The sequence below is a fragment of the Nocardia altamirensis NBRC 108246 genome, assembly GCF_001612685.1.
GTDB lineage: Bacteria > Actinomycetota > Actinomycetes > Mycobacteriales > Mycobacteriaceae > Nocardia > Nocardia altamirensis.
Map to the genome: position 1 here is coordinate 1 of NZ_BDAY01000051.1, position 56,142 is coordinate 56,142.

General features: G+C 66.6%; 57 protein-coding genes (1 of these 57 only partly in view). 29 read left to right on the plus strand and 28 right to left on the minus strand.

What is annotated here, in order from left to right:
- Positions 1 to 708: 708 nt before the first annotated feature.
- Complete coding sequence (locus NA11_RS25810; protein WP_069164591.1) at positions 709 to 1,719, minus strand: 4-hydroxy-3-methylbut-2-enyl diphosphate reductase; 1,011 nt, start codon at positions 1,717 to 1,719, stop codon at positions 709 to 711.
- A 262-nt stretch (positions 1,720 to 1,981) separates the two neighbouring features.
- On the opposite strand from NA11_RS25810, the gene NA11_RS25815 reads away from it, so the two are divergent.
- The 4 genes from NA11_RS25815 to NA11_RS25830 are packed head-to-tail and all read left to right on the plus strand — an operon-like array spanning position 1,982 to position 4,614.
- A complete protein-coding gene (locus tag NA11_RS25815) occupies positions 1,982 to 2,644 on the plus strand; it encodes a lipid droplet-associated protein (RefSeq protein WP_069164592.1) in 663 nt (220 codons plus the stop codon).
- The gene (xseA, locus tag NA11_RS25820) at positions 2,641 to 4,011 is read left to right on the plus strand and encodes an exodeoxyribonuclease VII large subunit (RefSeq protein WP_069164593.1); all 1,371 of its coding nucleotides are present in this window, start codon (positions 2,641 to 2,643) and stop codon (positions 4,009 to 4,011) included. The genes NA11_RS25815 and xseA overlap by 4 nt, the downstream gene beginning before the upstream one ends.
- Positions 4,012 to 4,024: 13 nt before the next feature.
- Positions 4,025 to 4,273, plus strand: coding sequence for an exodeoxyribonuclease VII small subunit (locus NA11_RS25825; RefSeq protein WP_069164594.1), 249 nt, complete (start codon positions 4,025 to 4,027; stop codon positions 4,271 to 4,273).
- On the plus strand, positions 4,270 to 4,614 hold the full coding sequence (locus NA11_RS25830) for a VOC family protein (protein ID WP_069164595.1): 345 nt from the start codon (positions 4,270 to 4,272) through the stop codon (positions 4,612 to 4,614). The genes NA11_RS25825 and NA11_RS25830 overlap by 4 nt, the downstream gene beginning before the upstream one ends.
- 56 nt (positions 4,615 to 4,670) lie before the next feature.
- On the opposite strand, the gene NA11_RS25835 is transcribed toward NA11_RS25830, so the two are convergent.
- Positions 4,671 to 5,240 carry a DUF4245 domain-containing protein gene (locus NA11_RS25835; protein ID WP_069164596.1) on the minus strand — a complete coding sequence of 190 codons (570 nt, stop codon included), beginning with the start codon at positions 5,238 to 5,240 and terminating at the stop codon, positions 4,671 to 4,673.
- Between the two features lie 167 nt (positions 5,241 to 5,407).
- On the opposite strand from NA11_RS25835, the gene glpX reads away from it, so the two are divergent.
- Positions 5,408 to 6,448, plus strand: a complete 1,041-nt coding sequence (gene glpX, locus NA11_RS25840) for a class II fructose-bisphosphatase (protein WP_069164597.1) — start codon at positions 5,408 to 5,410, stop codon at positions 6,446 to 6,448.
- A gap of 153 nt (positions 6,449 to 6,601) precedes the next feature.
- Positions 6,602 to 8,002: a class II fumarate hydratase gene (locus NA11_RS25845; RefSeq protein ID WP_069164658.1), complete on the plus strand. Its 1,401-nt coding sequence runs from the start codon at positions 6,602 to 6,604 to the stop codon at positions 8,000 to 8,002.
- 353 nt (positions 8,003 to 8,355) lie between these two features.
- Here NA11_RS25845 and NA11_RS25850 read toward each other — a convergent pair whose 3' ends face one another.
- The 3 genes from NA11_RS25850 to phoH2 form a co-directional block, all read right to left on the minus strand.
- Complete coding sequence (locus NA11_RS25850) at positions 8,356 to 9,213, minus strand: acyl-ACP desaturase (RefSeq protein WP_069164598.1); 858 nt, start codon at positions 9,211 to 9,213, stop codon at positions 8,356 to 8,358.
- A 144-nt stretch (positions 9,214 to 9,357) separates the two neighbouring features.
- Positions 9,358 to 9,891: an LGFP repeat-containing protein gene (locus NA11_RS25855; RefSeq protein WP_069164659.1), complete on the minus strand. Its 534-nt coding sequence runs from the start codon at positions 9,889 to 9,891 to the stop codon at positions 9,358 to 9,360.
- A gap of 182 nt (positions 9,892 to 10,073) precedes the next feature.
- Entirely contained in the window at positions 10,074 to 11,459 is a 1,386-nt protein-coding gene (gene phoH2, locus NA11_RS25860; protein ID WP_069164599.1) for an RNA 5'-3' helicase PhoH2, read from the minus strand.
- 319 nt (positions 11,460 to 11,778) lie between these two features.
- Here phoH2 and NA11_RS25865 point away from each other — a divergent pair, with 319 nt between their 5' ends.
- The gene (locus NA11_RS25865; protein WP_069164600.1) at positions 11,779 to 12,051 is read left to right on the plus strand and encodes a hypothetical protein; all 273 of its coding nucleotides are present in this window, start codon (positions 11,779 to 11,781) and stop codon (positions 12,049 to 12,051) included.
- On the opposite strand, the gene NA11_RS25870 is transcribed toward NA11_RS25865, so the two are convergent.
- Both NA11_RS25870 and NA11_RS25875 read right to left on the minus strand, forming a co-directional pair.
- Positions 12,021 to 12,299, minus strand: coding sequence for a ferredoxin (locus NA11_RS25870; protein WP_069164601.1), 279 nt, complete (start codon positions 12,297 to 12,299; stop codon positions 12,021 to 12,023). The genes NA11_RS25865 and NA11_RS25870 overlap by 31 nt on opposite strands.
- 11 nt (positions 12,300 to 12,310) lie before the next feature.
- Positions 12,311 to 13,501: a cytochrome P450 gene (locus NA11_RS25875; RefSeq protein WP_069164602.1), complete on the minus strand. Its 1,191-nt coding sequence runs from the start codon at positions 13,499 to 13,501 to the stop codon at positions 12,311 to 12,313.
- A 230-nt stretch (positions 13,502 to 13,731) separates the two neighbouring features.
- Here NA11_RS25875 and NA11_RS25880 point away from each other — a divergent pair, with 230 nt between their 5' ends.
- Positions 13,732 to 14,439 carry a GbsR/MarR family transcriptional regulator gene (locus NA11_RS25880; protein WP_069164603.1) on the plus strand — a complete coding sequence of 236 codons (708 nt, stop codon included), beginning with the start codon at positions 13,732 to 13,734 and terminating at the stop codon, positions 14,437 to 14,439.
- 3 nt (positions 14,440 to 14,442) lie between these two features.
- Here NA11_RS25880 and NA11_RS25885 read toward each other — a convergent pair whose 3' ends face one another.
- Together NA11_RS25885 and NA11_RS25890 are read right to left on the minus strand one after the other, a co-directional pair.
- Entirely contained in the window at positions 14,443 to 14,865 is a 423-nt protein-coding gene (locus NA11_RS25885; RefSeq protein ID WP_069164604.1) for a limonene-1,2-epoxide hydrolase family protein, read from the minus strand.
- 110 nt (positions 14,866 to 14,975) lie between these two features.
- Positions 14,976 to 15,734, minus strand: a complete 759-nt coding sequence (locus NA11_RS25890; RefSeq protein ID WP_174567732.1) for a TetR/AcrR family transcriptional regulator — start codon at positions 15,732 to 15,734, stop codon at positions 14,976 to 14,978.
- A 111-nt stretch (positions 15,735 to 15,845) separates the two neighbouring features.
- On the opposite strand from NA11_RS25890, the gene NA11_RS25895 reads away from it, so the two are divergent.
- The 5 genes from NA11_RS25895 (at position 15,846) to NA11_RS25915 (ending at position 20,180) form a co-directional block, all read left to right on the plus strand.
- A complete protein-coding gene (locus NA11_RS25895; RefSeq protein ID WP_069164660.1) occupies positions 15,846 to 17,042 on the plus strand; it encodes an FAD-dependent monooxygenase in 1,197 nt (398 codons plus the stop codon).
- A gap of 172 nt (positions 17,043 to 17,214) precedes the next feature.
- Positions 17,215 to 17,601, plus strand: a complete 387-nt coding sequence (locus NA11_RS25900) for a hypothetical protein (RefSeq protein WP_141717847.1) — start codon at positions 17,215 to 17,217, stop codon at positions 17,599 to 17,601.
- Positions 17,602 to 17,624: 23 nt separating this feature from the next.
- A complete protein-coding gene (locus NA11_RS25905) occupies positions 17,625 to 18,191 on the plus strand; it encodes a DUF3558 domain-containing protein (RefSeq protein WP_084655080.1) in 567 nt (188 codons plus the stop codon).
- A gap of 22 nt (positions 18,192 to 18,213) precedes the next feature.
- Positions 18,214 to 19,440 (plus strand): PPE domain-containing protein, encoded by a 1,227-nt coding sequence (locus NA11_RS25910; protein WP_069164608.1) that lies wholly within the window; start codon positions 18,214 to 18,216, stop codon positions 19,438 to 19,440.
- Positions 19,440 to 20,180 (plus strand): ESX secretion-associated protein EspG, encoded by a 741-nt coding sequence (locus NA11_RS25915; protein ID WP_069164609.1) that lies wholly within the window; start codon positions 19,440 to 19,442, stop codon positions 20,178 to 20,180. Before NA11_RS25910 ends, NA11_RS25915 begins: the two co-directional genes overlap by 1 nt.
- A 353-nt stretch (positions 20,181 to 20,533) precedes the next feature.
- Here NA11_RS25915 and NA11_RS25920 read toward each other — a convergent pair whose 3' ends face one another.
- The 3 genes from NA11_RS25920 to NA11_RS25930 all read right to left on the minus strand — a co-directional run bounded on the left by NA11_RS25920 (position 20,534) and on the right by NA11_RS25930 (position 23,541).
- A complete protein-coding gene (locus tag NA11_RS25920; RefSeq protein ID WP_167837730.1) occupies positions 20,534 to 21,208 on the minus strand; it encodes an SGNH/GDSL hydrolase family protein in 675 nt (224 codons plus the stop codon).
- A 351-nt stretch (positions 21,209 to 21,559) separates the two neighbouring features.
- Positions 21,560 to 22,855 carry a serine hydroxymethyltransferase gene (gene glyA / locus NA11_RS25925; protein ID WP_069164610.1) on the minus strand — a complete coding sequence of 432 codons (1,296 nt, stop codon included), beginning with the start codon at positions 22,853 to 22,855 and terminating at the stop codon, positions 21,560 to 21,562.
- Positions 22,856 to 22,962: 107 nt separating this feature from the next.
- Positions 22,963 to 23,541, minus strand: a complete 579-nt coding sequence (locus tag NA11_RS25930) for a TetR/AcrR family transcriptional regulator (protein WP_069164611.1) — start codon at positions 23,539 to 23,541, stop codon at positions 22,963 to 22,965.
- Between the two features lie 148 nt (positions 23,542 to 23,689).
- Between NA11_RS25930 and NA11_RS25935 the strand changes: the two genes are divergently transcribed.
- Entirely contained in the window at positions 23,690 to 24,148 is a 459-nt protein-coding gene (locus NA11_RS25935; protein ID WP_069164662.1) for a PaaI family thioesterase, read from the plus strand.
- 18 nt (positions 24,149 to 24,166) lie between these two features.
- A complete protein-coding gene (locus tag NA11_RS25940) occupies positions 24,167 to 24,616 on the plus strand; it encodes a nitroreductase family deazaflavin-dependent oxidoreductase (protein ID WP_069164612.1) in 450 nt (149 codons plus the stop codon).
- A gap of 290 nt (positions 24,617 to 24,906) precedes the next feature.
- Here NA11_RS25940 and NA11_RS25945 read toward each other — a convergent pair whose 3' ends face one another.
- On the minus strand, positions 24,907 to 26,103 hold the full coding sequence (locus NA11_RS25945) for a DUF885 domain-containing protein (RefSeq protein ID WP_069164663.1): 1,197 nt from the start codon (positions 26,101 to 26,103) through the stop codon (positions 24,907 to 24,909).
- A 216-nt stretch (positions 26,104 to 26,319) separates the two neighbouring features.
- On the opposite strand from NA11_RS25945, the gene coaA reads away from it, so the two are divergent.
- A complete protein-coding gene (gene coaA / locus NA11_RS25950) occupies positions 26,320 to 27,252 on the plus strand; it encodes a type I pantothenate kinase (RefSeq protein WP_069164613.1) in 933 nt (310 codons plus the stop codon).
- Between the two features lie 6 nt (positions 27,253 to 27,258).
- On the opposite strand, the gene NA11_RS25955 is transcribed toward coaA, so the two are convergent.
- Positions 27,259 to 27,882 (minus strand): hypothetical protein, encoded by a 624-nt coding sequence (locus tag NA11_RS25955; RefSeq protein WP_245746164.1) that lies wholly within the window; start codon positions 27,880 to 27,882, stop codon positions 27,259 to 27,261.
- Positions 27,883 to 27,964: 82 nt separating this feature from the next.
- Complete coding sequence (locus NA11_RS25960) at positions 27,965 to 28,753, minus strand: isoprenyl transferase (RefSeq protein ID WP_141717848.1); 789 nt, start codon at positions 28,751 to 28,753, stop codon at positions 27,965 to 27,967.
- Positions 28,754 to 28,940: 187 nt separating this feature from the next.
- Between NA11_RS25960 and trhA the strand changes: the two genes are divergently transcribed.
- Both trhA and NA11_RS25975 read left to right on the plus strand, forming a co-directional pair.
- Positions 28,941 to 29,564, plus strand: a complete 624-nt coding sequence (gene trhA, locus NA11_RS25965) for a PAQR family membrane homeostasis protein TrhA (protein WP_069164666.1) — start codon at positions 28,941 to 28,943, stop codon at positions 29,562 to 29,564.
- 214 nt (positions 29,565 to 29,778) lie between these two features.
- Positions 29,779 to 31,365, plus strand: coding sequence for an adenylate/guanylate cyclase domain-containing protein (locus NA11_RS25975; protein ID WP_084655073.1), 1,587 nt, complete (start codon positions 29,779 to 29,781; stop codon positions 31,363 to 31,365).
- Between the two features lie 201 nt (positions 31,366 to 31,566).
- On the opposite strand, the gene NA11_RS25980 is transcribed toward NA11_RS25975, so the two are convergent.
- From NA11_RS25980 to NA11_RS25985, 3 genes are all read right to left on the minus strand, one after another.
- Positions 31,567 to 33,612: a thioredoxin domain-containing protein gene (locus tag NA11_RS25980; protein ID WP_069164615.1), complete on the minus strand. Its 2,046-nt coding sequence runs from the start codon at positions 33,610 to 33,612 to the stop codon at positions 31,567 to 31,569.
- Positions 33,613 to 33,645: 33 nt separating this feature from the next.
- Complete coding sequence (locus NA11_RS45830; protein WP_167837731.1) at positions 33,646 to 33,789, minus strand: hypothetical protein; 144 nt, start codon at positions 33,787 to 33,789, stop codon at positions 33,646 to 33,648.
- 124 nt (positions 33,790 to 33,913) lie between these two features.
- Complete coding sequence (locus tag NA11_RS25985; protein WP_069164667.1) at positions 33,914 to 34,324, minus strand: RidA family protein; 411 nt, start codon at positions 34,322 to 34,324, stop codon at positions 33,914 to 33,916.
- Positions 34,325 to 34,424: 100 nt separating this feature from the next.
- Here NA11_RS25985 and NA11_RS25990 point away from each other — a divergent pair, with 100 nt between their 5' ends.
- Complete coding sequence (locus NA11_RS25990; RefSeq protein ID WP_069164616.1) at positions 34,425 to 35,411, plus strand: helix-turn-helix transcriptional regulator; 987 nt, start codon at positions 34,425 to 34,427, stop codon at positions 35,409 to 35,411.
- Here NA11_RS25990 and NA11_RS25995 read toward each other — a convergent pair.
- The 6 genes from NA11_RS25995 to NA11_RS26020 are packed head-to-tail and all read right to left on the minus strand — an operon-like array spanning position 35,350 to position 41,628.
- Positions 35,350 to 36,387 (minus strand): ferredoxin--NADP reductase, encoded by a 1,038-nt coding sequence (locus NA11_RS25995; RefSeq protein WP_069164617.1) that lies wholly within the window; start codon positions 36,385 to 36,387, stop codon positions 35,350 to 35,352. The two genes, NA11_RS25990 and NA11_RS25995, sit on opposite strands and share 62 nt — an antisense overlap.
- Entirely contained in the window at positions 36,384 to 37,271 is an 888-nt protein-coding gene (locus tag NA11_RS26000) for an alpha/beta fold hydrolase (RefSeq protein WP_069164618.1), read from the minus strand. Before NA11_RS26000 ends, NA11_RS25995 begins: the two co-directional genes overlap by 4 nt.
- Positions 37,268 to 38,218 carry an SDR family NAD(P)-dependent oxidoreductase gene (locus NA11_RS26005; RefSeq protein ID WP_069164619.1) on the minus strand — a complete coding sequence of 317 codons (951 nt, stop codon included), beginning with the start codon at positions 38,216 to 38,218 and terminating at the stop codon, positions 37,268 to 37,270. The genes NA11_RS26000 and NA11_RS26005 overlap by 4 nt, the downstream gene beginning before the upstream one ends.
- The gene (locus tag NA11_RS26010; RefSeq protein ID WP_069164620.1) at positions 38,215 to 39,792 is read right to left on the minus strand and encodes a flavin-containing monooxygenase; all 1,578 of its coding nucleotides are present in this window, start codon (positions 39,790 to 39,792) and stop codon (positions 38,215 to 38,217) included. The genes NA11_RS26005 and NA11_RS26010 overlap by 4 nt, the downstream gene beginning before the upstream one ends.
- Positions 39,793 to 39,822: 30 nt before the next feature.
- Positions 39,823 to 40,704, minus strand: a complete 882-nt coding sequence (locus NA11_RS26015; RefSeq protein WP_069164621.1) for a metal-dependent hydrolase — start codon at positions 40,702 to 40,704, stop codon at positions 39,823 to 39,825.
- Between the two features lie 48 nt (positions 40,705 to 40,752).
- Entirely contained in the window at positions 40,753 to 41,628 is an 876-nt protein-coding gene (locus NA11_RS26020) for a metal-dependent hydrolase (protein WP_069164668.1), read from the minus strand.
- Positions 41,629 to 41,733: 105 nt separating this feature from the next.
- On the opposite strand from NA11_RS26020, the gene NA11_RS26025 reads away from it, so the two are divergent.
- From NA11_RS26025 to NA11_RS26035, 3 genes are all read left to right on the plus strand, one after another.
- A complete protein-coding gene (locus NA11_RS26025; protein ID WP_069164622.1) occupies positions 41,734 to 42,375 on the plus strand; it encodes a TetR/AcrR family transcriptional regulator in 642 nt (213 codons plus the stop codon).
- Between the two features lie 17 nt (positions 42,376 to 42,392).
- Positions 42,393 to 43,769 (plus strand): ABC1 kinase family protein, encoded by a 1,377-nt coding sequence (locus tag NA11_RS26030; RefSeq protein WP_069164669.1) that lies wholly within the window; start codon positions 42,393 to 42,395, stop codon positions 43,767 to 43,769.
- 152 nt (positions 43,770 to 43,921) lie between these two features.
- Positions 43,922 to 46,699, plus strand: a complete 2,778-nt coding sequence (locus NA11_RS26035) for an aminotransferase class III-fold pyridoxal phosphate-dependent enzyme (protein WP_069164623.1) — start codon at positions 43,922 to 43,924, stop codon at positions 46,697 to 46,699.
- 25 nt (positions 46,700 to 46,724) lie between these two features.
- Here NA11_RS26035 and NA11_RS46725 read toward each other — a convergent pair whose 3' ends face one another.
- Positions 46,725 to 47,879 (minus strand): PucR family transcriptional regulator, encoded by a 1,155-nt coding sequence (locus NA11_RS46725; RefSeq protein ID WP_167837732.1) that lies wholly within the window; start codon positions 47,877 to 47,879, stop codon positions 46,725 to 46,727.
- A 135-nt stretch (positions 47,880 to 48,014) separates the two neighbouring features.
- On the opposite strand from NA11_RS46725, the gene NA11_RS26045 reads away from it, so the two are divergent.
- Positions 48,015 to 49,760 (plus strand): AMP-dependent synthetase/ligase, encoded by a 1,746-nt coding sequence (locus NA11_RS26045; protein ID WP_069164670.1) that lies wholly within the window; start codon positions 48,015 to 48,017, stop codon positions 49,758 to 49,760.
- Between the two features lie 4 nt (positions 49,761 to 49,764).
- Positions 49,765 to 50,664, plus strand: coding sequence for an NAD(P)H-dependent flavin oxidoreductase (locus NA11_RS26050; protein WP_069164625.1), 900 nt, complete (start codon positions 49,765 to 49,767; stop codon positions 50,662 to 50,664).
- A 21-nt stretch (positions 50,665 to 50,685) separates the two neighbouring features.
- Here NA11_RS26050 and NA11_RS26055 read toward each other — a convergent pair whose 3' ends face one another.
- Positions 50,686 to 51,123 (minus strand): DUF5994 family protein, encoded by a 438-nt coding sequence (locus NA11_RS26055; RefSeq protein ID WP_069164626.1) that lies wholly within the window; start codon positions 51,121 to 51,123, stop codon positions 50,686 to 50,688.
- Positions 51,124 to 51,271: 148 nt separating this feature from the next.
- Between NA11_RS26055 and NA11_RS26060 the strand changes: the two genes are divergently transcribed.
- The 3 genes from NA11_RS26060 (at position 51,272) to NA11_RS26065 (ending at position 53,572) form a co-directional block, all read left to right on the plus strand.
- Positions 51,272 to 52,003: a TetR/AcrR family transcriptional regulator C-terminal domain-containing protein gene (locus NA11_RS26060; protein WP_069164627.1), complete on the plus strand. Its 732-nt coding sequence runs from the start codon at positions 51,272 to 51,274 to the stop codon at positions 52,001 to 52,003.
- Positions 52,004 to 52,131: 128 nt separating this feature from the next.
- Positions 52,132 to 52,296, plus strand: coding sequence for a hypothetical protein (locus NA11_RS45835; RefSeq protein WP_167837733.1), 165 nt, complete (start codon positions 52,132 to 52,134; stop codon positions 52,294 to 52,296).
- A 79-nt stretch (positions 52,297 to 52,375) separates the two neighbouring features.
- A complete protein-coding gene (locus NA11_RS26065; RefSeq protein ID WP_069164628.1) occupies positions 52,376 to 53,572 on the plus strand; it encodes a fatty acid desaturase family protein in 1,197 nt (398 codons plus the stop codon).
- A 63-nt stretch (positions 53,573 to 53,635) separates the two neighbouring features.
- On the opposite strand, the gene NA11_RS26070 is transcribed toward NA11_RS26065, so the two are convergent.
- Entirely contained in the window at positions 53,636 to 54,574 is a 939-nt protein-coding gene (locus NA11_RS26070; RefSeq protein WP_245746166.1) for a sigma-70 family RNA polymerase sigma factor, read from the minus strand.
- Positions 54,575 to 54,723: 149 nt separating this feature from the next.
- On the opposite strand from NA11_RS26070, the gene NA11_RS26075 reads away from it, so the two are divergent.
- A complete protein-coding gene (locus tag NA11_RS26075) occupies positions 54,724 to 55,434 on the plus strand; it encodes a DUF998 domain-containing protein (RefSeq protein ID WP_245746168.1) in 711 nt (236 codons plus the stop codon).
- On the opposite strand, the gene NA11_RS26080 is transcribed toward NA11_RS26075, so the two are convergent.
- Positions 55,388 to 55,588 (minus strand): hypothetical protein, encoded by a 201-nt coding sequence (locus NA11_RS26080; RefSeq protein ID WP_141717849.1) that lies wholly within the window; start codon positions 55,586 to 55,588, stop codon positions 55,388 to 55,390. The two genes, NA11_RS26075 and NA11_RS26080, sit on opposite strands and share 47 nt — an antisense overlap.
- 277 nt (positions 55,589 to 55,865) lie before the next feature.
- Here NA11_RS26080 and NA11_RS26085 point away from each other — a divergent pair, with 277 nt between their 5' ends.
- On the plus strand, positions 55,866 to 56,142 hold the beginning of the coding sequence (locus tag NA11_RS26085; protein ID WP_069164630.1) for a TetR/AcrR family transcriptional regulator C-terminal domain-containing protein. The gene runs 434 nt beyond the window's last position; only the first 277 of its 711 coding nucleotides appear in the window; it begins with the start codon at positions 55,866 to 55,868; the stop codon falls past the right edge of the window.

Here is a 56,142-nt window from a genome sequence, read left to right on the forward strand (position 1 = left end):
GCCGCCGCAGCGATCTTCCCCCACCCCACCCCCAGCCCAATGTCCGCTACCGCGAACGCGATTCGAGCCGCACCGAACGCCGCCGACCCGAAAACCTGTAGCCACCCGCCCACACGACGCTGAACCTCGGCGTGAGAGAAATGGCTACAACACGCACCCGCGACACCCACCACTTCTCTCACGCCAACACAGCCACCGTCGCGCGCACAACCTACGCCGCGGCGTGCCAAAGCTCTGCCACCCGCGGCGTGCATACCGGCCTCGAATGCCTCTGAGGCCAGCGAGGCCAGCCTGACCCGACGTGCCCCTGCTACGTCTGCAAACAAAGTTCACCCGGTCGACGCGTTCGGCCGTCAGCTGTGCCGGAGTGTGCCACGCGACCACCACCGGGCGCACAGGCTGGGCGGCGGAACCCGTTGTGCCGCAACGGCAGCCCACTGCGGGCGTATGCGGATGGTCGTGCGTCAGCTGGGCGAGGGGTACGTCACCACATGACTGTCGCGCCGCTCCATTGGTGCAGAGGTTCAATGGATCGAATGCGTCACCACGTGATCGTCGGGCCCTCCGCCAGCGCTGAAGTTCAGCGGATCGAATGCGTCACCACGTGACTGTCGCACCCCTCCGCCAGTGCAGAGGTTCAGCGGAGCGAACTGGGCACCGCCACCCCGCGCAGTGAGCGGCAGGTTGGGGCGCTGTGGAAACCGTGTATCAGCGGCGGGTGGTGGTGCGTAGTTCGCGGGGCAGGGAGAAGACGAGGGTTTCGTTGGCGGTGGTTACCGGCTGGACGTCGGCGAAGCCGTGTTCCTCGAGCATGTCGAGGACGCCGCGGACCAGGATTTCGGGGACCGAGGCGCCGGAGGTGATGCCGACGGTGCTGACGCCGTCGAGCCAGGCCTGGTCCACTTCGCGGGCGTAGTCGACCAGGTAGGACGCTTTGGCGCCCGCGTTGAGCGCGACCTCGACCAGCCGGACCGAGTTGGAGGAGTTGCGGGACCCGACGACGATCACCAGATCGCATTCGGGCGCCATCGCCTTGACCGCGACCTGACGGTTCTGGGTCGCGTAGCAGATGTCGTCGCTCGGCGGATCCTGCAGCGTCGGGAAACGCTCACGCAGGCGTCGGACGGTTTCCATCGTCTCGTCGACGCTCAGCGTGGTCTGTGAGAGCCAAATCACTTTCGACTCGTCGCGCACGGTCACCTTGTCGACCGAGGCGGGGCCGTCCACCAACTGCACGTGATCGGGCGCCTCACCTGCCGTGCCTTCGACTTCCTCGTGGCCTTCGTGACCGATCAGCAGGATGTCGTAATCGTCGCGGGCGAAACGCTTCGCCTCCTGGTGCACCTTCGTCACCAGCGGGCAGGTCGCGTCGATGGTGTGCAGGTTGCGGGCGGCGGCCGATTCGTGCACCGCAGGCGAAACGCCGTGCGCCGAGAACACCACGACCGCGCCTTCCGGCACCTCGTCGGTCTCGTCGACGAAGATGACGCCCTGCTCACGCAGGGTTTCCACGACGTGCCGGTTGTGCACGATCTCTTTGCGCACGTAGATCGGCGCGCCGTGCTTCTCCAGCGACTTCTCGACGGTTTCCACGGCCCGGTCCACGCCGGCGCAGTACCCTCGCGGCTCCGCTAGCAGCACGCGCTTGCCGACGGACTCGGTGGTTCCGGCACCCGCCGAGCGGGTGATTCCGACGTTCAGGGGTATGGCCGTGGACATGCCCACAGCTTACGTGCCCGCGGCTGAGCGGTCCTGGCCGGAGGAGGTAGCGATGCGTCACCATGCAGGCCCGCTCGGTGGTAGTTCGGATACAGCGTGATATCCGCCGCTCAGGCATGGGACCGATCTCCCAGTGGCAACCGGCATCGAGAACTCCGCACACAGCGGCGAGGCGTAGTGCCGATGCACAGTTTCATGGTCCAGAATCGGTCCCGTGAGCCCCGACCTTTGCACAGCACGCCATTTCGGGCAGGCTAGGACCATGTTTCGACCACCGTTCCTGGCAAGGGTAGCCGCCGGTGCCGCCGTTTACGCCATTGAGGAAACTCGTCGGTTACCCACGGCCGCAATGAATTTGCCGATTACCGCCATCAGTCAGATGCTGCAGACGACCATGCATTTCCAGCAGTTCGTCACCAGTCTCGCGCTCAAGGGCGACGCGGTCTTCGACCGGTTGACCAATGCTCCGGAGGAACAGCCGGAGTGGGCAACCTTCGACGAGGACCTCGACGCCGAGCAAGCGCCGAGCAGCACGCGTGCCAGTCGCTTCGACCGGTACGACGCCGAAGAGCCCCCCTCGCCCACCTTCACCGCCCGCGAATCCCTGCCCGCCGAGGCCACCGCCCGCGCGTCCGAGCGCAACGGGCACACCACCTCGGTGCGCACCATCGAGCCGGAAACCGTTGAGCCGGAACCGGAAGCCCCGATCGCCGCGACGGAAGAACCCGCGCAGGAGATCGACGCGCCGGAAGTAGCCACCCGCTACGACTACGCCGCCATGACCTTGGCCCAGCTGCGCGCCCGCCTGCGCATGCTGACCATCGAAGACCTCACCGCACTGCTCGACTACGAGCAGCAGACCCGCGCAAGGGCGCCGTTCGTGACCATGCTGACGAACCGGATCGCCACCGTGCGGGCCCAGTGACCGAACCTCGGACACCTTCGTCGACGGTTGGCCGGGATGCGGCCGGCCAACCGGAGTCGGCCCAGCCTGCCGCGTCGAACCAGCAGGCCGCATCCTCCGCCGCACCGGCGAATTCCGCCGAACAGCCGTGGCCGGTCCGCTCCGTCTCCCTCAAGGTGGCGCAGTGGATCGACCGGCTCGGCAGCATCTGGGTCGAAGGCCAGATCACTCAGATCTCGCTGCGACCTGGCACCAGGACCGCGTTTCTGGTGCTGCGCGACCCGTCCGCCGACATGTCGCTGTCGGTGACCTGCGATCCCGACCTCATCCGCAAGTCCCCGATCCCGCTGCAGGAGGGCAGCCGGGTCGTGGTCTACGGCAAACTCTCCTTCTTCACCGGGCGCGGCACACTGTCGTTGCGCGTCATCGAGATTCGGCCGGTCGGCATCGGCGAGCTGCTTGCCCGCATCGAGCGACTGAAGGCACTGCTCGCCGCCGAGGGGCTCTTCGATCCCCGGCTCAAGCGCCCGCTCCCCTTCCTGCCCAAGACCATCGGCCTCATCACCGGCCGGGCAAGCGCCGCCGAACGCGACGTGCTGACCATGGCCAGGAACCGCTGGCCCGCAGTGCGTTTCGAGATCCGCAACACCGCGGTGCAGGGCCCGACCGCGGTACCGCAGATGCTGGAGGCGCTGGCTCAGCTCGACCGCGACCCGGCCGTCGAGGTGATCGTGCTCGCCCGCGGCGGCGGCAGCGTGGAAGACCTGCTGCCCTTCTCCGACGAGGCGCTGTGCCGCGCGATTGTCGCCGCGACCACGCCGATCGTCAGCGCGATCGGCCACGAACCCGACAACCCGCTCAGCGATCTCGTCGCCGATCTGCGCGCAGCGACCCCCACCGACGCCGCGAAGCGGGTGGTGCCCGATGCCGCCGCGGAATTGGCGGGCGTGCGCGATATGCGTGCCCGCTCGGCCGCCGCGCTGCGCGGCTGGGTCGACCGGGAGACGCGCGCGCTGACCCAGCTGCGGTCGCGTCCGGTGCTCGCCGACCCGCTGCGCGAAATCGACCGTCGCCGTGAGGAAATCGAGCGGTTGCGCGCCTCGGCCCGGCGCACTGCCGAACACTTCCTGCGCACCGAAGCCACCGCGACCCGCCATCTGCGCGAGAAGCTCACCGCGGTGGGACCGGCGGCGACGCTGGCGCGTGGCTACGCTGTCGTGCAGCGTGTCGCAGGCACCGAACGGCATGTGGTGCGCACGATCGATGACGCACCCGCTGGCAGCCAGCTGCGCATCAGGGTCGCCGACGGCGCGGTGACCGCGGCCGCGCTCGGCACTCAGGCGCTGGGCAGGCAAGCAGCCGAGAACAACGACACGAACACCGAATGAGGAGGATCTGACCTTGGCCGAAGCCGGCAAGGATGCCGAGACCGAACTGGCCGAGATCGCCACCTTCGGCTACGAGCGCGCCCGCGACGAATTGGTCAATGTCGTGAAGATGCTCGAACAGGGCGGCCTCGACCTCGATGAGTCGCTCGCGCTGTGGGAACGCGGCGAAGCGCTGGCCAACCGCTGTGAGGAGCATCTGGCCGGCGCCAGGAAACGCGTCGAGGATGCCTTGTCGCGCACCGATTTAGAGGACGAGAAGTGACGATCCGCCGCGCCACCCCCGATATCCGCACCCCCGACATGCAAGGCAGCCGGGACTTCTACCGGCGGCTCGGTTTCGAAGAGGTCATGGACCTCGGCTGGGTTGTCACGATGGCCTCGCCGTCCAACCCCACCGCCCAGGTCTTGCTCTTCACCCAGGACGCGCATGATCCACAGCCGACCATGAGTGTCGAGGTCGACGATGTGGACGCCGTGCACGCCGCCATGACCGCGGCGGGCGCCGATATCGTCTACCCGATCCGCGACGAAGACTGGGGCGTCCGCCGCTTCTTCGTCCGCGACCCCAGCGGCGCCGTCGTCAACGTCGTCAGCCACCGGTAGTTCTGCCGAAAACCCAAGCGGCAAGCAATATTCGGTGCCTCTACCAGGCAGCGACGTTACTTGGCGATGGGTTGGGCGGTGGTGATGGCTTGGGCCAGGGTGGTGAAGGCTTCCTTGTTGCCTGCGCCGGTGATGAGGACGCGGGACTGGCCGAAGTCGGCGACCCATGCGGATTCGGCGCCAGGCTCGGCGTAGACGACCCACTTCTGGCCTGCGACCTGTTCGGTGCCGCTGCCGTAGCGGGGGCCGCTGAGGACGAAGCGGGCCAGCGCCTCCTCGGTGGCGTTGCTCTGGCTGAAGCGCATGTAGGTGCCCTGGGTAGTGATGTAGCCGACAGTGCTGATCGGTCCGCCGCCGGTGCCGCTGATGGCTTCGCGGCTGCCCGAGTTCGGCTTCCACTCGGCGGGCACGGCCGGGTTCCTGATCGGGAACGGCAGGGTGCGCGCGTCGGCGCTGAGTGCCGCCTTCACATCGAAGTGCGGGATCTGTCCCTGCGTCGGACCGTTTGCGGCGAAACTACATTGGCTCGCGAGTCCCGCGAATACCACGGCGATCAATACCAGCGGAATCAGCGACCAGAACAGGTCCCGATAGTCGTTCAGGATGCGTGGCTTTTGCGGGGACACGCACTCAGTATCCACTTGCGCGGTCGGTGCTCCCGCTCGCACCCCGATCGCCAGCAGGGTGTACGGGCGTCTCACTTCGAGTGAGACAATCGTGCGGACCGGTTCGCGCGGCCAGGGACCATGCGTGAGCCGTTGGAGTTCTATCGACGCACAGGAGGCACCCCGCAATGACGGCAACCCCGACACCGAGCCGCCGCGAGGCACCGGACCGCAACCTCGCACTCGAGCTGGTCCGCGTCACCGAGGCCGGTGCGATGGCCGCAGGCCGGTGGGTCGGACGCGGCGACAAGGAGGGCGGCGACGGTGCCGCGGTCGACGCGATGCGGCAGCTGGTGAACTCCGTGTCCATGCGCGGCATCGTGGTCATCGGCGAGGGCGAGAAGGACCACGCGCCGATGCTCTACAACGGCGAATTGGTCGGTGACGGCACCGGTCCCGAGGTCGACTTCGCGGTCGACCCGGTCGACGGCACCACGCTGATGTCGAAGGGTTCGCCCGGCGCCATCGCGGTGCTGGCGGTCGCGCAGCGCGGCGCCATGTTCGATCCGTCCGCGGTGTTCTACATGAGCAAGATCGCGGTCGGTCCCGATGCCGCCGACGTGATCGATATCTCCGCCCCGATCGCCGAGAACATCCGCAGGGTCGCCAAGGCGAAGAACTCGTCGAAGTCCGACCTGACCGTCTGCATCCTGGACCGGCCGCGGCACGCCGAGCTGATCCAGGAGGTCCGCGACGCGGGCGCGCGCATCCGGCTGATCTCCGACGGTGACGTCGCAGGCGCGATCGCTGCGGCCCGCCCCGATTCCGGCACCGACATCCTGGTCGGCATCGGCGGCACCCCGGAGGGCATCATCGCGGCCGCCGCGATGCGCTGTATGGGCGGCGCGCTGCAGGGCATGCTCACCCCCAAGGACGACGAGGAGCGCCAGAAGGCGATCGACGCCGGCCACGATCTGGACCGCGTGCTCACCACCGAGGACCTGGTGGCAGGCGACAACGTCTTCTTCTGCGCCACCGGCGTCACCGACGGCGACCTGCTGCGCGGCGTCCGCTACTACAGCGGCGGCGCATCCACCCAGTCGATCGTCATGCGCTCCAAGTCCGGCACGGTCCGGATGATCGACGCCTACCACCGGCTGACCAAGCTGCGCGAGTACTCCTCGGTCGACTTCCTCGGCGACGAGGACGCGGTGCCGCCGCTCCCCTGATCCGCCTGCACGTCAGAATCGACAGCACGAAAGACGCGTGAGCCACCCGGCTCGCGCGTCTTTCGTATTCCCACCTCCGCGTGTTCCGCACTGTGCAAAACGCCTCAGGCGTGGCAGCCCCATTGGGGGCGAGTCGGGCATATGGTCGGAAACATGACGGAGGAGACGCAGTACCGCATCGAGCACGACACCATGGGTGAGGTCCGGGTGCCGGTCAACGCCCTGTGGCGGGCGCAAACCCAGCGGGCCGTTGAGAACTTTCCGATCAGCGGACGCGGCCTGGAGCGCGCGCAGATCCGGGCGCTCGGCCTGCTGAAGGCCGCCTGCGCCAAGGTGAATCGGGACCTCGGCCTGCTCGATCCCGCGAAGGCCGACGCCATCATCGCCGCGGCCACCGAGATCGCCGACGGCAAGCACGACGACCAGTTCCCGATCGATGTGTTCCAGACCGGCTCCGGCACCAGCTCGAACATGAACGCCAACGAGGTGATCGCCTCGATCGCGAAGGCGAACGGCGTCACCGTGCACCCGAACGACGACGTCAACATGTCGCAGTCGTCCAACGACACCTTCCCGACCGCTGTGCACCTTGCCGCCACCGAGGCGGTCATCACCGATCTCGTTCCCGCGCTGGAACATCTGCGACTTGCACTGTTGGACAAGGCAACTCAGTGGCGGACCGTGGTGAAGTCGGGCCGCACCCATCTGATGGACGCGGTTCCGGTCACCCTCGGCCAGGAATTCGGCGGCTACACCAGGCAGATCGCCGCGAGCATCGAACGCGTGATGGCGACGCTGCCGCGCCTCGGCGAGCTGCCCATCGGCGGCACCGCGGTCGGCAGCGGCCTCAACGCGCCGGACGGTTTCGGCGCCAAGGTGGTCGCGGAGCTGGTCCGCTCGACCGGTATCGATGCGCTGCGCGAGGCGCAGGATCACTTCGAGGCGCAGGCTGCCCGCGATGGGCTGGTCGAGGCGTCCGGTGCGGTGCGCACCATCGCGGTGAGCCTCACCAAGATCGCGAACGACATTCGCTGGATGGGATCGGGGCCGCTCACCGGACTCGGCGAACTGCAGCTGCCGGATCTGCAGCCTGGCAGCTCGATCATGCCTGGCAAGGTCAATCCGGTACTGCCCGAGGCGGTTACCCAGGTGGCGGCGCAGGTGATCGGCAACGACGCGGCTGTCGCGTTCGGCGGCGCGAACGGCGCCTTCGAACTGAATGTCTACATTCCGGTGATGGCGCGCAACCTGCTCGAGTCGATTCGGTTGCTCGCCAATGTGTCCCGGTTGTTCGCCGACAAGTGTGTGCGTGGGCTGGTCGCCAACGAAGAGCATTTGCGCACTCTTGCGGAATCATCGCCTTCCATTGTGACTCCGCTGAATTCGGCAATCGGTTACGAGGAGGCCGCCGCGGTCGCGAAGGAAGCGTTGAAGAACAAGAAGACAATTCGCCAGACGGTTATCGATCGCGGGCTGCTCGATGAGAAACTCACCGAGGCAGAACTCGACCGGCGTTTGGACGTTCTTTCGATGGCGAAGGTGAAAGACGGGTAAGTAGCAACCCTCTTAGGTAGAAGGTGAAACGCCACGTCGGACCCTCTTAAGGGTATTCCGACGCGGCGTTTACACGATTCGGCGCGGGCAGATCGGAATCAACAGACTTGCCCGCGCGGGACATCACAGAAGGATGCCGAGTGCGGCCAGTACCCCGACTGCGCCAGCGCCGAAGATGGTTACGAGGGTGGCCAAGAATCCTGTGAGCATGTTTTCTTTCCTTTCTTGCTTCCGCACAATGCGGATGTACACAGCTAATCGCAGGCAACGCGACGCGTGTTTCATCCTTTTTTTCGCGAATCAAGAAAGGAATCCGGTCGGCGCCATAAATCCTTGCGCCGACCGGCGGAAATTCAGTCGCGCAGATGCGCGAGTTCGGCGCGAGCCTGCTCGCCCACTTCGCCGAGATCCGTCCTCGTGAAGACGTTCCACCGTCGCAACAGCGGCTTGAACACCAACGCGCCCTCGTCGGCCCGGTTGTAGATCCCGGCCTCGGCGAGCACGTCGTCACTGTTGCGGCCGTCGGCCAGCGTCACCGACGGCACCGCGAAGTCGGCGACCCGGTCGGCGATCGCGCGCAGCGCCTGATCCGGCGCGAGGTCGAGACCGGCGGCGACGAGGTCGGCGAAGACCACTGCCTGCAGCTCGTCGTCGCGGGCGATCCGCTCGGCCATCGCGGTGACCATCGGGTTCTCCTTCAGCGCCGCGGTGTTGCGGTGCCGGATCGCGGCGGCGGTCTCTTCGAACGCACAGGTGGCCAGCACGTCGAGCAGGTGCATGCCGGGACGGCGGAAACCGGTGGTCATGTGCGCCATCCGCATCCGCTCCAGCTCGACCGGGTCCACCGACCTGGTCGTCATGAGGTAGTTGCGGATCATGATCTCGTGCCGGTTCTCCTCGGCGGTCCACCGGCCGACCCAGCGCCACCAGGCGCCGGTGCGTAGGTACTTGCCGAGTTCGCGGTGGTACGCGGGCAGGTTGTCCGCGATGAGCACGCTGACGGTCAACGCAAGTTTGGCGACATCGCTGAGCTCGGATTGTTCCGGCTCCCAATCGATGCCACCGAGGAACGCGAAGTTGTGGCCGTCGTCCCATGGCACGTACTCGTGCGGCTGCCACCCGTCGGCGGCGTCGATGTGACGACGCAGGACGGCTTCCACATCGAGTGCGAGCGATTCGAGCAGCTCACGATCGGTCAAAAGAGTTTGCACCTAGCCAACCTAGCGGGTGAGCCCGTGATCCGGGCAGTCGTTGAATGAGACTGAACAGGCGTCCGAGACCGCGGCGGCGGGAGGGCAGCCGACGAAGCAGGCTGGGTGAATGACCACAGCGGCCCCGGACACCGAACTGGCTACCTACTTCATGGTGACGGTCGTCTTGCCGTCGACCCAGGTGATGGTGCCACCGGAGAAGTCGCTCGCCTTGCCGCCTGCGATGTCCTTCTCGTCGCTGGTCGGGTAGCCGAGCTTGCCCATGGCGCCGCCGTTCTCTTCCCAAGCCTTGCGGATCTCGCCCCAGACGATGTGGGCCTCGCCGTCCTTGGCCTTGTAGACGGTGCCGCCGACGAAGTCCTGGTACCTGCCTTCGTTCGGGCCGGACTCCTGGGCTTCCAGCGGGGCGCCGAGCGCGCCGGTCGGGCCGCCGTTCTGCACGTACTTGTCGAAGATCGCGCCGGAGACGGTGAGGTCACCGGCCTGCGTGGCGATCTTGGTCTCTTCCGCCGCACCGGAGGCGCGCTCCTCGCCGTGCTGCATGCCTGCGGCGGAAGTTGTCACCGCCGCGGCGTTGTTGTCGTTCTTGTTGTCATCCTTGCTGCAGCCGGCGACGATCAGTCCGGCGGCGGCGAGCAGGGCAGTGTATCCAGCCGTTCGTCGAGCGAAGTGGTGCATTTCCATCCTCTCGAAAGTGGCTACCGAGGACGTCGCCGACTCGGTGACGCCGCTGGCAGCCTAGGCCGATGTTCAGCAATGACCCGGCGAATCAACAAGTGACACGCCGGGTCATACCGAACAGCTATCGCGGGGATATTACCCGGCCATTGTGAGGTGAAACACACCACCCAGTTCGGGCGTTAGGCGCTCGGCCCGTACTCCTCCAGCATCTCGGTGACGAGCGCCGCGATCGGCGAACGCTCGCTACGGGTCAGCGTGATATGCGCGAACAGCGGGTGACCCTTGAGCTTTTCGATCACCGCCGCCACGCCGTCGTGCCTGCCGACGCGCAGATTGTCGCGCTGAGCCACGTCGTGGGTGAGCACGACCCGCGATCCGGTCCCGAGTCGGCTCAGCACCGTGAGCAGCACATTGCGCTCCAGTGACTGTGCCTCGTCGACGATCACGAACGAATCGTGCAGCGAACGACCGCGAATGTGGGTGAGCGGCAGCACCTCCAGCATGTCGCGGCTGAGCACCTCCTCCATCACCTCGCGGCTGGCCAGCCCGTCGAGCGTGTCGAAGACCGCCTGGGCCCACGGGCCCATCTTCTCGCTCTCGCTGCCAGGCAGATAGCCGAGTTCCTGGCCGCCGACCGCGTAGAGCGGACGGAAGACAACGACCTTGCGCTGAGTTCGCCTTTCCAGCACCGCTTCCAGGCCCGCGGTCAACGCGAGCGCGGATTTGCCGGTGCCAGCCCGGCCGCCGAGCGAGACGATGCCGATGCTCTCGTCGAGCAACAGGTCCAACGCGATGCGCTGCTCGGCGGAACGGCCGTGCAGGCCGAACGCCTCGCGTTCGCGCACCAGCTGCACCCGCTTGTCCGGAGTGATCCGGCCGAGTGCGCTGGAGCTGCTGCCGAGCAACCGGATTCCGGTGTGGCACGGCAGTTCTCGGGCGTCGTCCAGATCGAGCACGGACTCCGAGTAGAGCTGGTCGATCTGTGCCGAGCTGACGTCGAGCTCGACCATGCCGGACCAGCCGGAGGTGACGACGTCCTGTGCGTGATACTCGTCGGCTTGCAAGCCCACCGCACTCGCTTTGACCCGTAGCGGAATGTCCTTGGACACGAGCACCACCTCGCGGCCCTCGGCCGCCAGGTTGAGCGCACACGCCAGGATTCGGGAATCATTGGTGTCGGTGCGGAATCCGACCGGAAGGACCGCGGGATCGGTGTGGTTCAGTTCCACCTGCAGCGTTCCGCCCTCGGTGCCGATCGGCACCTGCTGATCCAGCCTGCCGAACTGCAGGCGAAGATCGTCCAGGTTGCGCAGGGCTTCCCGCGCGAACCAGCCCAGTTCATGGTGATGCCGTTTACCTTCGAGTTCGCTGATGACGACCAGCGGTAGGACGACGTCGTGCTCGCCGAACCGGGTGAAAGCCCAGGGATCGGACAAAAGGACCGACGTATCGATGACGAAGGTATTGGCGAGGGAATGCGAGGGGCGGGCCCCCTTCGCGGCGGTTCCGCCTTTCGCGGAACGGGATTGCGCCGAGGGAGCGGGAACGGAGCGTGCAGCAGTCACGGTGGGCTCCTTTGTGTCCGCGCGGCACCCGCACGAACGATCTCGCTGGACCGGTCCGTCCTGATGGGACCTGACGTTGCCGTCAGAAACCACGAGGGCCGGGTGCCGGCCCCCTCGAACTGATTAGCTCAGTCACGGTTCAGGACCTCCCGTACGAGCCACACCGCCGCGGCCCGCACCTCCGACGCTACCGCCGAACTACGCTTCCCCGCTCCCGCACAGGTAGGCGTGTCCGTGAATTTGTCGTAAACCTCACTCGCTGATCCCCTAGTGGCCAGGTCATAGCTGTGTAGCGGCACCGCCAACTAGAGTCGCTGTTATGGCCGGAAACGAAGACCTCGAGAAGCTGTCGTCGAAGGAACTGCACGATCGTGCGGTGAAGCTGGCGGTGCGGCACGGGGACGTGAGGTTCCTGTGGCGGCTGCTCAGCTCGATCCCGGCCGCCGAGGCCGCCGCGGGCAACCTCGGCGAGAGCGAAGCCGACATCAAGTACGTGCTTCCGCTGCTCGACGACTACTTCCATGCGGGCGACGGCGAGGTCGCCGAGGTGTTGCGGCCGTTCTATCTGGAGTATCTGATCGAACGGGGCTGAGCCGCGCTCGGTCCGGCGGAGCGCTTGCGAGTGCGCTGGGCCTCCGAGTTCTGGTCCACGGCAACGGTGATCGCGCCGGACGGGCAGACTTGCGCGGCCTCCAGCACCGCGGCGCGCGCATCGGGCAGCGGCGCAGGGTCGAGCAAGGTCACCTTGCCGTCGTCGGCACCCTGATCGAACACCGAGGCAACGAGCAGCACGCACATCCCGGCGCCGACGCAGCGGCCCCTGTCGATGGTGATATCCATCGGCTCCCCTCCTACCAGGTGACCGGAAGCGCGTGCACGCCATAGATGTCGGAGTCGTGCCGCAACGCGACCTCGTCGTCCGGGATGGCGAGGCGTAGCGTCGGGAAGCGAGTCGCCAACGCGGGGAAGGCAACTCGCATCTCGACCCGGGCCAGCTGCTGACCGAGACACTGGTGCACGCCGTGGCCGAAGCCGAGCTGGCCGACCGCGGTGCGGCGGACATCGAGGGTGTCCGGTTCGTCGAATCTGGCCGGATCCCGATTGGCCGCCTGGATGGACAGCGCGACCGACTCGCCCGCCTTGATCAGCTGGCCGTCGAGCTCGACGTCGGCGAGCGCGGTCCGGGTGGTCGTGTGCGCGATGCTCAGGTAGCGCATCAGTTCCTCGACGGTCAGATCGGCGAGGTCGGGCCGGTCGCACAGGGCCGCCCACTGCTCGGGGTTGCGTAACAGCGCGTAGGTGCCGAGCGCGAGCATGTTCGCCGTGGTGTCCAGGCCTGCGCCGAGTAGCAGGGTGCCGAGGCCGGTGAGTTCGTCCTCGTCCAGATCACTGGCGACGAGGTCACTGAGCACGTCGTCCGTCGGCGCCGCACGCTTGGCGACGACCAGCCCCCGCATGTACTCCGCCACTGCGGCAAAGGCCGCCATCCGCTCCGCCATGGAGACGTTCAGATCATTGGCGGACGCCGCGTACCGCTGAAAGTTGTCGCGATCCACGTACGGGACGCCCAGCAGTTCACAGACGACCAGCGCCGGGATCGGATAGGCGAAGGCCTGGACCAGGTCGACCGGACCACCGTCGCGCGCCATCGCGTCCAGGTGCGCGGCCGTGATCTCTTCGACGTGTGCGGTGAGCTGCTGCATCCGCCGGACCGTGAACTTGCCGACCAGCAGCTTGCGGTAGCGGGTGTGCTCGGGGGCATCGAATCCGAGCATGTCCCCCGGCATCGCCTGCGGCATCGCGCCCGTATCCGCCAGCGGGTAGTGCTGGAGTTCGTAGCGCACGCTGAAACGGGGATCGGCGAGCACCGCGCGCACGGTCGCGTGGCCGGTGGCCAGCCAGCCGTCGTGACCGTCGGGAAAGCGCATCCGGACCAATGGCCGACGCTCGCGCAAAGTGGACAGTTCCGTCGGTGGGTCGAGGGGACATCCGGAGGGGCGGGTGGTCGGCAGTTCGACTGCCTCGGACAGAGACTCGTTCATGGCGATCTCCTTGGTGAACGTGAATTTTTAGTTCATGTAAAACGCTACGTTGCGTTCACTGAAGCTTCAACGAATTTCGCCGGTCTTCACGCCAAATATGCTGCTAAATAACAGATTTGAATTGCAATGACGCCGCGGTTGAATGCACTGTGCCGAACGGTGTCGTTGCAATGAGATGCGGCTGAGCGCAATACTGGACCGCGCAGCAGATAGGACAAGGGGAGGCGCGCATGCCCGGCGGCAGGCTGACCAAAGAGGATCGCAGGCAGATCGCCGAGGGCCTGCGCGAAGGTCTCGGCTATGCCGAGATTGCCCGGCGGATGGCACGGCCGACGTCGACGGTCAGCCGGGAAGTGAGCCGCAACGGCGGGCCGAACCGCTACCGGCCCGAGCGCGCCCAGCTGGCGACCGTGCAGCGAGCGCGCAGGCGCCGGGCGCCTGTGCAGGCGCCGCAACCGGCCGAGGCGGACGATGCGGCGGTGCGCGAATTCAGCGAGCAGTTCATCAAACTGCTTGTCCGGACCGGACTTCCGCGCAGCTCGGGCGCGGTGCTCGCCGAGTTGTACCTCGCCGACGGCGGCAGCCGCACCGCCGCCGAGCTCGTGCAGCGATTACAGGTCAGCGCGGCGACCGTCTCGACCGCCGTCAACCAACTCGAAACCCAGGGACTGATCCGGCGGGAACGGCAGGCCAACAGCCGCCGCGAGCACTACATCGTCGACGAACATGCTTGGGTCCGTGCAACGTTGACGAGCGCGCAGCAGGTCTACGACCTCGCCGAGATCGCCAGGCGCGGGGCCGAGATGCTCGGCGTCGACACACCAGCAGGCGCCCGCGCGCACAACACCAGCCATTTCCTCGAATTCGTCGGCAGGGACATGATCGATTCGGTCGAGCGCTGGCGAAAGATGCTCGCCCAGCAGCATATTCGCGACTGAGCTTCAGCGGCGCGGCAACGCGGCGCGCACGACGCCGACGACCGCGCCGCGCAGGAGGTTCTCCCAGCTGAAGTGGTCGTGCCACAGGATGATTCGGCCGTCGCGCAGTTCGAAGGTGCCGGTCACCCAGAACGCGATGCTGACCGGACCGACCCGCAGAATGTCGGTGCGGTCGGTGAGCACGATGTCACCGTTGGCGGCGATGTGGTGGATCTCGACCCCGAACCCGGCCCAGTTCCGCTCCAATCCGCGCAGCACACCACCGACCCGGCGGAGGCCGCGCACATCCGGCAGCGAGGTGTTCTTCCAGACGACGTCCGGGTGAAGCACCTCGACGGCCTCCTTGACAGCGTCGAGTTGAAGCGCGGTGAGAAACTCCCGCACCGTCGTGATCGCATCTTGCTGTAGTTCGAGTTCCTGGGTCATGCTCCGACGATAGGCGCTCGGGCACACTGCCCGGCAGGTGCGAATTCGTGAATATCACGTACCGGCAGGCCGACGCACGATCAGCGATGTGTCCCGCGTACGGCAGGCAGCTACGACCGGCCGCCGGCCGATGCGCGACGGGCGATCAGGACGCCGAGCCCGTCCAGCACGCGGTCGATGCCGAAGTTCAACGCATCGTTCGGACCACCCGATGGCGGCGGAGCCTGCGCGGCTGCCGCCTCTTCGGCGAAGGCGGCACGCACAGCGGGAAAACGGTCCCCCGCCTCGGTCATCATCTCGGTGAACTGCTCGGCGAACTCGAGCGCCGGCTGCTCGCCGCCGAGGGAATGCAGCTGCTGCGCGAGGCTGTGCGCATGGCCGTTGAGCAACACGATGGTGTCGAGTCGTTCCGAGCCGGTGAGACCGGTATCGGCGAGTGCGACCAGCGCGCTCTCGGTCCAGCCGAGCTCGTTGGGGCCGAAGGGGCGTCTGCCCGTCGTGAGCTCGATGGCCCATGGATGCGCCATGTACTGCGCGAAAATCGTTTCGGCCCATAGCCGCAACCCGCTCCGCCAGCCTTCTTCGCTCGAATCCTGTTGCACCGCCGTGGTATCCGGTGGCGTACCCATCGCAGCGTCGAGCATCAGCGCGGTCAGCTGTTCCTTGCCTGGCACATACCGATACAGCGACATCTTGGTGAAACCGAGACGCTCGGCCAGCCGCTGCATGGACAGGTTCGTCAGCCCTTCGGCGTCGGCGATGGCGATGGCCTCGGCGACGATCCCCGCCAACGAGAGGGCGGGCTTCGGCCCGCGCTTGGGTCGCGGTTGGGTGCCCCACAGGAGCTGGACGGTGGTCGGCGTCGGCATCACCAGATCCTCTCGACGAACGGCTTGACTCGAAACTGTGTCTACCATACGCTGATTTGTGTCCGACGGAAACAGAATCCGATGGACACAGATCAGACTTCGGGAGTCACCATGCGTAACCAGTCCGTTCTCATCTCCGGCGCCAGCGTCGCCGGTCCCGCCCTCGCCTATTGGCTCGACCGCTACGGTTTCGACGTCACCGTGGTCGAGCGGGCCCCCGCGCTGCGACAAGGCGGCCAGGCCATCGACTTCAAGGGCCACACCCAGTTCACCGTGCTCGAGCGGATGGGCATCCTCGACGACGTCAACGAGCGGCGCACCGGCACCACTGACACCATCTACGTCGACGACAACGGCAAGCAGCTTGCCGTCATGTCCGGCGACTTCACCGGCGGTGACCTGGAGATCCTGCGTGGCGACCTGGCCGAGATCATGTACGAGCGCACCGCCGAACGCTGCGAATACCTGTTCGGCGACTCCATCAGCGCGCTCACCGAACTCTCCGACGGGGTGTACGTCGAGTTCGAACACGGCCAGGCCCGCAGCTTCGACCTGGTCTTCGGCGCCGACGGCATCCACTCCCGGGTACGCAAGCTCGCCTTCGGACCCGAAGCGGACCTCGTCAAATTCCTCGGCTACTACTACTGCGTCGCGGGGGCGAGCCCCTGGGGCACGGAGGCGGCCGGTCCGCGCGAACGGGTGATCGCCTACGGCCACAGCGCGCCAGGCAAAATGGCGATCAGCGGCGGCCCGAAAGCCCAGCAGTTCTACGTGTTCGCCTCCCCCGAGCTCGACTACTCCCGCGACGACACCGACGCGCAGAAGCGCATCGTCGAGCGGGTGTTCGCTGACACGAACTGGGAGGTGCCACGGATGCTCGACGAGATGGCCGACTTCGACGACTTCTATCTCGACTCGCTCAGCCAAGTCCAGTTGAAGGGCGTTTACACCAAAGGCCGCGTCGCGCTGATCGGCGACTCGGCGTGGGGAAACACCCTCGGCGGCTTCGGCACCGGGCTCGCCGTGGTCGGCGCGTATGTGATCGCAGGCGAACTCGCGCTCGCCGGAGGCGATTACGCGGTGGCGTTCGCTCGGTACAACGAGATCATGAAGGCCCACGCCAAGGTCGCGGACAACGGCAACGCGGGCAAGTTCCTCGCGCCGCGGACCGCGCGTGGCATCAAGATGCGCAACTGGTTCCTGAATTCCCGGCTGTTCACGCTGATGTTCAAGTACATCGACAAGGTGACCAACGACATCGATCTGCAGGATTACCCGACCATGGTCGGTGCTCGCGAAGATCACTGAAAGCCTTGGCGGCACGACGGTTTCGACCGAGACGCGCTCGTTCGATACCGACCGGTTCGCGCCGTCGATGCGGCGAATCACCGACACCGGAAAATAGGCTGTGTTTCGATGGAACCGGCGCGGAGCGGGGCGCGTCTATATGGTCAGAGGGCACTCACGGAAGGGGACGGTGATGGTGGACAGCCCGTTTCCCGGGTACATCGAAGCGGCGAAGACCGGGGCGCTACAGGTGCGGATGGAACCGCAAGGGTTCGTGGATATCGATAAGGCGTGTCAGGAGTTGATCGATTCCCTTGTGGCAGTGCAGACCGACGCACGCGAACTCGGGGAACGACAGCACTGGGGACTCGGTGAAGACAACGGCCGTCTTACCTCCGCGGTCGAACTGGTCACACTGTTTCGCGAGAAGGCGGCGGGTGGACCGAACAACGCCTTCGACACCCTTACCGAATACATCACCGTCGCCCAAGAGATCCAGACCCTGTTTCAAGCCATCCGAGACACCTTCGTCCGTACCGACGCCGGGTTCGCGGCCAAGCTGCGGGAGCTCAGCGTATGAAGGTCGGCGCCCACCGAACAGCCATGCTGCCAATCGGTTTCGTTGCCGTGGCGGCAGGCCTGCTGCTGGCGACCTCCTGTACCGGCGAGAAGGCCCGTGGCACACCGACCGGCGCCACCTCCTCGGCCACGTCGGCCGCTGCTCCGAGGACCACCGTGGTGTCGAATCCGTCCGCCGCCTTCGACCCGTGCACGGCGCTGACCCCGCAGCTTTTGGCCACGCACCAGTGGGATGCCAAGCCGCCGGAACCGAAGCAGGACACCGCGGCCGGTATCACGTGGAAGGGTTGCCGTTACGTCGCCAAGCCGGGCTACGGCTTCGTCGTCGAGACGACCAACGGCACGCTCCCCCAGGTACGGGAGAAATACCCTGCCGCCGCGGACATCTCGATCGGCCAGCGCAAGGCGCTGCGCTACGAGGCCCGACCCGATATTCCCGGCGGGTGCTCGATCAACGTCGAGATGAACGCAGGCTCGCTGTACATCCTGACCAACGTCCCGCAGACACCGGCGAACAAGACCCTCGTCGCCTGCGATATCGCTACCGAAATTGCCCAATCAGTCGCACCACTGCTGCCCGCAGGCAGCTGAACAACCCCACCGGGGAGCGATCATGAGACAAAACGATGGCCGCGCGATCACCAATCCCGAGAACGCGCAAAGCTTTACGCACGCCGAGATCAAGCAGGCGGCCGACTCGATGAACCCGGACGGGCTCTCCAGCGCGTTCGATTCCTGGTCGAAGATCGCGTCCGCGGTCACCGACGCGGGTCACCAATTCGAGTCCGCCATCAAGAAGGCGATCGAACAGCATTGGGAGGGCGCGGCGGCCGACAGTGCGGTGCGTGGCATCAGGGACTACGCGACGCGGGTCGGCGAGTTCGGCGAGACGCTGGACGCGCAGAGCACGCCGCTGTCGCTCGCGGCGAGCGCGGCCTCGAAGTTCAAGGCGTCGGTGCCCGAGGTGGTCGACACCTCGACCAATCCGCGCGGGCCGGAACTGCGGAACACCGGCGAAGAACAGGCCCGCGACGAGATGACCACCCAGTACATCCAGCCGTATGGCGCCACCGCCCCGGTCATTCCGACGTTGCCGCCGCCGATCAGTCCCGCTTCGGTGCCTGCACCCGGCGGCGACACCGGTCTGGACACCGGCACTGTGCCCGGTAAGAGCACCGACAGCGGCTCGAAGACCGGCAACGGTCAGTCGGGCACCGAAACAGGCTCGGGCACCGAGGATTCCGGCACCTCAGCCACCGGTGAGCAGACCGACGCGGCGGGCACCGGCACCGCCGAGCCGGAGCAGACGTCGGAAGAGGTTGCACCGCAGTCGGTTGCTCAGGGCACGAGCACCACACCGGCGGCGGCGACTACCCCTGCCTCGACCACGACGACCTCCCCCACAACGACCTCGACCCTTCCGGCCAGCGCGTTCCCGACTGCCCTGCCGAGTACCGCGCCGTCGTCGACACCGCCGACCCTCGTCCCCGCCGCCGCGAACGGGTCGCCGAGCAGCACGAGTACCGGTGCGCCCGGTCCGAGCGGACGCCAAGACGCCGTCACGAACGCCAAACCCGAACCGGGCCCTGGCACTTCACGCCCCGCGCCGCCGAGCACCACCCCCGGGTCCACGAACGCCCAGCCCGCCGCCGCTGCTCCCGCCCGCACGGGTGTCCCCGGCGCGGCAGGCTATTCCGGCATGTTCCCGCCGGGTCGAGGCAGCCAGCGCGAGGACGACGACGAGCACAAGTCGCCGCGGTATCTGCGCACCGAGGAGCACGCGAAGGAACTGATCGGCGAGGTGAAGCCAACGGTGCCACCGGTACTCGGGGTCGACTGATGGCGCAGTGGTCGCTGTCGGCCGAACAGTTCGCCGCGGCGTGGTTCGGCACCGGCCTTGATCGGCTGCCGTTTCCGTTCCGCTTTCTCAGCCGCTTCCCCGGCCTGCGCGAATACCAGGCCTACCAACAGGAATTCCGCGACGAGTTGGCCCGCGCGGAACGCCAGCCGCTGGCCCGCGCCATCACGGTGCTGGCCAGACCCGATTGGCGCATCGAACTTTTCGGCAACGACACCGCACGCGACGGCACCGAGATGCGGGCCATCGGCTGCGCAACGCGCGGCGGCACCGGCATCATCGCGCAGCAGACGCCGGCCCCCGACGGCGGCCGGGTGCAGCTGCGCCGCTGCCGCGCCGACCAACTCGTCGCCGAACTGGTGCGACTGCTGCCGGACGCTTCGGCAGGCACCACCGGTGAAAAGAGCTTCCTGCTCGACGATCTCAACGACGAGCGCCCCGACCCGTTCGGCAACGCTCCGTCCAGCGAGGTCAAGGAGCGCTACCGCCGCTTCTGGCGCCAGTCGTGCACCGCCCGCGGCACCGCCGCGGTCCTGCTCGGCCCGCGCAACGCCGAACCACTGCGCACCGGTCGGCTGCGCTGGATCGACACCGCCGACGGCCGCTACTACGAGGTCCCCGCCAACCGCGCCTTGATGATCCGGCCCGGAACCAGCACCGATATCGGCCGCTACCTCGACGACGCGGTGCAGCGGGCCAAGGCCAGGCTCGACGCCGTGTGAATGGGATACGCACTCCCTGCGCGACCAGGCCGACCCGACTGCCCGCCGCACCCGAATCCACTTGCGCTGGTACTTCTTCGACGAGGACCGCGACGCGCTCACCGACCGCGACTGCGAATACCTGTTGCGCCGTGACAACGACGGAATCTGAGCGCCTACTACGCCATGGATCTTGGCAGCCGCACCCCTTCTGTGGATCCGCACTGATTCGGGGCTGCTATAACGGGTGCGGATCCATAGAACCAGTGCGGATACACAGAAAGAGTGCGGATTTCAGGGTCGGGCCGGGGCTGTGTCGCGTTGCCCACGGAGTGATCGGCCTTGACGGAGGGCGCGGCAGGACAGTTCGGGGATCAGGCGTGCTCGCGGATCGCGTCGATGAGCAGGAGTGCCTCCTGATAATGCCCAACCTTGTTGGTGTGCATCGGCTGTGCCGGTGACTCCGGAAGGACTCCTTCGACCCAGCGAACATCCTCCGGTGCACAGGCGTCGTGGCCGATGCTCGCCGGATAGACGTCGACGAAGATCGCGTCGTTGGCGGCAGCCCGCTCCGCAAGCAACGCGTTGAGAGTTTGGATGCCTTGGTAGTACTGCTCAGCCAGATCGGGCGGCAAAGGCACCCGAGGAAAGCAGCCGCCTGCGCGCAGTCGCTGGAACTTGCCCATCACGAAGACCGTCGCGTGCGGCGCGCGTGCCCGGATATCGTCAAGCAGCGCATCGAGTTTCGGCGCAAGCGCCGATGCGGACCAGCCGCCTGCGACGTAGTCGTTGATGCCGATGTCCACCGAGACGATCGTCGCGTCCTCGGTCACCGCGTCGAGCTGGGGGATGTTCGCGGCGCCGAACAGGAGCGACTGGGCCGCATACATATCGTTGATCGCCGCGCCGGAGCAGCTCACGTCCCGCAGCGTCAGCCCGAGCGCCTCGGCGGTCACGTGTGCGTAGTTGCGGTCGGAGCGGAAACAGCCGAGCGGGTCGAGCTGCCTGCCGAAGAAGGGTCCTGCCGCGCTCGACTCACCAATGGACACATACGTTCCCGCTACCTCAGCAGTGGCCGCCGTGGTCGCACTCAGCACTGCTGCGGCAAATATCGTGACCGCGCTGACAATTCGACATACGCGCCTGTCGACCACAGGTTGCCTCCCGCTGAATCGGTCACGACCTGAGCGTTCGCTCGATACCTTCGCCGATCAGCGTGCCGATACGGCGACGGTGCGGATATCGAGTACGTCAGCGGGGCTGCACAGCCCACATTCAGCGACATGCTAGCAAACAGAACAGGTGCGCCGACCGACTCCGCACACGACTCGGGCTCGCCCACCAGGTCACCTAGACCCCGGTGGGCGAGCCCGGCAACGGATTCGCGTGGCCGCCTGCGACTAGCCGAGCAGGCGCCAGTCCTCCAGACCGTCGTACAGCGGAACGCTCTGCGCCAGCTTGGTGACCCGGCCACGCAGCGTTTCCACGTCGGAGCCGCCTGCCAGCGCGGTCGCGATGACGTCGGCGACCTCGGTGAACTCGGCATCGCCGAAGCCACGGGTGGCCAGCGCGGCGGTGCCGATGCGCAGGCCGGAGGTGACCATCGGGGGACGCGGGTCGAACGGAACCGCGTTGCGGTTCACCGTGATTCCGATCTCGTGCAGCAGATCCTCGCCCTGCTGGCCGTCGAGCTCGGAGTTGCGCAGGTCGACGAGCACCAGGTGCACGTCGGTGCCGCCGGTGAGCACGCTGACGCCCTTGCCGCTGACGTCGGCGGCGGTCAACCGCTCCGCGAGGATCTTCGCGCCGGACAGGGTGCGCTCCTGGCGGTCCTTGAACTCACCACCCGCCGCGATCTTGAAGGCGACGGCCTTGGCGGCGATCGCGTGCATGAGCGGTCCGCCCTGCTGGCCGGGGAACACCGCGCTGTTGAGCTTCTTGGCGAAGTCCTGCTTGGCCAGGATCAGGCCGGAGCGCGGTCCGCCGAGGGTCTTGTGCACGGTGGAGGAGACCACGTGCGCGTGCGGGACCGGCGAGGGGTGCAGGCCTGCGGCGACCAGGCCGGCGAAGTGCGCCATGTCCACCCAGAGGTAGGCGTCCACCTCGTCGGCGATCGCGCGGAACGCGGCGAAGTCCTGCTGCCGCGGGTAGGCCGACCAGCCTGCGACGATCACCTTCGGACGGGTCTCGAGCGCGATCTTGCGCACCTCGTCCATGTCGATGCGGTGGTCTTCTTTGCTCACGCCGTAGAAGTGCGTCTCGTACAGCTTGCCGGAGAAGTTCAGCCGCATGCCGTGGGTCAGGTGACCGCCGTGCGCGAGGTCGAGGCCGAGCAGCTTCTCGCCGGGGTTCATCAGCGCCATCAGCACCGCGGCGTTGGCCTGGGCGCCGGAATGTGGCTGCACGTTGGCGAATTCGGCGCCGAACAGCTCCTTGGCGCGGTCACGGGCGAGCGTCTCGACGACGTCGACGTGCTCGCAGCCGCCGTAGTAGCGACGACCGGGATAGCCCTCGGCGTACTTGTTGGTCAGCACGCTGCCCTGTGCCTGCAGCACCGCGCGTGGCACGAAGTTTTCGGAGGCGATCATCTCGAGGGTGTCGCGTTCGCGGGCGAGCTCGCCCGCCATCGCGGCAGCCAGTTCCGGATCGAGCTCACCGAGAGACTGAGTATTGACAGAGGCCGTCGTCTGCGTCACCGCATCAGTCTATGGGCCGCCGGTGTGGTGTCCGGCACGGGGTTCATCCCACGTCTCGTAGTCGCCATCGCCTGATCGACGCCACCGTGTCAGCCCGCCGATCCGCCTCAGGCCTTCGGCTCCGGCGGCAGGTAGCGCGCCAACAGCACGGTCAATTGCTTCTGCGCATCGTCGAGCGGCTGCGTCGATTTCATTGCGCGCGACTGCACGATGGCGCCCTCGAGCGCACTGAAAACGAAGCTTGCGAGCGAGCCTGCCTCCTCGGCGGGCACGCCTGCCGCGACCAGTCCCGTGCCGAGCTTGTCGTGCCATTCGGCGAACACCTCGCCCGCCGCGGCCTGTACTCCCGGCTCCGATTCGGCAAGGGCCGCACCGACGATGGGGCAACCGGTGCGAAACGCACTGTTCTCCAGGGCTGTGACCCACCAGCCGGTCATCGCGCCGAGCCAGTGACCAGGCTGCTTGGTGGCAATGATCTTGTCGATCACCGCGCTGAGCCTGGCGCCCGCGATCCGGGTCGCGGTCTCGACCAGTTCGCTCTTTCCGGCCGGAAAGTGCTGGTACAGCGAGTTGCGTGAGGCCTTGCCCCGTTCGAGGAGTGCGGCAAGGCCCGCGGCATGCACGCCTTGTTCGCGGACCAGTTCGATGGCGCTCTCGATCAAGCGGGTGCGTGGACCGGCGCTCATCCGAGCACCGCCGTCCAGCGCGCAGCCCGCGACGCGACGCGTTCGTCTTTCACGCGGCGTCCTCCTCACACCTGGTTGCGTGAACCGATCGGTTCATGCTCCAATCATGACAGATGTGGACCGATCGGTTCATCGAAAGGACGGATTCATGTCGGAAGCCACCATCGATCTCGCCCAGCTGTCGGGCCTGGAGTTGCTGCGCACGGCGATGACCATGGCGGAGCACCCGCCGTTCATCGGCGACCTGCTCGGCATGGAAGTGGACGAGCTCGAACACGGCAGGGTGGTCTTCGCGGTCCGGACCCGCCCCGACTTCGCCAACCCGCTCGGCACCACCCACGGCGGCATCTGCGCGACGCTGCTCGACTCGGTGATGGGGTGCGCGGTGCACACCACGCTGGATGCGGGCGTCGGGTACACGACCCTGGAACTGAAGGTCAACTACATCCGCGCCGTGCCGACCGACGGCCAGCGGCTCACCGCCACCGGCACCACCATCCACGTCGGCCGCACCACCGCGACGGCCGAGGGCCGCGTCGTCGACGAACAGGGTCGGCTGGTCGCGCACGGCACCACCACCTGCGTCATCCTCCGCGGAAACCGCTGAACTAAAGGAGCATTCGCTATGAGTACACGCAGTACCGAAGCTGCGGTTCGCAAGTTCCGGCGTGAGCGCTTCATCGGCCGTTACTTCGCCAATCCCGCCGTCGCATTGCTGGATCGGATCGGCATTCGCTCCGCCTTCATCTCGGAACTGGAGACCATCGGCGCCAAATCCGGCCAACCACGCCGGGTTCCGGTCACCGCCTCGTTCGACGAGCAAGGCGCATGGGTGATCTCCCAGCACGGCCGTCGTTCCGGCTGGGCGCGCAACATCGCCGCCGACCCGAACGTCCGGCTGCGCCAAGGAAAGCGCTGGTACACGGGCACGGCGGCGTTCGTTCCCGACGACGACGTGGTCGCGCGCGCCCGCAGCTTCGCCAAGGGCCGGGTCCCCGAATCGGCCGCGGAATGGACGATGAAGGCGCTGGAGAGCGATCCGATCTCGGTGCGCATCACCTTCGCCGACGCCTGAAACCGATTGCGCCACAGCACGGCACGGGTCATGCCCCCAAAATTAGGGGCACCCCGATGATCGACATGGTCGGGCAAAGTGACCGGTTAGTCTGATCAAGACACTCCCGACTCACTACCCAGAGGTAACAATGTTCCTGCTCTACCCTGTCGCAGCCAGCCCGATCGAAACCTTGCTCAAGACGCTGCTGCAGTCCATGTGTTCCATCTCGGCAGGCCAGACTTGCCCCACCGCGTAACAAGCAGGATCGAATAGTCGGCTGATGCCTGGTAGCGCACAGCCACCGGGCGTCAGCCGCGTCGGACCGCCCCCGGGGTGAGGGGTTCGTCGAGCAGCCGCCGAAAACGGTCGGCCCGCTCGTCGGCATCAACGGCCTGGTCCAGCCAGCCGCCGAGCAGGCGGTAACCCTCCACATACGTCGAGATATAGGCCCGCCACAGCGGCGAGGACAGAAAACGCAGCGACTGCCGCGCCCGTTCCAGGGTGGTCAGGCCCCAGGTCTGCATGAACTCGGCGACCTCGTCCGCGCTGCGCCGCCGATCGTGCAGCAGCAGCGCCGCGTCCTGACGCACGCCGAGCAGCTTCGCCGAAGCGTTCGAAAGTCGTTCCGCCCGTTCACCGTCGAAGCGCAGTCCGAGATCGGCGTAGATCTCCTGTGCCCACGTGCCCCAGCCAGGCCCGACGATCGACCGCAACGCCAGGTCGGCGAGGCCCTCGGCCATCAGACACTGCGGGGTGTTCACCACGAACAGCGTCTGCTCGGCCTGCCCCGCCGCGACCAGCCCGGCCTCCTTGCGGCAGTGCTCGGTGTGGTGACCGGGGTAGGACTCGTGCGCGATCAGGTGCGGCAGGTGCGCCATGTGCTGTTTGAGGTCGGCGTTGATCGCGACCCGCGAGTGGAAGTTGCCGAGGTAGTAGTTGAAGCCGGACCACGGCTTGTCGCCGACCACCTCGTAGGTGACGTGCTCGTGATCGGGCAGCGGATAGCGGTCGCGCACCAGTTCCCGCAGCGCGCCGGAGAACGCTTCGACGCAGGCGGACAGGCGCTCCGGCGGAATCTCGTCGGCCTTGCGGTACGCGGCCACCCGATCGACCAGCGCACCGTCGCCCGCCAGCACCTCGCCCATCTGCCGATGCGCGTCCCGGTAGTCCTCGACGTCGCCGGGAGCGATGTCCACGTCGAAATAGGCATGCACCTCGTCGACGAAACCGATGTCGTCGCCCGCGAACTTGCGACCGGAGCACTCCAGCGCCCGCAGATGCACGTCCAGGAATTCGGTGCGCTCCGCGCCGAGTCCGGCCTCGGGCAGTTCGTCACGCAGTGCGGCGGCCTTGCGGGCCAACTGCCGCGGTTCGGGCGCCGGCCCGTCGGCCACCGCGCGGCGCAGCGCCGGATCGCCGGTGAACGCGTCGACGAACCCGTCCTCGAGCCGGTCGAATGCCAGGCCGAGTCGCAGGTACTCCGTCACGAGTGGATGCGCTTCCATCCGATCGACATTAGCCGCACCCGACCGGCGGCCGTGCGCGGCGCCGACGCCGCCTATCGACCTCGAATACCTGCCGGAATGCGGCATCATCGATCCGGCTACCACCCGGTAGAGGTACCCCGCTTTTCCCACGATGTTGACGCAGAGCAGAATTCGGTCATGCGGCGAAAGCTAGACGGTATGGGTGCGTGTTTGCCGAACTGGAGCGTCGGGTAAGTGGCACGAATGAGCGAGCCGAGCCCGTATGTGGAATTCGACCGGAAACAGTGGCGCACACTGCGTAAGTCGACTCCCCTCGTGCTCACCGAGGAAGAACTGATCGGCCTGCGCGGCCTCGGCGAACAGATTGATCTCGAAGAAGTCGCCGAGGTCTATCTGCCGCTCGCTCGCCTCATCCATCTGCAGGTGGCCGCGCGGCAACGACTGTTCGCCGCGACCGCGACCTTCCTCGGCGAGACGCACCCCGATCAGCAGGTGCCCTTCGTGATCGGCGTCGCGGGCAGTGTCGCGGTCGGCAAGTCGACCACCGCGCGTGTGCTGCAGGCGCTGCTGTCGCGCTGGGATCACCATCCTCGGGTCGACTTGGTCACCACCGACGGATTCCTCTATCCCACCGCGGAACTCACCAGGCGGGGCATCATGCACCGCAAGGGGTTCCCGGAGAGCTACGACCGCCGCAAGCTGCTTCGCTTCGTCACCGAGGTGAAATCCGGTGCGCCCGAGGTGTGTGCACCGGTGTACTCGCACATCTCCTACAACATCGTGCCGGACAAGTTCCACTGCGTGCGCCAGCCCGACATTCTCATCGTCGAGGGACTGAACGTGCTGCAGACCGGGCCACGGCTGATGGTCTCCGACCTGTTCGACTTCTCGATCTACGTCGATGCCCGCATCGAGGACATCGAGAAGTGGTATGTGCAACGGTTTCTCGCGCTGCGCAAGACCGCGTTCGCGAACCCGAACGCGCATTTCCATCACTACGCCGGATTCACCGACGAGCAGGCGACCGTCACGGCGCAGGAGATCTGGAACAACACCAACCGCCCGAATCTGGTGGAGAATATTCTGCCGACCAGGCCGCGCGCCACCCTCGTGTTACGCAAGGACGCCGACCACAGCATCAATAGGCTGCGACTGCGGAAATTGTGATCCCGCTTACAATTTCCAGGCCTCGTCGAGGCGTTTCGCCACATTGATATCGCGGGCCGCGGCAATGTGCGGTTTGCGGATCTCCTTGGCGATATAACGGGCGATGAATCGCCGGATCTCCTGATCGACGCTGGCCACGATGCGCAGCAGTTGCCCGCGGACGGTGCCGGTGGCGACGTTGATCCTGACGTCGCTCGAGCGCGGGGTGGCGATCTCGATGACGACCCGCAGCGGCGCGGCCGCGCGCACGATCAGGTGCAGGTGGATGTGGCCGTCGACCTCGAAGCGGTGCTTGTCCAACGCCAGATCGATGAGCATGTCGACGCTCAGCGGGATCTTCAGCTGGAACGAGATGACGTCCTCGATATCGCGCTGCACCTGCGCCTGGCCGAGCAGCACCTGCGCGCTCGCCTTCGCCAATCGGCCAGGGCCGACCCCGATCGGGCCGAAATCGAATGCGGCGCCGGTCAACTGGTCGAACGCGCCGAGGATGCGCTCCTCGGTGGCCGCGTATTCGAGGAACCTGCGCCCGAAGTCTTCGTAGCTGATGTAGGACACCGGTGCCCGGTCGGCCTGGTCGTCGGCCGACGCGTCCTGGTAGCCGTCGGACCGGCTGTCGAGGTCGCTCATCGGTGGTCCGCCGATCGGAGCGCGGTCGAACACCGTTGAGCCAGTGCCCCTTCCGCGCGGCCCGGTGCGTTGATCGACGGCGTTAGATACCGAATCTGCGGTGCCTGGCCGCGTAGTCGCGCAGCGCCCGCAGGAAATCCACACGCCGGAACTCCGGCCAGTACGCCTCGGTGAACCATATCTCCGAGTATGCGCTCTGCCACAGCAGGAAACCGGAGAGGCGCTGCTCACCGGAGGTGCGAATGACCAGATCCGGGTCAGGCTGGCCCGAGGTGTAGAGGTGCTGACCGATCGCGTTCACGGTGATCGATTGCACAAGGTCCTCGCCGGTTTCGCCGGCGGCGATCTCCTGACGGACCAGCGAGCGCACCGCGTCGGTGATCTCCTGCCTGCCGCCGTAGCCGACGGCCACGTTCACGTGCACGCCATCGCGGCCCTCGGTGCGCTCGGCCGCCGTCCGGATCCGCTTGGCGACCAGCTCGGGCAGCCCGTCCAACGAGCCGACGACCCGCACGCTCCAATTCTGTTCCGGCGCCGACAGTTCCTCGACAACGTCGGTGATCACCTCGAAGAGCGTCTCGAGCTCGTCGGGATCGCGCAGCAGGTTCTCCGTCGACAGCAGATAGACGGTGACCATCTCGATGCCCTCGGCCTGACACCAGCCGACGAGTTCGGCGATCTTCACCGCGCCGACCCGATGGCCGTGGCTCACATCGGTGAAACCGTTCTCGCGGGCCCACCGTCGATTGCCATCGCACATCACCGCGACATGGCGGGGATGTTGTTTGCCGGCCAGCTGCTTGGTCAGCCGGGCCTCGTAGATGCGATACGGCAAACCCCGCACCTGAACCGGAAGCTCCACGCGGGCCACCCTACGCCTTAGCGGCGCGATCTCGGCAGCGACCGCATATCCCGGTACAGTGACGCCAGGACCGTAACCTACGGTGCCGTAGGTTACCGGCGGTTCAACCAGGAGGTAGCTCGTGTCCGAATCCATCGGCGCCACCGACACCGAAGTGGCGGACGGCACGCCGATCGATGCGCTCTTCAAGCCGAGGATGCGCGGCTGGATCCACACCTGGGCAGTCGGCATCGCGGCCGTCGCCGCCATCGTGCTGATCGCGAAGGCGGCCACCGTCTCGGCGACCGCGGGCTGGTCCACCGTCGTCTACGGGCTGACGGTGTGTGGACTGTTCGGCATCAGCGCGGTCTACCACCGGGTGACCTGGCCGACCGTGCAGGCGCGCATCCGGATGAAGCGGGCGGACCACTCGATGATCTTCCTGTTCATCGCGGGCAGCTACACGCCGTTCGCGTTGCTCGGCCTGCCAGGTCGCACCGGGCAGACGCTGCTCATCGTGGTGTGGGCGGGCGCGTTGGCGGGCGTCGCGCTGAAACTGCTGTGGCCCACCGCGCCTCGCTGGGTCGGCGTTCCGCTGTATCTGTTGCTCGGCTGGGCGATCGTGCCGGTGGCCGGGCAGCTGAACACCAACATCGGCATCGCACCGCTGATCCTGCTGCTGATCGGCGGACTGTTCTACAGCGGCGGCGCGATCCTCTACGCGACCAAATGGCCGAACCCGTGGCCGACCGTGTTCGGCCATCACGAGTTCTTCCACGCCGCGACGGTGCTCGCCGCGCTGACCCACTACGTCGCGGTCTGGCTCGTCGTGTTGCGCTGACCGGCACGAACTCTCCGTCGGCCGAAGTGCCGACGGCCGACGCGTTCGACAAGATCACCGGGAAACCGGCTTTTGCGGTCGGGCTGGTTCTAAGCTCGTTGTTCGTGTTCTACCTCGGTGCCGTCCCCAGCGCCGCGCTGTCGGCGTTGGCCATCGTGCCGATCCCATCGACCGCCACAGCAGCGGGTTTCTTGCCGTCCCGAAGCCTGACGACATGATCGCGCGCCTCATCATCTGGGCGCTCAAAGCGCGTGCGGGCCTGGCCGCGGTGGTGATCACCACCAACTTCAGCGGTCTCGCGGTGATCGTGATCGAGCTGTGGCTCAGTGGCTCGCTCACCGTGCTCGGCGCCGAATGGTTGCGGTCGACGGCGGTGGTGGGGATCTATCCCGCGCTGGGTCTTGTGTTCGGAGTCGTGCTCGCCGTCCGGGACCGCAGCCAGCATTTCGGCTGGCTGGACGCCGGACGCAGACCGACCGAGGCGGAAGCGCGCCAGGTGCTTCGCCTGCCGATCATCATCACCACGCGGGCGCTGGCCGTGTGGAGCATCGGCATCATCTTGGGGCCGCTGATCCTCGTCCAGCTGGCGCCCAACACCGATCCGATGGTGACCGCCGCACTGTTCGCCCTCGGCGGGTTCGAATCGGTCGGGTTGACCTTCCTCATCGTCGATCGGTTGATCCGGCCGACCATCCCGGTGGTGGCCGCGGTGCTCGGGCCGACCATGCACTGGAGTTCCTCGGTGCTCGTCCGGGTCGTGGTGAGTTGGGCAGTGGCGTCCGCGCTTCCGCTGCTGATGCTGATCGTGGTGCTCGCCAATCCGGTGGCCGACCCGAACGATCGGGTGCGCACCGCCATCTACCTGTCGATCGTCGGACTCGGCGTCGGTGCGCTGGCGACCGCCTTTCTGGCCCGCGCGGTGGCCTCGCCGATGCGCATGCTGCGCGCGGCACTCGACCGGATCACCAAAGGTGAGCTGGACGTGCGGGTTCCGGTCGGCAGCACCAGCGAGATCGGGCGGCTGGAAAACTCGGTCAACGAGCTGGCCGCGAATCTGTCCGAGCGGCAACGGATGCGCGACCTGTTCGGCAGGCACGTCGGCACCGAGGTGGCCGAGCGCGCGCTCGCCGGTGGCCTCGACCTCACCGGTGATGTGCGCACAGTGACCGCGTTGTTCGTCGATGTGACCGGCTCGGTCGAACTGTCCACCGGGCTGCCGCCGGAAGAGTTCGTCGCCAAGCTGAATCGGCTGCTCGCGACCGTCGTCGCGGCCACCGAGGAGAACAACGGACTGGTCAACAAATTCGAGGGCGATGCGGCGCTGTGCATCTTCGGTGCCCCGATCGCCCTGCGCGACAACGCGACTCCCGCGCTGCGGGCGGCCCGCCGAATCAGGGACGAGGTGGTCGCCGCAGGCGAACTCGATATCGGGATCGGCGTCGCACACGGCCCGGTCTTCGCAGGCGACGTCGGCTCCGACACCCGCCTGGAGTACACCGTCATCGGCGATGCCGTCAACGAGGCGGCCAGGCTCACCAGCGAGGCCAAAGAGGTGCCGCGCCGAATCCTGGTGAGCGGCTCCGTCATCGAGGCTGCCGCCGCGCACGAGGGCGCGAAATGGGCTCTGTACGAAACGATCCTGCTGCGCGGGATGAAGCAGCCGACCGCCTGCTGGACCGACATCGACAAGCGCGCGGTAGCCAAGACCCGGAACAGGCCCGAGACGCCTGTCGTCCACCCCGACCCGACCCCCGGCCGCAGCACTGTCGAAGTCTCCACCACCACAACAGAACCCGACTGACGGACGCAGCACCCACAAAGGGCCCACACGGTTCACAACACTTGCAACTGCTCTGGGTTCTGTGAACCGTATCGAACCTCTGTGGATGTCACGAGCGACGGACACCAACCGACCACCTCGCATGGACGCGGGAGCCACAAAGGGTCCATGCGGTTCACAACAGTTGTAAGTGCTGTGAACCGTGTCGAACCTCTGTGGGTGTTACGAGCGTTCGAGGGCTGCGCGTAGCTCGGCAGCGGTGGAGACCGGGAGGTCGCAGACGGTGCCGCGGCAGACGTAGGCGGCGGGTTCGCCATTCAGCAGTGGGCGGTCGGCCAGGAGGGGGGCCGAGTTCGGTGGCGCGGCCAGGATCACCGTGCCGCCCGGGGCGGTGGCGCGGGCGATGGTGAGCAATTCGCTTGGATTGCTAGGTGGTTCGTTGGCGATGGCGACCTGGAGGGGGCCGCGGAGGGCCGCCTCGGCGACCGTGAGCCACTGGCCTGCCGAACGTGGGGCGCGGGCCAGCACGACCGCGCCGCGCTGGAGGGTCTGGGCGGCCAGGGCGCGATAAGGCACGGCATGGTCGACATCGCCTGCGGCACCGGCGGTGAGCAGCGCTTCGGCGAGAGCGGAAGCACCCGCCGGGGTGGCGCCGTCGATAGGGTCGCGCGGGCGGGTGACCAAGGTTTCGGCGTCGTCGGCGGTGTCGAACCAGCTGCCGGACACAGTGGGATCGGCGAAATGCTGAATCGCCTTGTCCAACAGGCGCTGTGCGTCGTCGAGCCACGTGCGCTCGCCCGTGGCCTGATGCAGGGCGAGCAGGCCGGTCACCAGCCAGGCGTAGTCTTCCAGCACGCCGGGCGACGATCCCGCGACGCCGTCCAGCGAGGCGCGCCGGACCCGGCCGTCGATCACGTGCTCGGACAACAGGAATCGCGCGCAGCGGGCGGCGGCGGCCACCCACTCCGGCACACCGAACGCGGCACCGGCCTCCGCCAGTGCGGTGATCGCGATGCCGTTCCACGCGGTGACCACCTTGTCGTCGCGGTCCGGTTGTGGACGGCCGTCGCGCGCCTTGCGTAGGGTGTCGCGGATTCGTTCGAGCCGAACGTGGTCGCCGGGGTCGGTGTACCGGGTGAGCACCGACGTGCCGTGCTCGAAGGTCCCTGCGGCAGTGACGCCGAAAACCTCTGCGGCCCAGGCGCCGTCGTCGGGGCCAAGCTCGCCGATCAACTCGGCAGGTGTCCACACGTACGTCGCGCCCTCGACGCCTGGCTTGCCGGGTTCGAGATGCGTGTCGGCGTCGAGAGCGGACGCGAACCCGCCATGCTCGGTGCCGAGATCGTCGAGCAAAAACTGCACGGTCTCCCGAGTGACTCGATGCGCGAGCGATTCCGGTCCGGCTGCGGTCTCCGTACGCCGCGCCAAATGCGCGTAGGCACGCAGCAATTGGGCGTTGTCGTAGAGCATCTTCTCGAAATGCGGTACCACCCAGGCGGCGTCGACCGAATACCGCGCGAACCCACCCCGCAACTGGTCGTAGATGCCGCCACGCGCCATGGCCTCCGCAGTGCGATGCACCGCAGCGAGCACGTTCGCGGCACCGGTCCGCTCCCAGCTCCGCAACAGCCCCTCCAGCAGTGCCGAAGGCGGAAACTTCGGCGCACCACCGAAACCGGCATGGTTGGGGTCCTCGTCACGCAGCACCGCGGCCACCGCATGATCGAGCAGTTCCGCGGTGATCGCGAAATCCGCGTCGGGCAGTCCCGCCGCCTGCGCCTGCAGCGCCTCGGTCACCTGCGCCGACGCCTGGTCCACCTCGCCCCGCCGGTGCTGCCAGGTGTCGGTGATCGCGGTGAGCAACTGCGTGAACGACGGCATCCCGCCCCTCGGCTGCTTCGGGTAGTACGTCCCGCAGTAGAACGGCTCCCCCGCAGGCGTAAGGAAGCACGTCATCGGCCACCCACCCTGCCCCGTCATCGCGACCGTGGCATTCATGTACACCGCATCCAGATCGGGCCGCTCCTCCCGATCCACCTTGATGCAGACAAAATTCGCATTCATCAGCTCAGCAGTCGCCGCATCCTCGAACGACTCGTGCGCCATCACATGGCACCAGTGGCAGCTCGCGTACCCCACCGACAACAAGATCGGCACATCCCGTTCCCGCGCCTCCCCCAACGCCTCGGCGGTCCACTCCTGCCAATGCACCGGATTGCCCGCGTGCTGTCGCAGGTACGGAGAAGTCGCGTTCCCGAGCCGATTCATACCTCCACCGTCTCACAAGATGACCGCGAGCCATCACCCCTGCCAGGCGCGGGATGGGAAGCGCCGGGCAGCGAGCCGATCGGCGGCGTCGACTGGGGTCGGGGCGACAGCGACGACCTCGATCAGCCCGTCGGCTTGGCGGTCGGACGCGTCGATGACCAGCACACTGGATTCCACGCCAAGACCTCACAGTGCATGTAGCCAACCGTGGAGTCGATCGTCGGCCGGATGCTGGACGGGTCGGTGCAGTATCCGCATACTCGCCACTGGCGCAGACCCGTTCCGGGTGGGCAGCGTCGATTCAGTGGGGGTCGGGGGCGAGGGCGATGACCTCGATTTCGATCAGCCAGTCGGGTTGGGCTAGGGAGGAGACTTCGAGGAGGGTGTCGGCGGGGTAGGGGGCGGCGAGGAATTCGGTGCGGAGGGTGATGACGTGGGGCAGGTTGGTGGCCATGTCGCGGACGAAGATGCCGACTTTGACGACGTCGCCGAGGGTTGCGCCTGCGGCGGCGAGGACGCGTTCGACGTTGCGGAAGGCTTGGCGGCCCTGGTTCAGGAAACCGCCGGGGACGGTGGTGCCGTCTTCGGTGAAGCCGGCCTGGCCGGAGACATAGATCATGCCGTTGGCGGTGACGGCCTGCGAGATCCGATACGGCTCGTACCAGTCGGGGGTGGTGGCGATCTTCTCGATGCGGGCATTGCGAACGCTCATGACCACCAGCCTGTCCGGCGGCGGGCCAGCACGCCAGCATCCGGTTAACCGATGACCGCCGAACCGCGGTCTGGCAGACCCACCTTAAGATTCGATACTCGTGGACAGCGCTGAGCAAATCGGAGGATTTCTTTCTTCTCGCCGGGCGCGGCTGCGTCCGGACGATGTCGGCCTGCCCTTCTTCGGCAGGCGTCGGCGGGTGCCCGGGCTGCGGCGAGAGGAAGTCGCACAGGTTGCCGGTGTCAGCGTCGACTACTACGCCCGACTGGAACAGGGGCGGTTGGAGAACGTCTCGTTTGCCGTTCTCGACGCCGTCGCAACCGCTCTGCAACTCAGCGCCGACGAACGCACGCACCTGCACAATCTGGCGTGTCCACCGCTCACGACCGACCACCCCGACACTGATCCGCCGACGCTGCGGCCCGCCCTGCAGGCGCTGCTCGATGCCATGGAGCACATCCCCGCCTACATCGTTGGTCACCACACCAACATCCCCGGCTGGAACCGGGCCGCCGAGCTCCTGTTCGGCATCGATTTCGCTAGTCTTCCTGTCCGACAGCGCAATTGGACGCACCTCGTCTTCCTCGACCCGCACGTGCGCGCCCTGACCGTCGATGCCAGGCCGGCGCTCACCCGACAGCTCGCCAGCGACCTAAGACTACGCATCGGCCACCGACCCGGCGATACCGCCCTCAACCAGTTCATCAACGAGATGCGTTCCGCAAGTACGGAATTCGAAGATCTATGGACCAGCCATGACGTCACCGACGTCGCATTCGGCACCTACCACCTCCGGCATCCCGCACTCGGCTCGATCGCCCTCGACTACGAATTCCTGCCCCTGATGGCCGATCCAGGAGTCCGCGCACTGGTGACCTACACGGCGACACCCGACAGCCCCCGCTCACCAGGCGCTTCGCACACTCCTCACAGCGGCCAGGTAGCACGCAATACGATCGAGCGAACGGTTGCCGCGACCGAGTCGAATCAATCAGACGGACAACCAGTTCGGAGCTGTCCAAGCGTTATTGGTCGAACGCGATGTGGAGATCGTCGGACTCCGGAAGGGTTTGGCACGCCAGGGTGAGACCTGCGGCCAGTTCGTCATCGATCAGGGACTCGTTCATGAGCATGCGTGTTCGGCCTTCGCGGACCGTGCAGACGCACGTGCCGCAGGCTGATTCGCGGCAGACGTACGGTGCGTCGAGGCCGTTGTCGAGAAGTACGTCCAAGAGTTTCCGGTTTCGTGGCCACTCGAGCACAACGGTCTCGCCGTCGATGTCGACGCGCACGGTGGCCGAGTCGCCGGTCGCACGTCGCACTGGTGCGAGTACTGGCTGCTCGAAGGGGTTTTCGGTCAGCGAGTGGTACTTCTCCTGATGAATGTTGCGCTGCGGCAGGCCTAGCTGCGCCGCCGCGGCCGTTGCGATGTCGATGAATCCGGCTGGCCCGCACAGGAATATGTCCCGAGTCCGATACTGGACCAGCAGGTCCGCGACGCCGCCGACGGTCGGCAGCCCATGCTCGGACTCGAGCCAGTGCCGGAGGGTCAGGCGCTCGGGAAACCGGCCGGCCAACTGCTCGAGCTCGCCGGCGAAGATGATTGAGCTCGACTCTCGGTTGGCGTAGAGCAGCGCGACCCGCCCGGTGCCCGCGGTGAGCACCGATCGGATGATGGACATGATCGGGGTGATGCCGCTGCCCGCCGCACACAGCAGCAGGTCCGCGTCCAGGGAGCGCGGCGTGCAGGTGCCCGCCGGTTCCAGGACGCTGATCATGGTGCCCGCGGTGATGTTGTCGCACAGCCAGTTCGAGGCGTATCCCCCTGCGGTGCGTTTGATGGTGACCGCGAGCCGGTCATCGCAGTGCGGACTGCTGCTCAGCGAATAGCAGCGGGCGACCGAGCCGGTGCGTTCACTCGGCACGCGCAGCGTGAGGAATTGACCTGGCGCATAGCTGAATCGCCCGGAGAGATCTTCCGGGATGTCGAAAACGAGCGTCACGGCGTCGGCGGTCTCGACGATGACGTCACAGATCTTCACCTGGTGCGCACGAGGATTCACACCGCCACCTCCGCGCGCGGCGCGACGGCGCCACAGAGCACAGACAGATGTTCGGTGATCTCTTCGCGTCGCTCGTACGGCAGTTGATGACCGGAGCCCGGATACTCGACCAGCCGCGCATCGGGCAGCCGCGCGGCGAGGGCTCTGGCGTAGCGCACGGGGGTAATGGTGTCGCGGGCGCCTGCCAGAATGACGGTCTCGATCCCCGCAAACCCGGCAAGCGCGTGGAAACGGTTGTGCCGCAACATAGACGAGCCCATGTCGGCGACGGCCCGTGGATGCGCCTGTGCCGCCTGCCAGACGACGCGGTCGAGGTCGTGGCGGCGCGGGTTGACACCGAACATGCCGAACCGGTTGAGCTGCCGCAGCAGAAACAGCGGCCGGGCAGGCATTCTCGTGCGCGCGATCAGACCGATGACCAGGGTTTGAAGTGCCGGAAAGCGCAGCAGCAGTGCACGACCCGTCGCAGGCAGCTCGCCTGCCCCGGTGGCCACCATGGCGATCCCGCGGGCGCGGGCCCGCACCAGCTCGGAATGCCGTTCGGCCAGCGTCATCAGTGTCATGCCGCCCATCGAGTGACCGCCGAATACCACCGGCCCGCTCGGCACGAGGTCGGTGACCACGTCGGCCAGATCATCGGCCAGCATTTCCAGACTGGCCCGGGTCCGTGCCGAAAGTCCGTGCCCGCGATGGTCGTACGCAATCACCCGCAGTGCCGGATCGGCCCGAACGAGCAATTCGGCAACGTCCTCCCATGACCGGCTCGACAGCCCCCAGCCGTGCAGGAGCACTACGGTGACCTTGCCGATCGGCGCACCCCATTCGGTGACGTGCAGCCAAGCCCCATCGTGGCGCGGAAACCGGTACTCGCGCCTGGCGGTCATGACCGGGCTCCGGCCGGTGTCGCCTCGACGGGCAAGGCGGTGGCCTGCGCTGCGGGTTCGGTGCCGAGGAAACGCAATGCACGCACACCGAGTTCTTCGAGCCGCTGCGTGGTGAAGGATCTGGCGATGGTGCGGTTGATGCCAGGAGCGAGACGCAGCAGGAAGTAGCCGAGCCAGGCTTCGGCACGAACCGGGACGACCGCCAAGTCGAATCGCATGGCGCGCACTGCTGCCCGCGCAACCAGGTCGGGACTCATCGGCGAAAACGGCAGCTTGGCGGCGAATTCTTGGATCTGCTGGCTGACCTGTAATCCCCTGGCGACGAGGTCCTGGTCGATGCCGACGTAGGTAGCGTGCTTGCCGATGTCGGTATTGATGACGCCGGGGCAGATCGCGCTGACGCCAACGCCTTTCGGCCCGAACTCCAGCCGCAGGCACTCGGTGAGCATCTTCACGCCCGCCTTGGACACCGAGTAGGCAGGAAAGGCCGGGGTCGGCGTGAATGCGGCAGCCGAGGCGATATTGACGATGTGGCCTGGCATCTCGTGCTCGATCATCATCGTCCCGAACGTGCGGCAGCCGTGCACCACACCCATCAGGTTCACGCCGAGCTGCAGGTCCCAGTCCTCGGGCTCCAGGTCGGCGAAGGCGCCGCCGACCATGATCCCGGCATTGTTGACCAGCACATCGGGCACCCCGTGATCGGCGAGCACGTCCCTGGCGAAGGCGCGCCATGCGGCGGGGTCCGTGACGTCGAGCCGGGCCGGGCTCGCGGTACAGCCGGTCGCCTGGATCATCGCGACGGTGGCCGATGCGGCATCCAGATCGATATCGGAGACAATGACGTGTGCGCCCTTGCGCGCGAAGCGGATCGCGATGGCCCGGCCGATACCGCTGCCCGCACCGGTCACCACGACGAGGCGAGGCTGGAGATTGTTGAGTTTCACACCGACTCCTTGGCAGTGGCGACGACCTCGGCGGCAGGCGATGAGCCGATCGTGTAGCGGTACACATCCAGGTCGAAATGCCGGTTGTGCCAGTACATCTCGCCGTGGGTGGTGGGGCGGAACGGCGAGTCGCCGTGATTGTCGATGTAGTAGGTGTTCGAACCCGCACAGGTCGGGGTGAACAAGAAGTTCCGTTCCTGCCGCCGCAGGCAGTGCCGGAAGTACTCGTCGTGCGCCTCCTGCCGGATCTCCACGACGTCGGCGCCCCGGCGGCCCGCCTCGGCGATCGCACGACTCAGGTGCGCCGCGGTGGCCTCGATCATCCAGATGTAGGAGCCGAGCACGAACCCGTAGGGTCCGGTGATGGTGAACGCGTTCGGGAATCCGGGAACAGACACGCCCTGATACGACTGGAAGCGATGGGCGTCCCAGAATGCACCGAGCTCCATGCCGCCGCGCCCACGCACCGGGAAGGGCGGGACCGCGCCACGGTCCCACAGCTTGAATCCCGTCGCGCAGACCAAGACGTCGATCTCGTGCTCGACCCCGTCGACGGTGCGCACCCCGCGCTCGGTGATCCGCTCGATCGAATCGGTGACCAGACTGACGTCGGCGCGGTTGAAGGTCTTCAGATAGTCGTTCGACATCGAGGGCCGTTTGCAGCCCAATCCGTACTTCGGCGTGAGCTTTTCCCGGAGCACCGGATCGTCGACCTGGTTGCGCATCCACCGCCGCACCGGGATCTCGCCGGCCCGCCGCAGCGTGGTGCCGAGCCAGGCAGGCCCGGCAAGATTCCCGCTCATCGCCACTTCGGTGGCCACGGTGCCGAGCAAGCGCGCCGCCGAGCGCACCGGCTTGTTGCTCAGCAGGGCGCGACCGAGCGAACCCACTTCCGCGTCGTTCTTGGGGAAGACCCAGATCGGGGTGCGCTGGAAGACGGTGAGGTGCGCAGTCTCGTCGACGATCGCCGGAATCAGTTGCAGCGCAGTGGCGCCGGTCCCGATCACCGCGACCCGCTTGCCCGCGAGCGACAGGTCGTGATCCCACATCGCGGTGTGCACGAGGCTGCCCGTGAAGTCATGCAGACCCGGGATGTCCGGCATCTTCGGGCGTTCCAGCCCACCGACCGCCATGACCACGTAGCGCCCGGTGATCTCCTGACCGCCGTCGGTGGCCAGCCGCCAGATGCTGTTGTCCTCATCGAAATTCGCGGCGACGATGGTGGTGTTCAGCCTGAGCTTGGAACGCAACCCGTACTTGTCCACCATGCCGTCGGCGTAGTCGCGCAGCTCGGTACCGGGCGCGTAGATCCGGGACCAGTCGCCGCGTTGCTCGTAGGAAAAGCTGTAGATGAACGACGGGATGTCCACCGCGACACCGGGGTAGGTGTTGGCGTGCCAGGTACCGCCGACCCGGTCCCACTTGTCCACGATCAGAAAGTCGTGAATCCCCTTTCTTTGCAATGCGATTCCGGTGCCGATCCCGCCGAAACCGGCGCCGATGACCACGACCTCGTGGTCGGGCCGTATTCGTGCCTGCACCGGCACAGGGGTATTGCCGTTCTTCTCATCCATGGTCAGATCCGATCCCGGTTCCCGCGCCTGCTACTTGACTCGATCGCGCAATTGGCCATCGGTCCCGAACAATTCGAGCCGCCACTGCTCCAGGAGGGCGGTGGTGTCGATGTCGTCGGGGTGGAAGTCGCGGACCATGTAGGTACGCAGCTCTTTCATCAACCCGCGCACCACCGGGCCACGGAAGAGCTCGATCGCCTGTCGGGTCACCGTGATCGGATGCCACGCAGTGCGATCGGCGAGTATCGAGGCGATCACGGCGACGGACAGGAACGGGATGACCCCGTAATACATCACCGCCATGGCCAGGATGCGCGTCTCCTCGGACCCGTCGACGGCACGAAACACGTCGAAGGCCACGGATTTGTGTTCCAGCTCCTCGAAGGCATGCCAGTCGAGCAGATGCCACACCTCGGGATCCCCCGGTATGGCCCGGATTTCCTCGTTGGACAGCACCCGCTGCGCCATGGTCGCCGTGTAGTGCTCGGCGGCGGCGGTCAACGCCAGGTGCAGGTGCCGCGGCAAGAGCCGCTCCGCGCGGACGAGCGTCTTCTCCCGACGTGAATCCTTGGGGAAGTCCGCCACTTTGACGAAGAGATAGCCCAGCTCGATGAGCTGGTGATTCAGCACCCGATGCTGGTTGCCGTGGACCGCCTCTTGGCCGATGAATCCGGCCACCCGCTTCTTCAGCGCCGGGTCGGTGATCTCGTCCGCGAAGCGCCGCACCGAACGAATGAAGGACTCCTCGCCCGGCGGGAAGCCGCCCGACAGCAGGGCAACGAGATGACTCAGGACGATATTGCCTTCGATGAAATGCCGCTGGATCGGCTCCAGCTGTCCGAACCGGAAGCGCATCCGGCGAACTTTCGGGTAGGCGACCGAGGTTGGCAACGACGCTGTTGGTTTACTCATGACATTCCTTGCGTGACAAACAGATTGAAGAGGGGCTGACTCCGCGCCCTATTTGAGGTGATCGACGAGCGATCCGTCGGGGCCGAAGAGCTGCTCCTGCCACCGCCGCAGCACCGCTGCGGTGTCGATGTCGTCGGGGTGGAAACCCGGCCGCATGTACTTGGCGAGTTCCTTCATCAGCCCGCGAAACACCGGACCGCGGAACAGTTCCCAGCTCTGCCTGGCCAGGGTCACCGGCTGCCTGCGGGCGATCGGATCCCGCGCGAGCGACACCATCAGATTGCCGTAGGTGAGTGGCATCGTCAGCGCGTACAGCGCGAGCATCACCCCGATCCGGGTGACCTCCGATCCGCCGATCTCGCGATAGACATCGAAGGCCACCGACTTGTGTTCCATCTCTTCGTAGGCGTGCCAATACATCAGGTTCCAGATCTCCGGCTCCGCCGGAATCGCCTGGATCTCCTCGCTGGTCAACATCCGCTCGGCGAGCACCGCCGTGTAGTGCTCCGCCGCGGCCGTCATGGCGAGGTGAACGGTCGCGGGCAGCCGTTGCTCCAGCCGGGTCAGCGCGGCGCGATACTGCTCGGTGTCCATCCATTGGAGGTAGTCGTAGCCGAGCGCGAACAGTCGCTCGTTGAGATGCCGGTGCTCGTGCCCATGCATCGCTTCCTGTCCGATGAACGCGGCCACCCGCTTCTTCAACACCGGATCGGTGATCTGGTCGGCGAACCGGCGCACCGAGCGGATGAAGCTCTCCTCTCCGGCCGGGAATGCCGCCGAAAGCCCTGCGACGAAGTGGCTGAACACCATGTCGTTCTCGACGAAGTACTTCCCGTTCGTCTCGGACTCGCCGAAGCGGAACTTGATGCGTCTGACCTTGGGGTATGCCGCAGGTCGCCGGTCTTTGCTCGTTGCTGTTGCCATGTCCGCCACCACTCTGTCTGGGACAATTCCGCCTGGCTCTAATTTATCGACCGACGCGTCGGTCGTCAATATGAATCGGACACAGAGAGCCGGTAAGCTACCGGAGTGACCGTTTCGGAACGTCGCGGCAGAGGCCGACCCGTCGACCCCGACCTCGTGCAACGCAGGCACTCGGACCTCATCGAGGCCGCGACGGAGGTCTTCGCGGAAATCGGTTACACGAAGGCGGGCATCGCCGACATCACCCAGCGCGCAGGACTCGGAAAGGGCACGTTCTACCAGTATTTCGACAGCAAGAAGGACGTGTTCGACGGTGTGATCGACCAAGCCGTCAACGAGGTAAGCCTGCTGATCATGACCGAAACCAGCACGCTGGCACACGGTTCGATCGACGATCTCGAGCACAGCATCCGCACCGTGGCCACCCGCCTGTTCACGATGGCCGACGAACGACCGCACGCCGTGCGCATGCTCGTCGAGGGCATCCAGGACGAAGACATCAGAGCCAGACTGCTCGGCCTGAGCGCGAATCTGGAAGCGACAACGGCCATCACGCTGCGACACGGTGTCGACGCCGGCGCCCTCCGCGCGGATGCCGATGTCGACTTCGCCGCACACCTACTGCTGAGCCTCGCACTCGGCGGACTGCTGCGCATCATCCGCGGCGATCTCACCGACCCGGTGGTCCGCGCGAAGTACGTGGAATCCGCCGTCGCCACCGCGCGCACCCTGCTCGGCCCCCAATAGACCTGGCGCCAACCATGATCGACGATTCGATGCCAACAGGCAGGCTCGACCGCGGCCGCTTGCTCGGTGGCGCGGCCACCACGCACGCGATGCGAGTGGCGAAGACCCGGTTGTCGATGATCGGACGTTCCGAGCGGGCCAGGGAACTGCTCGCCGAACAAGCCACCATCCAGGCGGTGGAACACCTGGTGGCGTTGCTCGGCAGCATGAAGGGCGCCGCCATGAAGATCGGGCAGACCCTGGCACTTGCCGACCTGGAGCTGCTGCCGCAGCCGCATCGCGACCGGATCCGAGCCACCCTCAGCACCCTCTGCGACCAGGCGCCCCGGGTTCCGTTCGCCTCGATGCGCAAGGTCATCGAAACCGACCTCGGCCCGATCGCAACGCATTTCGCCGAATTCGACGCGGAGCCGGTGGCCGCGGCATCCATCGGCCAGGTCTACCGAGCACGCCTGCACGACGGACGCGTGGTGGCGGTCAAAGTGCAATACCCCGGGGTGGACCGTGCCGTGCGAGCGGATCTGCAGAATCTCGCCCTGTTCGCCAAACTCTCGCGCACGCTGCTTCCCGCGTTCACCTCGACACCGCTACTGGAGGAGATCCGGCTCGGCATCGAGAGCGAACTCGACTATCGCGCAGAGGCACTCACGCAGCACCGGGTCGCACAGTCGTTCCGCGATCATCCCTTCATCCGCATCCCCGACAGCCTCCCCGAGCTGTCCAGCCGACGAGTTCTGGTCACCGAATACTTCGCGGGCCACGCGTTCGCACACCTGCGTGACCTGCCCGTCGCCGAGCGAAACCGCATCGGGGAACTGGTCTTTCGCTTCTACATCGGCTCGATCTTCACCGACAACGAGTTCTGCGGCGACCCGCACCCAGGCAACATGCTGCTCGGCGACGACGGCACGCTCGCCTTCCTCGATTTCGGCCTCTACCGGCAGATGGACCCCGACCTGGTCGACTTCGAACGCCGATGCCTGCGCGCCGCGGCGGCGGGCCGCGCGGACGACCTCTTGGCCATGCTCCTCGGCGGCAACGTCTTCGACCCGGCAGCCGGACTCACCGCCGCCGAATGCCTGGACTACATCAATGCCGCCGCCGACTGGTCACTCACCGACGCCGACATCACCATCACCCCGGCGCTGGCCACCGGCGCGTTCGCCGCGGCGGTCGACCCGCGCCGCACCCAGCCCGGCGTCGACGCGCTGCGCCTGCCTGCCGAGCACGCGCTCCCCCGCCGCGTCGAATTCATGGTGCTCGGCATCCTCGGCCAGCTTGGCGCCACCGGCAACTGGTACCGCATCGCGCGCGAGTGGCTCGACGGCGATCCGCCCGCCACCGACATCGGTCGTCGCATCGCGGACTGGCGGCGCAGCCGCGCGCTGCCGTAGCGACGGAATACCCGACACCGTCACCGCCCGATCATCGAAACAACACTCCTCGTCCCGACAGGCCGCTCGGCATGGCTCACCTGCGGGTGCTGCGTCGCTGGACCTTTCGTACCTGTCGACATAAACCGTTGTGCCGCATAACTTCTGATCCCATGACCAGAGAGCGCCTTGACGTGCCGTCCGCCGAGACACTTGCACCACTTGCCGAAGACCTGTTCGGCGTGGTGGCGACGGCGACCCCACTGCCGGGCGAGTGCCAGGTGAATGCCAGGCTCGATGTCGATGGGCGGCCGACGTACCTGCTCAAAGTGTATGCCGCCGAAGCCGATGCGCCCGAGGTCGCGCTGCAAGATGCGGTGCACGCCTACCTCGGGAGCGTGGCCGCACCGATTCCGACTGCGACGCTGCGGAACTCGGCGACCACCACGGTCGACGGCACACCAAGGGTGGTTCATCTCCTCGACTGGGTGGACGGCCGGGTGTGGGCCGAGGCCGGTCCCGCCGATACCGAGCGGCTCCTCGCACTCGGCGCGGCCGTCGCCAGGCTCGATGCGACGCTGGCCGGCTTCGAGCACCCCGGGCTGGACCGGCCGTATCGCTGGAATCCCTTGCACGCCACGGAACTGACCAGGGTGCTGCCTCTGCTGACCGATCGAGACGGTCCGGTGGTCGATCATGCGTTGGCCCGGCTGGCCGAACTGTTGCCTACCCTGCGACAGCTGCCACAACAGGCAATCCACAACGACGCCAACGACTACAACGTGATCGTCGCCGACGACGGCGCCATCGCAGGCATCATCGATCTCGGCGACATCGTCCGCGCACCACGGGTGTGCGGTGTGGCTGTGGCGATGACCTACGCCCAGTTGGGGGTCGCCGACCCGCTGTCAGCCGCGGCGGCCGTGGTCTCCGGGTACCACGGCGAATCTCCGCTGACCGCAACCGAACTCGCACTGCTGCCCGATCTCGTCGACATCCGGCTCGCGATCAGCATCGCCAATGCCGCCGAACAGCGCGCTGCAGATCCGGGCAACGAGTATCTCGACATCAGCCAGCCGCAGATCCGGCAGCTCGTCGCCGCGCTGGCAAGCCACCCGCGCCCACTGCTGCACGCGCGGCTACGCGATGCCTGCGGGTACCGGCCCGTCGCCGTCGAACGCGCCATCGTGTCGTGGCTGCGTTCGGCGGACTGTGATCCCGCGCCGATACTGCGCACGGCGCCCGCGACGGTCAGCCGGTATCGCGAGGAACGCGAAACAGGTGTGCGCATAGGTATTGATCTATCGGGCATCGCCGGCGAACCGGTGTGCTGCCCGCTCGACGGCATCGTGACCGCGGTGGACGACCAGAGCGCAACGGTGCTGCTCGAACACCGCACCACCGACGGAACGCCATTTTGGCTGCGCCTCAGGCATTGTGACGCGCGAACCGTTGTCGTTGGTGATCGCGTTCGGCGCGGCGACCCGCTCGGGCGAATCGGTGACGACGAATCAGCTGTGCAGGTGCAACTCTTCACCACACTGCTCGGTTCTGGCGCGGATCTCCCCGACGTCGTGCACCCCAGCGAGGCGGATGTCTGGGAGAGCATTTCCCCGGATCCGAACCTGCTGCTACGCCTCCCGGCGATGGTGGCGGCCAGACCACACCGCGCCGCGGCCGCCATCGCCGCGCGCCGCAGGGCGAACCTGTCCGGCACGTTGTCCTTGAGCTACCGCGAGCCGCTGCACATCGTGGCGGGCCAAGGCGCCGAACTGATCGACGCGCACGGCGCGCGCTACCTCGACCTGGTGAACAACGTCTGCCATGTGGGGCATTGTCACCCCCGCGTGGTCGAAGCGCTGTCGGCACAGGCGAACACACTGAACACCAATACGCGCTACCTGCACGCGAACATCACCGAATACGCGCGCCGGCTCGCGGCCACCTTCCCCGACCCGCTGAATACGGTGTTCCTCACCAACTCCGGCAGCGAGGCCAACGACCTCGCGCTGCGACTCGCCCGTACCGCGACCGGGCGCGACCACACGCTGGTGCTGGACTGGGCTTACCACGGCAACCTGAGCTCGCTCATCGACATCAGCCCGTACAAGTTCAACCGGTCCGGTGGCACCGGACCCGGTGCACGGGTCCGCGTGTGCCCGGTGCCCGATCCGTACCGCGGACAGTTCGGTGCCGACGGGCCGCGATACGTGACCGAGTTCGCCGCGCACTGCGCCGAACTGGCGGGCGCGGGAACCCCGCCCGCCGCGTTCATCCACGAGTCGATGCCGGGCTGCGCCGGGCAGATCGAACTCGCCGACGGGTACCTCGCGGACGCCTACGCGACCGCGCGGGCCGCGGGCGCGCTGTGCATCGCGGACGAGGTGCAATGCGGTTTCGGCAGGGTCGGCACCCATATGTGGGCATTCGAGCATCACGGTGTGGTCCCCGACATCGTCACCGTAGGCAAGCCGATCGGCAACGGTCACCCCATCGGCGCCGTGATCACGACTGCCCGGGTGGCACGTGAGTTCGTCACGGGCATGGAGTATTTCAACACCTTCGGCGGGAATCCGGTGTCCTGCGCGGTCGCGCTGGCCGTCCTCGACGTGGTGGAGGACGAACGACTGATGGCGCAGGCTCAGCTCGTCGGCGGCAGGCTCGAGGCCATGCTGATCGCGTCTGCCGACCGGCACCCGGCGATCGGCGACGTGCGTGGTCGCGGCCTGTTCCTCGGCATCGATCTGGTCACCGACAGGCACACCAAACATCCGGAGCGTGCTCTCGCCAAACGCGTTGTCGAACTGGCCAAACGCGAAGGCGTACTGCTGTCGACCGACGGGCCCGCGGACAACGTGCTGAAGATCAAGCCTCCGCTGGTGTTGACCATGGCTCAGGCAGAGCGCGCGGCGGCGGTGCTCGACAGCGCACTCACCGCAGCGGCGGGATGACAGGTCGACCGAATAGCCGGAAGGTTCAGCGTTCGAGAACTTTTCGGTATTGCAGCGCCCACCAGACCTCGAGAATGCTGCGGGCGTCGCGCAGGCTGGTTTCGGTGAGACGTTCGAAGCGGGTGATGCGGTAGCGAACGGTGTTGGGGTGCAAGTGAAGTTGTTCGGCGGTGCGGTCGACCCGCATATCCGTGGCGAGGTAAACCTCGACAGTGCCGAGTAGTGCGTCGACCGCGTCACCGGCGCCGAGCGGGGCGAGGTAACGCGCGACCATTTCGGCACCGATCTCGATGTCGGCGACGACCGCGGGGAGCAGGCCGAGGCCGGGCAGGTCGTGGGTTCCCTTGCTGCCGAACGCGATTGCGGTCGTCATGGCGCGCGTCGCGAGCCGGAACGAGGATTCGAGCCGGTCCGGGCGGACCGCGGGCCCGAGGCCGACCGGGACCGGCAGATCCGTTGGCGGCGCATGGTCGACGAACCCGACCAGGTCGCCGTCCACCAAGGCCGCCAGGCCACGCGGCCTGCCATGGATGGGCGTCAGGTCCAGTGCCCGCTCCAGGTCGCGCAAGTCGACGGCCTCGGTCGGGCGGGAACGGAACGCGTGATAGTCGCGGTCGTAGGCGAGTCCGTAGCCCTCCATCTGCATCCGGATCGACGCGGGACTCGAAGTGCCGAAAAGGATTCCGCGCACCAGATCGGCGCGGTGGTTCTGCTGGACGCGGGCGATCTCGAACTCCGCGACGTGGTGGCCCCTGGCGGAAGCGAGCATGGCGGTGTCCGCGATACGCAAGAGGTCGTGCGACAGGTCCAACAGCACGCCGTCGCTGACACCGTCCTTGCGCCCGATGGCGATCAGGTCGTCGAGCAGCATGCGGCTGGCCAGGTGCCAGCCAGCGAACACCTCGTCCAGCGACACGCCCTGTCTGCCGCGGACCTCGCCGTGCTCGGCGAGCGCGGCCAGATCCGCGGCATCGAAATCGCGGCCATCGCGGATCGTGTCGAAGACGACGGTCAGCGCGGCGAGCGTGGTGGGGACGAGTGCGTCGGCGGGCAGGTTCGCGTAAGTGGGAATCTCGACCCGCATGCGTTCGACGAAACGCTCCGCGAAAGCAGCGCCCCCGGCGACCAGCGTCATGAGCAGATCGCGCGCGCCTGGCCCCCGTGCTGCGGGCTGAATCATGCTGCCGATCATACCGATGAGTTTGGATCTGTCCACAATCATGCTGCGACGACTTCAGCTTCAGGGCCATTGTGACGTGCACATTTGATCCGGATGATTGTGACGATCAACGATAACGAGGTATGCGGGGTAACCATGTCAGTGACCGGTGCGCTGTCCAGAAACGACGCGACAGGGAGCGCCGCACTTGCCGCGTCGACCCTCTGCGAGGCATTCCAGATCACCGCCGCCGAGCGGCCGACACAGGTCGCCCTGCGCACGCCCGGCGACGAGGTGACGATCACCTGGTCCGGCTACGCCACCCGGGTACGCCGGATCGCCGCCGGACTCGCCGCCCTCGGCGTGCGCCGCGGCGACACGGTCGGGCTGATGCTGGTGAATCGCCCTGAGTTCCATCTGGTCGATACGGCCGCGCTGCACTTGGGTGCGACGCCCTTCTCCCTCTACAACAGCTCCGCGCCGCAGCAGATCGCGCAGCTCTTTGCCAATGCGGGCAACCGCATCGTGGTGACCGAGGCCCAGTTCCTGCCGAAAGTCCGTGCGGCGCTGGCAGGCTCGGCAGTCACCGAGGTCATCGTGGTCGACGGCGGCACCGATGCCCGCACGCTGGACCAGCTGGAAGCCTTGGGGGACAACGACTTCGACTTCGAGGCCAGCTGGCGCGCGGTGCGGCCCACGGACCTGGCCACGCTCATCTACACCTCGGGCACCACGGGCCCGCCCAAGGGTGTCGAGCTCACCCACGCGAACCTGCTCGCTGAAGTAGCCGCAGTACAGGACCGGGCCCCGATGTCCGCGGGCGGCAGCACCGTCTCCTACCTGCCGACGGCCCATCTCGCGGATCGCTGGATCGCGCACTATCACGCCTCGATCGCGTTCGGCTGCACCGTCACCTGCGTCGCCGACCTGTCCACCGTGGTCGCGCACTTACCGGAGGCACGGCCCACCGTCTGGGGTGGGGTGCCGCGCGTCTTCGAAAAGATCAGGGCGGCACTGGAAGCGGCAGGATGCGTCGATCCCGCTGCCATGACCGACGCAAGCCGCGCCGCGATCGTGGCCGGGCTCGGCCTCGATCGGTGCCAGTACCTGGTGATAGGTGGTGCGCCGGTGCAGCCAGAGTTGGTGGCCTACTTCGGTGCGCTCGGTCTGCCGCTCAGTGAGGTGCTCGGCATGTCGGAGACCTCCTGTCTGGTCACGATGAATCCGCCCGATGCCGGCAAGATCGGCAGCTGCGGGCAGCTGCTGCGCGGCATGGAGGGCATGCTAGCCGACGACGGCGAGCTGCTGCTGCGCGGGCCGTTGATCATGGCGGGATATCGCGGTGAGCCCGAACGCACCCGCGAGGTCATCGACGCCGAAGGCTGGTTCCACACCGGGGATCTCGCGGACATCGACGCCGACGGATATGTCAGCATCATCGGCAGGAAGAAGGAGTTGATCATCAACTCCGCCGGAAAGAACATGTCGCCGGTCGCGATCGAATCCGCCATCAAGGCGGGACATCCGCTGATCGGCCACATTGTGGCTGTCGGCGACAACCGGCCGTACAACGTCGCACTCATCGTGCTCGACCCGGACGCGTCCGCCGCTTTCGCCGAACGCAACGAGTTCGCCGACCGCAGCACGGCGGCGCTCGCTGCCGACCCTGCGGTGCACGAGGTCATCTCGAAGGCCGTGGCGGCGGGCAACTCTCGACTGTCCCGCGTCGAGCAGATCAAACGATTCGCCATCCTCGCCGCCGACTGGCAGGCCGACTCCGACGAGCTGACGGCGACCATGAAGCTCAAGCGCAAGCCCATCGCCGACAAGTACGCCGACACGATAGCGCGGCTGTACGATCCGGAACTGGTCAAGCAGACGACCACGGAAGGCACGGCCTGACACCATGATCGCACTCACCGAGCTGGCGCTGCCGCTCATCGTCGCGCCGATGACGAAGGTCTCCGGCCCCGAGCTGACCATCGCCGCCTGCCGCAGCGGAGTGATCGGCTCCTTCCCGACGCACAATGCGCACAGCACCGAGGAACTCGGCGAGTGGTTGACCCGGATCGCCGCCGCCGATCTGCGTATCCCCTTCGCCGCCAACGTGATCGCGCACCGCAGCAACGACCGCAGAGACGAGGATGTGGCCTGCCTGGTCGAGCACGGCGTCGAACTGGTGATCGCCAGCGTCGGCGCGCCAGGCCCGATCGTCGAGCCGCTACATCGCGCCGGATGCCAGGTCTATGCCGACGTCGCCAGCCTGCGGCACCTGGATCGGGCGCTGGAATCCGGCGTTGACGGCCTCGTCCTGCTCACCGCGGGCGCGGGCGGACAGACCGGGTGGGCCAATCCGTTCTCGTTCGTGCGGGCGGTGCGTGCGCGGTTCGACGGGCCGATCGTGCTGGCGGGCGGCATCAGCGACGGTGCGGCACTCTGGGCGGCCAGGGTCCTCGGCGCCGACCTCGGCTACATGGGCACGAAATTCATCGCGACCACCGAGAGCCTGGCCGGTGACGAATACCGCAGTGCCCTGGTCGATTCCACAATGGACGACGTCACCACGTCGGCAAAGCTGACCGGCCTGCCCACCAATGTGCTGCGCTCCTGGCTGGATTCGGTCGACGGCGACCAGGCGACCAGCGGGTTCGATCAGCAACGACTTCTCGATCCGCGCGATGCGTGGAGCGCGGGTCACAGCGTGTCCGGCGTCACCGAAATCCGTTCTGCCACCGACCTCATCGCGCAGACGCGCCAGGAGTACGAGCTGGCACGCAAGCAGACCATCGCCGCCGCGACCGACTGATCCGCGCCGTCGGTCAGGGGTTCAAGTGATGGCCGAATCGGCGGGATCCGGGAGCTCGACCGCGGCCATCAGGGCCGTGTGCGCGGTGGCGGCATCAGTGGTCGACGAGATCACTTGGAGCACGATCATTTCTCCGGCGCCGCCGTGGACGTACATCGTGTTGCCGAGTTCGAAGGGGTAGGCATCGAGTTGGACCGCGTGGTCGTTCACGGTGATCTGCCTGGGGGCCGGCGGCCAGCTCGCCTGGTCGTAGACGACGCGTGACACGAGCCCGAGTCGAACCGCCAAAACCGCCAGTAGGTCCGGCAATTCGGCACTGAGATCGTCGGATCGGGGCCACCAGGCGCCGTCGATGTACGCGTCCGGCCTGCCCTTCGGGCGCAGCCGCAGCCGCGGCGTGTACTCGGGCCGGACGCGATGACGCGTGGCATGCCGGTGGTACAACCGCATCGGTGTCATGGTGATGCTCCTGCCCTCGACCGCCGAGCCGAGTGCCCAGCCGCGCGGTGCGTTCTTCTCAGTACACGCGTGCGCGACGAGGGTGTCAACACTGTAGGTCTACTGACGCGTAGTACAGTGAACAACTTCCACTGAAGGAGGCACCCGTATGGCCGACAAGCCGACCAGCCGCACCCGATCCGGCGTCACCGACGCCGGCGATGGGAAGGGTGATGGCCCGATTACGCGAGCGGCGGTGCTGGCGGCGGCACTGCAGATCGTCGATCGGAACGGGGTCGACGGGCTGTCGATGCGGCGACTGGCCGAGGCAGTGCGGCGGGATCCGATGGTGATCTACCGGCATGTGCCGAACAAAGCCGCGGTGCTGGACGGCGTGGCCGAGGTCGTCTTCGCGCAGTTGTCGGTGGATGCCACGGATTCGGATTGGATGTCCCAGTTACGTTCGGTGGCAAGAGATTTCCGGGAGCTCGCGCTGGCACATCCCCGCGTGGTGCCGTTGCTGGTGACCCGGCCACTAGCGACGCCGCTCGGCTTGCGCCCGAAAGCGGTGCTGCAGCCGCTCGAGGACATCCTGGCCCTGCTGACGCACGCCGGATTCTCCGGACCCGATGCGCTGCATATCTATCGGGCGCTGTTCGGGTTCCTGTACGGGCACGTGCTCAACGAGCTGCAGGAAATCGTCGAGAATCCCGAGGAAACCGACGATCTGCTGCGACTCGGCCTGTACCGGCTGCCCATCGGGGAGTTCCCGCTGCTGCGCGGACTCGCACCGACACTGGCGGCATACGACGGCGCGGCCGAACTCGAACGCGGCCTCGACATCCTGCTCACCGGCCTCGCGGCGAACCTGCCTCGCGATAACGGCGCAGATAAACACTGAGTCTACGCCGTAACACTACGTCGTAGACATACGCTGTCTTCACGCATAGGCTGAAGGCAACCGGTTCGCGTATTCGAAACAGGCTCTCCGCAGCCGACACCGCAGAATCGGGGACTGGAAGTCAAGCCATGACCGGCAGGAACAAGCTCACGGACCGACTGCGCACGGCGCGGGTCCATCTCGACAAACACCTCGACACCGGGCAGCGCAGGCCCGCTGGCGCCGCACCGGCGCACGGGCGCAGTGCGCTGCAGCGCGCCGTAGACATGCTGCGGAACACGCTCCGGCGCTGAACCCGCACTCCGCCCCGGTGCACGCCGATTCTCCTCGGCTTGTCCAGACAGCAGGCACCGGGAGGCGGGAGAGGAACACATGGCAATCACAGAAGTCGCCGTCTACGCGCATCTGAGCCCCGCCGATGTCGCATCGCTCGGGCGCGATCTCGATGAGATCCGCCGTGATATCGAGGCGCGTCGCGGGGCCAGAGATGCGCGATATATCCGGCGCACCATCACCTTTCAACGCATTCTCGACGCCGCGTCCCGGCTGACGATCGCCGTCAGCCGGGGCAAGCTCGGCTGGCTGCTCGGCACCGCGGGCTTGGCGACGGCGAAGAGCATCGAGAACATGGAGATCGGCCACAATGTCGGCCACGGCCAATGGGATTGGCTCAACGATCCCGAAATCCGTTCCAACACTTGGGAATGGGACATGGCTGGGCTGTCGTCGCAGTGGCGATATTCCCACAACTTCCGCCATCACGTCTATACGAACGTGCTCGGCATGGACGAGGACATCGGCTTCGGCGTCATGCGGGTGACCCGAGACCAGCCGTGGCGACCGCGCTTCCTGCTGCAACCGCTGCAAAACCTCTTGCTGGCAGCCACTTTCGAATGGGGCATCGCCCTGCACGATTTGTACTCCGAGCAGGAGCGGGTGGCGACCCCCGCCGCGCGGGCCGCCGAGACGAAGGCCTTGATCCAGAAGATCGCCAGGCAGACCGGCAAGGACTACGTCCTCCTCCCGAGCCTGAGCGGACGGCGATGGCGACGCACCCTTGCCGCGAATCTGACGGCCAATATCGCACGCAACCTCTGGGCCTACGTGGTGATCTTCTGTGGCCATTTCCCCGACGGCGCAGAGAAGTTCACGCCTGCGGCGCTGGCGGACGAAACCAAGGCGGACTGGTATCTACGACAGATGCTCGGCACCGCGAATTTCGACGCAGGCCCGGTGCTTGCCTTCCTCAGCGGCAATCTCTGTTACCAGATCGAGCATCACCTGTTCCCCGACCTGCCGAGCAACCGCTATGCCGAAATCGCCGTGCGGGTCAGGGCACTGTGCGCCGAGTACGACATCCCCTACACCACCGGCCCGCTGCTGCACCAATACCTGCAGACCTTGCGCATCATCAACAAACTCGCCATGCCCGACAGCTTCCTGAGCGACGCACCCGAAGCAGCGCCGGAGCAAGATCGCCACGGCCGCAACGGATTCACCACCGGAACCGACATCAGGCGCGGACGGGGCCATGCGACGCTGCGCACGGCAGCCGCCCTGCACCATTAGCCGACACGGCACCGAATCCCGGAATGCAATTACTGACCGGGTTGCAGCACGTCGACGTGGCAGTCACCGACCCTCGGGTAATGTCTGCTCGCGCAACATGTTCAGCGCTCGCGTCAAGGCACTGGCGACCTGCGTCGGCGAGACGCCGAAGAGTTCGGCGATGGCGAGCTGGCGCGGGAACTGGGCGAACCGCATGATCAGTACCTGGCGTTCCCGGTCGGCGAGCGCGCTGATCAAGGGCCGCGCGGTCAGCAGATCCTCGACGAGACGGTAGTCCGATTCCGCTGCGTCGAGGCAGCCCGGTGCGCAGTAATCGGCTTCCGTGCTGCGTTCCCCGAGCGAGGAGCCGCGGAATGCGTTGCGGGCGACCAGCGCCTGCGTGACATCGACGCGGTCGACGCCGAGTTCGTCGGCGATTTCCGTGACGGTGGGCAGGTGGCCGAGGCGCCGGCACAGCACATCGACGACGGGGTCGATCGTTTGCCGGATGTGCTCGCGCCGCTGCGACATCCACACCGACCAGGTGACGCCCCGGAAGCGCAGGCGAATCTCGCCCATGATCGTTGGCACCGCGAAGGCCAGGAACGGTGCGCCGCAGTCCGGTTCGAATCGATCGACGGCAAGCACCGCCCCGACCCGAGCACAGTGTTGGACGTCGTCGACGTTCTCCGCAGGGGCGGTGAACCAGCAAGCAAGGTGTTCGGCCAGCGGCAGGCATCGCTCGATCAGGTCATCCCGCAAGGCTTTTCGCCGGCGATCAGTGGGCGCCAACGCGGCGAGCTCGGCGAACAACGGCTCGAGATTGTCGTAGCTGTCAGCGCGAAGGCGACTACTCGGCGTCCTCGCGACGGTCGATACCGAGTGATTGCTCATGGGTTCTGCCTCGAATCCGGCTGAGTCGGTGGCGGATACCCGAGCATCGACGGTGGCGAACAGGGTCGGCATCGAAACCTTCGCGCGGATCTGCTGACTCTCTCCAGTAGACACCTCGGGAAAGATCATGTCAACAGTGTAGGTCTACACTATGAACCTACAGGGTTTCAGCAGCTCGACCTGCGTGCATAGAGATCGGATATGACCTGTTCAGCCCAGGCCAGGAAACCCCAACGTCGTCGACATATGGCACCAGCCAACCGCGAAACCAGACTCCCGTGACCCCCTTGATCCACCCCGCCGACTCGGCGACGTCCCGATCGGATGCCCCCGGTCGACCACATCTTCTTCGCCATGCCGCCGCCGGGCTCGCGTGGACGCTGATATTCGCCTATCTGCTCGCCGAACTCGTCACTGCGACCGCCTGGCCGACCGCGTACAGCTTCCGCCACGACACGATCAGCGATCTGGGGGTCACCACCTGCACCCCGAATATGTGTTCGCCGCTGCATGTGGTCATGAACGCGGCGTTCGTCGCGCTCGGACTGATCACGATCGTCGGCGCGATCGGATTCCGGGACTACATTCCGCATGGACGACGGCAATGGTCGATCGTCGCGCTCGCCGTCATCATCGGACTCAGCACGGCGGCAACGGCGGTGTTCCCGTCCAATGATGGTGCCGTCGTGCACTTTCTGGCAGTACTGCCCGCGTTCGTCTCGCGGCACATCGTGCTGATCCTGCTGGCGGTGTGGCTCTGGAAGCAGCGGCGACTCGTCGCGGTGTGGTCGGCACTCTGCGCGGCGACCGGAATCACCGGCGCGGTACTGCTTGCCATCGGCCTGCAGGTCGGCATCACCGAACGCCTCGTCTTCTACCCGCTACCGGCGTGGATGGCCGTGATCGGCGCGGCAAGTGCGCTGACACTCCTGCGAGCAGCGCTCATCCCGGTTCGGGCACCGCGGCTGTCGCGCAGGAACGTTCGATGAGCTCCAGGAGTCCGTCCACCGCCGCCAGCGAGGAGCACGAATCGGCGAAGGTCAGGTCAGGAAGCTGCTCGGACCGGGCCACGAACGCGGTGTCGGCCTCCGACCAACGCACCTGGATAGCCGACAATCGGATCCACCGTCGCGTGTCCTGCATGACGTTGCCCACCTCCCTGTGGTCGAACACCGAATCGCCGGTGGGAGTACGCCATGCGCCAGCGGCGATTTCGGTGTTGCCTTTCCCAGTAGACGACAGCTCGAATGTTATGTCAACGCTGTAGACCTACGTTTCGTTCTAAAACGTAGCCCTACAACGTTGACAGTCGATACCGTGCAGCGTCTACTTGAGGTACGTCCACGCCTCAGTGGACACGAGAAGGGCCGCGACGAGGACCGATCGGCCAGTGTTCGGAATTCGGGTCGAGAGGTGCTGAATGAACGGAACGCGCGACGGGCCCCCGGTCGACGGGTCGCGGACTCACCACAGCCCGCTTACTCGGGCGGCGGTTTTGGCGGCCGCACTCGAAATCATCGACGCGGGCGGTGTCGACCGACTGTCCATGCGCCGCCTCGGTGACATGCTCGGCCGCGATCCGATGGCGCTCTACCGACACGCCGCGAACAAAGCCGCGGTACTCGACGGTGTCGCCGAGCTCATCTGGGCGCAGCTCACCGTCGATACCTCCGATCCGGACTGGCGCCATCAACTGC

What these genes read in the sequence shown, in the direction of transcription:
- NA11_RS25810 (WP_069164591.1), bottom strand. Translation starts at nt 1,719, where the DNA reads ATGTCCACGGCCATACCCCTGAACGTCGGAATCACCCGCTCGGCGGGT.
- NA11_RS25815 (WP_069164592.1), top strand. Translation starts at nt 1,982, where the DNA reads ATGTTTCGACCACCGTTCCTGGCAAGGGTAGCCGCCGGTGCCGCCGTT.
- glpX (WP_069164597.1), top strand. Translation starts at nt 5,408, where the DNA reads ATGACGGCAACCCCGACACCGAGCCGCCGCGAGGCACCGGACCGCAAC.
- NA11_RS25845 (WP_069164658.1), top strand. Translation starts at nt 6,602, where the DNA reads ATGACGGAGGAGACGCAGTACCGCATCGAGCACGACACCATGGGTGAG.
- NA11_RS25855 (WP_069164659.1), bottom strand. Translation starts at nt 9,891, where the DNA reads ATGCACCACTTCGCTCGACGAACGGCTGGATACACTGCCCTGCTCGCC.
- NA11_RS25865 (WP_069164600.1), top strand. Translation starts at nt 11,779, where the DNA reads ATGGCCGGAAACGAAGACCTCGAGAAGCTGTCGTCGAAGGAACTGCAC.
- NA11_RS25870 (WP_069164601.1), bottom strand. Translation starts at nt 12,299, where the DNA reads ATGGATATCACCATCGACAGGGGCCGCTGCGTCGGCGCCGGGATGTGC.
- NA11_RS25875 (WP_069164602.1), bottom strand. Translation starts at nt 13,501, where the DNA reads ATGAACGAGTCTCTGTCCGAGGCAGTCGAACTGCCGACCACCCGCCCC.
- NA11_RS25880 (WP_069164603.1), top strand. Translation starts at nt 13,732, where the DNA reads ATGCCCGGCGGCAGGCTGACCAAAGAGGATCGCAGGCAGATCGCCGAG.
- NA11_RS25885 (WP_069164604.1), bottom strand. Translation starts at nt 14,865, where the DNA reads ATGACCCAGGAACTCGAACTACAGCAAGATGCGATCACGACGGTGCGG.
- NA11_RS25890 (WP_174567732.1), bottom strand. Translation starts at nt 15,734, where the DNA reads ATGCCGACGCCGACCACCGTCCAGCTCCTGTGGGGCACCCAACCGCGA.
- NA11_RS25895 (WP_069164660.1), top strand. Translation starts at nt 15,846, where the DNA reads ATGCGTAACCAGTCCGTTCTCATCTCCGGCGCCAGCGTCGCCGGTCCC.
- NA11_RS25900 (WP_141717847.1), top strand. Translation starts at nt 17,215, where the DNA reads ATGGTGGACAGCCCGTTTCCCGGGTACATCGAAGCGGCGAAGACCGGG.
- NA11_RS25905 (WP_084655080.1), top strand. Translation starts at nt 17,625, where the DNA reads ATGCTGCCAATCGGTTTCGTTGCCGTGGCGGCAGGCCTGCTGCTGGCG.
- NA11_RS25910 (WP_069164608.1), top strand. Translation starts at nt 18,214, where the DNA reads ATGAGACAAAACGATGGCCGCGCGATCACCAATCCCGAGAACGCGCAA.
- NA11_RS25915 (WP_069164609.1), top strand. Translation starts at nt 19,440, where the DNA reads ATGGCGCAGTGGTCGCTGTCGGCCGAACAGTTCGCCGCGGCGTGGTTC.
- NA11_RS25930 (WP_069164611.1), bottom strand. Translation starts at nt 23,541, where the DNA reads ATGAGCGCCGGTCCACGCACCCGCTTGATCGAGAGCGCCATCGAACTG.
- NA11_RS25935 (WP_069164662.1), top strand. Translation starts at nt 23,690, where the DNA reads ATGTCGGAAGCCACCATCGATCTCGCCCAGCTGTCGGGCCTGGAGTTG.
- NA11_RS25940 (WP_069164612.1), top strand. Translation starts at nt 24,167, where the DNA reads ATGAGTACACGCAGTACCGAAGCTGCGGTTCGCAAGTTCCGGCGTGAG.
- NA11_RS25945 (WP_069164663.1), bottom strand. Translation starts at nt 26,103, where the DNA reads ATGGAAGCGCATCCACTCGTGACGGAGTACCTGCGACTCGGCCTGGCA.
- NA11_RS25955 (WP_245746164.1), bottom strand. Translation starts at nt 27,882, where the DNA reads ATGAGCGACCTCGACAGCCGGTCCGACGGCTACCAGGACGCGTCGGCC.
- trhA (WP_069164666.1), top strand. Translation starts at nt 28,941, where the DNA reads ATGCGCGGCTGGATCCACACCTGGGCAGTCGGCATCGCGGCCGTCGCC.
- NA11_RS25975 (WP_084655073.1), top strand. Translation starts at nt 29,779, where the DNA reads ATGATCGCGCGCCTCATCATCTGGGCGCTCAAAGCGCGTGCGGGCCTG.
- NA11_RS25980 (WP_069164615.1), bottom strand. Translation starts at nt 33,612, where the DNA reads ATGAATCGGCTCGGGAACGCGACTTCTCCGTACCTGCGACAGCACGCG.
- NA11_RS25985 (WP_069164667.1), bottom strand. Translation starts at nt 34,324, where the DNA reads ATGAGCGTTCGCAATGCCCGCATCGAGAAGATCGCCACCACCCCCGAC.
- NA11_RS26000 (WP_069164618.1), bottom strand. Translation starts at nt 37,271, where the DNA reads ATGACCGCCAGGCGCGAGTACCGGTTTCCGCGCCACGATGGGGCTTGG.
- NA11_RS26010 (WP_069164620.1), bottom strand. Translation starts at nt 39,792, where the DNA reads ATGGATGAGAAGAACGGCAATACCCCTGTGCCGGTGCAGGCACGAATA.
- NA11_RS26015 (WP_069164621.1), bottom strand. Translation starts at nt 40,704, where the DNA reads ATGAGTAAACCAACAGCGTCGTTGCCAACCTCGGTCGCCTACCCGAAA.
- NA11_RS26020 (WP_069164668.1), bottom strand. Translation starts at nt 41,628, where the DNA reads ATGGCAACAGCAACGAGCAAAGACCGGCGACCTGCGGCATACCCCAAG.
- NA11_RS26035 (WP_069164623.1), top strand. Translation starts at nt 43,922, where the DNA reads ATGACCAGAGAGCGCCTTGACGTGCCGTCCGCCGAGACACTTGCACCA.
- NA11_RS46725 (WP_167837732.1), bottom strand. Translation starts at nt 47,879, where the DNA reads ATGATTCAGCCCGCAGCACGGGGGCCAGGCGCGCGCGATCTGCTCATG.
- NA11_RS26045 (WP_069164670.1), top strand. Translation starts at nt 48,015, where the DNA reads ATGTCAGTGACCGGTGCGCTGTCCAGAAACGACGCGACAGGGAGCGCC.
- NA11_RS26050 (WP_069164625.1), top strand. Translation starts at nt 49,765, where the DNA reads ATGATCGCACTCACCGAGCTGGCGCTGCCGCTCATCGTCGCGCCGATG.
- NA11_RS26055 (WP_069164626.1), bottom strand. Translation starts at nt 51,123, where the DNA reads ATGACACCGATGCGGTTGTACCACCGGCATGCCACGCGTCATCGCGTC.
- NA11_RS26060 (WP_069164627.1), top strand. Translation starts at nt 51,272, where the DNA reads ATGGCCGACAAGCCGACCAGCCGCACCCGATCCGGCGTCACCGACGCC.
- NA11_RS45835 (WP_167837733.1), top strand. Translation starts at nt 52,132, where the DNA reads ATGACCGGCAGGAACAAGCTCACGGACCGACTGCGCACGGCGCGGGTC.
- NA11_RS26065 (WP_069164628.1), top strand. Translation starts at nt 52,376, where the DNA reads ATGGCAATCACAGAAGTCGCCGTCTACGCGCATCTGAGCCCCGCCGAT.
- NA11_RS26070 (WP_245746166.1), bottom strand. Translation starts at nt 54,574, where the DNA reads ATGATCTTTCCCGAGGTGTCTACTGGAGAGAGTCAGCAGATCCGCGCG.
- NA11_RS26080 (WP_141717849.1), bottom strand. Translation starts at nt 55,588, where the DNA reads ATGCAGGACACGCGACGGTGGATCCGATTGTCGGCTATCCAGGTGCGT.